We start from the raw sequence: 54,176 nt of genomic DNA, 5'->3' as shown, positions 1-54,176 counted from the left end.
CGCACGGACCGCGTCGAGCACCGCGCCGGTGTCGGCCGGCAGCCAGCGCTCGAGCGCGCGCAGCAGCTCGTCGAGCACGTCCTCCAGCTCGTCGGGCGCGCGCTCCAGCGAGCCCGCACGCTCGCGCAGCTCCGTGGGGAGGTCCTGCGGGCGCACCGCGACGTTCAGCCCGATGCCCAGCACCGCCCAGCCCTCCTGCGGCCGCCCCTCGGCCAGGATCCCGGCGACCTTCCTGGTGGCCGGCGTGCCCACCAGCACGTCGTTGGGCCATTTGACCAGCGCGCCCGGGCCGGCGATCTCGGCCACGGCGGCCGCGGCGGCCAGGGGCAGCAGCGGCGGAGGATCGCGCAGCACCAGCGAGGCGATCAGCGCCCGACCCGGCGGCGCCGCCCACGAGCGGCCCTGGCGCCCGCGGCCGGCCAGCTGCTCATGCGCGGTGACCAGCGTCCCGTGGGGGGCGCCCGCGGCGGCCAGGGTGCGGGCCCGCGCGTTCGTCGAGTCGACGCTGCGCAGGTGCAGCCGCGGCCGGCCCAGCGCGCTCATCGGGGCGTCCGGCGCACGCGCAGCTCGGCGTCGCGGCCCACGTCGAGATCGTCGGCCGCCGAGCCGCGGTTGATGGCCAGCGCCAGCTGGTGCTGGGCGTCCTCGTAGACCAGCAGCGCGCCCGGCGCCACGTCGGCGAACGTGCCGGCGAAGCGGGCGCGCAGCGTGCGTCCGGCGCTGACGATCTCCAGCTCGTCGCCGATGCGCGCGCCGACGGCGGTCACGTCGGCGTGGTCGGCGTCGAGGATCACGTTGCCGAAGCGGTCGGCGACCAGCGCGTGCGTGACCAGCTCGTCACCCTCGCGTCGCGCGCTGGGCAGGTGCAGCTCGGCCAGCTCCTCGACGGCCAGCGGCTCGCCGCACCCGGCCAGCTCCTCGCCGCGGGCCAGCGCGGCGGCCACCGGGGCGAACACGTCGCGGCCGTGGAACGTGGCCGACACGGGCTCCAGGCGCCAGCGCGACTGGCCGATGTCGACCGCTTCGACCAGGCCGCCGAAGCGCTCGGCGGCCAGCCGCAGCAGGCCGTTGTCGGGACCGACCAACAGGTGCTCCTCGTCGGCGCAGCGCACGGCGATCGCCCGGCGGTGCCCGCCGACCTCGGGATCGACGACGGCCAGGTGCACGCCCGCGGGCATGAACGGCAGCGCGTTGCGCAGCACGATCGCCCCGAAGCGGACGTCGTGGCGCGGGATCCCGTGGGTGACGTCGAGCACGCGGGCCTCGGGGGCCAGCTGGGCCAGCACCCCGTGGCAGACCCCGACGAACTCGTCCTGGTGGCCGTAGTCGCTGGCGAAGGTGACGAACACGCGCGCGAAGGGTAGTTCGCGGGCCATGTCTGCTGACGAATCCGACGCGCTGTCCGGCCTGCCCGACCCCGACGCCCCCGAGCCCGACCCGCTCGGCGTGCCCGACGCCGATCCCGACGGCGAGGGCCAGGTCCACGGCGAGGAGGCGATGCCCGGCATCCCGCGCGAGGGCGAGGAGCCACCGACCGACGGCTGAGCCCATAGGCTGCGCGGAATGCAGCGCAGCGACACGGTCGAGCTGGTGGTCGTCGCGGTGGCGTTGGGTCTGCTGGCGGGCATCGTCGCGGGCGTGTTCCTCAACGCCTCGCTGCCCGTGACGATCCTCGTCGTCGTGGCGGTGCTCGTCGTCGCCGGCCTGATCAATCAGGTGCTCTGAGCGCGTCCACGGCCAGGGCGAGCGCGATCGCCACGGTCAGCGCCTCGCCGGTCTCGCTGGCGATGCGGTCGCCCGTGGCCAGCGCCCCGTCGGCGGTCAGGTGGAAGACGAAGTGGGGCAGCGACCAGGCCACGAAGCTCAACGCGGCGACGAGCCGCAGCACGCGCTCGGGCCGGATCGCCGCGGCCAGCAGCACGACGGTCAGCGCCAGCGAGAGCGCGCCGACGTCGCGGACCAGGTGCTCGTCGTAGGGACCCAGCGGCGAGACCCACGAGCGCCCGCCGCCGGGAAAGTCGTCATAGAACGCGCGGGGCGCGAGCAACGCCCACAGCGCCAGGGATCCCTGGCTGAGGACCAGCACCGCCAAGCCGGCACGCCGAAGCAGCATGCCGGCGACGATACGGACTTGCGCTCACGGCCCGACGAGCGCGATCGAGTCGACCTTGCCCTTGGTGAAGTTGAACCCGGTCGAGATCCCGGCGTCGACGTAGAGGAAGCACGTGCGCGCGTCGCAGTCGGCGGTCGGATACGCCGCGGCCACCGCGGCGGCGGTCGAGCCGACGTGGATGCCCTCGGCCGTCTTCTGCTTGGGCGACTGGGTGGAGACCGTGCGCGCGGTCTGCGCGGTCAGGTTGAACATCGCGTAGAGCTTGGACTTCGCCCAGTCGGCGGTGACCAGCTTCCCACCGGAGCGGGCGACGTCGGAGGGCTTGCCCCACGCCTTCTTCAGCTGGCCGAGCGTCATGCCCGGCCTGGCGCCGTTGATGTTGTCGCCGACCACGATGGCGGCATCGGCCGCGGGAACGACGGCGGCGAGGGTGGCTGCGGCCGCGGCGGCAGACAGGAGAGCCCGAATCGACATGGCGTCCCGGTACCCCGCGAACGGGGCGCGGCTAACCCGATGCGCCGGCGACGTCGGCCAGAAGCGCCTCGACGAGGCCGTCAGGCGTGTGCTCCTCGGCCTCCACGTGCGGCGGATGGCCGTGCTCGCGCAGCATCGCGCTGGTGGCCGGGCCGATCGAGACGAGCCGCGGGCCGACCAACGTCGCGCCGGCCTCCAGCACGTTGCGCACGGCCGAGGCCGACGTGAAGGTCACGTAGTCGGCGCTGTCGACCGCGGTGCGGGCGCGCTCGTCCAAGGGGGCGCTGATCGTGCGGTACAGCGCGAGGATGTCGACCTGGGCGCCGCGCGCCTCCAGGGCCGTGGGCAGCACGTCGCGCGCCTCCTCGGCCCGGGCGATCAGCGCGCGCCTGACCGGCACCTCGGCCAGCGTCTCCACCAGCGACTCGGCCACGCTGCGCGGCGGCACGATGTCGGCTTCGATGCCCCCGTCGCGCAGGGCGCGCGCGGTGCCGGGGCCGATCGCGGCGATCACCGGCCCGGCCAGCTCGCGCGCGTCGCGCACCTCCTCCAGCAGCCGGGTGGCGCCGTTGGGGCTGGTCACGCAGAGCAGGTCGTAGCCGGTCAGGTCGGGCACGGTCACGGGCAGCGGCTCGATGGCGATGGCGGGCGCCTCGACGACGGTCGCGCCCAGCGCGCGCAGCCGCCCGGCCAGGGCGCTGGCCTGCGCCCGGGCCCGGGTCACGGCCACGGTCAGGTTGCCCAGCGGGCGCGCGTCGCCCAGCCAGGCCAGCTCGCGGCCCAGCGCGGCGACCGCGCCGATGACCGTGATCGACGGCGGGCGGATGCCGGCCGTCAGCGCGTCGTCGGCGATCTTCTCCAGCGTGGAGACGACGACGCGCTGGTCGCCCAGCGTGCCGCGCTGGATGACGGCGGCGGGCTCGTCGGCCGGGCGGCCCTGTTCGATCAGCTTGTGGGCGATCCGCGGCAGCGCCTTGACGCCCATGTAGAACACCAGCGTGCCGGGGAAGCCGGCCAGCGCGGGCCAGTCGATCTGCGTCTCCGGCTTGGCCGGATCCTCGTGCCCGGTCACGAACGCGACCGCGGGGGCGATCCCGCGCTGGGTCACCGGGATGCCGGCGTAGGCGGCCGCCGCGACGCCGGCGGTCACGCCGGGCACCACCTCGAACGCGATGCCCGCGGCGCGCAGCACCTGGGCCTCCTCGCCGCCGCGGCCGAACACGAACGGGTCGCCGCCCTTGACCCGCGCGACGAGCTTCCCGGCCCGCGCGTGCTCGAGCAGCAGCCGGTTGGTCTCCGCCTGGGGCACCTGGTCGCCGCCGCCGATCTTGCCGACGTCGATCACCTCGGCGCTGAGCCCGTCGTAGATGCCGGGCGGCACGAGCTTGTCGGTCAGGATCACGTCGGCCTGATCCAGCAGCTCGCGGGCGCGGACGGTCAGCAGGCCGGGGTCGCCGGGTCCGGCGCCGATCAGGTAGACGCGGCCGCTCACGGCGCCAGCAGCTCCTGCGCGCCGGCCGCGAGCAGCCGCTGCGCCACCTCGACGCCGAGCGCCTCGGGATCGGCGCCGCTGAGCTCGTCGCGCAGCCACTCGCTGCCGTCCACGCGCCCGACGAACACCCGCAGCGTGAGCGTCTCGCCGTCGGTCGTCGCGTGCGCGCCCATCGGCGTGTGGCAGTCGGCGCCCAGCGCGCGCACCACCGCCCGCTCGCAGGTCAGCGCCCGCAGGGTCGCGTGATCGGTGATCGCCGCGGCGGCCTCGCGCATCGAGCCGTCGGCCAGGCGCGTCTCGAGCAGCAGCGTGCCCTGGCCGGGGGCGGGCACGACGTCGGTCAGCACGCAGCCGACCGCGTCCTCGCGGCCCAGGCGCTGCAGGCCGGCCAGCGCCAGCACGATCGCGTCGGCCTCGCCGTCGGCCAGCTTGCGCAGGCGCGTGTCGACGTTCCCGCGCAGCGGCACCACCTCGAGGTCCGGTCGCGCCGCCTTCAGCGCCGCGGTGCGGCGCAGGCTCGACGTGCCCACGCGCGCGCCCTCGGGCAGCGCGGCCAGCGACGGGGCGCCGCACAGCGCGTCCCACGGATCGGCCCGCCGGGGCGCGCCGGCCAGCGCGAACCCCTCGGGCAGCTCGGCCGGGACGTCCTTGGCCGAGTGCACGGCCAGGTCGGCCTGGCCGCGCTCCAGCGCCTCCTCGATCTCCAGGACCCACTCGCGCTTGTCGTCGACGTCGCGGTGGCGGTCGCCGGTGGTCACGATCTCGACCAGCTCCGCGCCGGGGTGGGTGGGGGCGAACAGCTCGGCCACATGACGCGCCTGGGCCAGCGCGAGCGCGCTGGCGCGCGTGGCGATCCGCAACTCAGCCCCGCAGTTGGCGGACGTTGTCGGCCGCGGCGGACGTCGCGTCCTCGTCGGCCGGCGCGGGGGCGTCGAGCCCGAACAGCTCGCGGACCATCTCCACGCGCCCGTGACCGCTCTCGCGCAACCGGATCGTCGGCTCGTGCAGGAGGCGCTGCATGACCGCGCGGGCGACCGCGTCGATGCGCGCCATGTCGCGCTCGGTCACGCCCTCCCAGCGGCCGCGGTTCTCGGCCAGGACCTGCTCGACGATGTCGCGCCCTTGCTCGCGCAGCGCCGCGATCGTGGGCAGCACGTCCTGCTGGCCCATCCAGCGGGCGAAGCGCTGGATCTCCTCTTCGACGATCGCCGTGGCCACGACGACCTCGCTGTCGCGGCTGGACAGCGTGGTGGCCACGACCGCCTGCAGGTCGTCGATGTCGTACAGGTTGACGCTGTCCAGCGCACCGCAGGCCGGGTCGATGTCGCGCGGAACGGCGATGTCGATCAGCAGCAGCGGGCGGTCGTCGCGCTGGGCCATGACCTCTTCAAGCTCGGCCACGCCGACGATCGCGTGCGGCGACGACGTCGACGAGACGACGATGTCGGCGGCCACCAGCTGGGCCGGGAGCTCTTCCAGGCCGACGACGTGCCCGCCGAAGCGCTGGGCGATCGAACGCGCGCGGTCGGCCCGCCGGTTGGCCAGGAACACGGTGGCCACGCCTTCGCCGGCCAGCGCCTGCGCGGTCAGCTCGCTCGTCTCGCCGGCGCCGACGATCACCACGTGCCGGTCGGGCAGCTCGCCCAGCGTCTCCTGGGCCAGCCGCACCGCGACGGAGGAGACCGACGCGCGGCCCTCCGACAGCAGCGACTCGGTGCGGATCCGCTTGCCGGTGGTCAGCGCGGCCTGGAACAGGCGGTGCAGCATCGGCCCGACGGTGCCGGCGTCGCGGGCCAGCTCGTGGGCGCGGCGCACCTGGCCCTGGACCTCGACCTCGCCGACGATCATCGAGTCCAGGCCGCCGGCGACGCGGTACAGGTGCCGGGCGGCGTCGCAGTTGCGGGGCGCGTACAGCACCTCGGTCAGCTCGGTCGGGCGGATCTGGGCGCTGGAGGCCAGCAGCCCGAGCATCGCCGACTCGGCCGCGACCGGGTTGCCCGACACGACGTACAGCTCGGTGCGGTTGCAGGTCGAGATGATCGCCGCTTCGCTGATCGACTCGTGCGCCGTCGCCTCGCCCAGGAACGCGCGGGCGCGGGTGTCGCTCATCGCCAGGCGCTCGCGCAGCGCCACGGGGGCGGTCTTGAACGAGACGCCGAGGCAGATGACCTCGGGCATCAGACGGTCTCGCGTTCGGACTCGGCCAGGTCGGCGGCCTTCTGCTCGCGCACGAGGTCGTCGAGCTCGGCCAGGTCGCGCTCCATCCCGGAGACGCGCGCGCCCATGATGGCCAGGTAGATCAGCAGCAGGGCCAGGAAGACCAGGTAGGCGGCGACGACCCAGGGAGCCGAGGTGTCGCCCGGAAGCGTGTCGGCGAACATCACAGGGTGGGCGCGGCCGAGCGCCGCAGGACGGGGGAGTCGTCGTTGAGCAGCTGGCGGCGCAGGGAGTTCATGCGGGCGCGCGCGTGCTTGGTGGTCAGCTCGAAGCGGTACAGCGTGTAGAAGAGCATCGTCATCGCGACCAGCGACACGAGGAACGTCAGCCACATCGGGCCGGGCAGGTCGCCGGAGCCGAAGGTGTGGGGATGGATCTGCGTCTGCTGGGCGCGGACGGAGCCGAAGCAGATCGGCACGAACGCGCCCGCGGTGATCGCGAAGACCGAGGCGTAGCGCGCCTGGCGCTCGCGGTCCTCGATGGCGAAGCGCATCGGCGTGTAGGTCGCGTACAGGAGGAAGACGATCAGGAAGCTGACCAGCGTCGGCTCGTCCCACACCCACCACACGCCCCACGAGGTCTTGGCCCAGATCGCGCCGGTGATCAGCACGCCCACGGCCAGGATCAGCGACATGTGGATCGCCACGTAGCTGCGCAGGTCCCACTTGGGATCGCGCGTGCGCAGGTGCTGGATGGCCAGCAGGCCGCCGGCGATGAACCCGCCCAGCGCGACGATCGCCATCGGCACGTGCAGGTAGAAGATCTTCTGTCGGAAGCCTTGGTCGGCATCCATCGGCGCGTAGAACGCGATGAGCGCGAATGCGCCGACAACAGCAATGAGGGTGGCGACGGAGAGGCCCCGCAGCCCCTTGCCATACATCTTGAGGTCAGTCCTCCAGCAGGGGGTCGAAGACTGCAACGGCAAGCAGTCCGAAGACCAGATCGTACAGCCCAAGCATCGCCAGATACTTGAACTCGACGCCGCCGCCGTCACCGGTGGACAGCAGCGGCTCCAGCGCGCGCGAGGTCGAGATGACCACCGGGACCAGCAGCGGAAGCGCGATCAGCGGGCCGATCAGGTCGCGCGCCCGGGTGCGCACGGCGATCGCGCCGACCAGCGCGGCGATGATCGCGAAGCCCGCGTTGGCCATGGCCAGGATCCCGATCAGCGCGGGCAGGTCGGCGCCTTGGAGGCCGCCCTCGAGCAGCAGGAGCGCGAAGGCCGGGACCATCACGATCTCCAGCACGACCAGGTAGGTGAACAGCGAGAGCGCCTTGGCCACGAACAGCCAGGTGCGGTCGACCGGGGCGAGCAGGAACGCGTCGAAGCCGCCCTGCTCCTCGTCGGCCACGTACAGGCGGTTGAGGCCGAGCATGCCCGCGAACAGCAGCGTGACCACGAGGATGCCGGCGGCCAGGTCCCCCTCGACGGTCGGTCGGTTCAGCCCGAAGTGGAAGACGACGAAGGTGGTGACGCTGAACAGCGCCATGCCCGGCACCGACTCCAGCGTGCGCAGCTCCAGCCGCAGCTCCTTGCGCAGGATGGCCGCGAGGGTGCTCACCCGTACAGCGCCCCGATCTGCGTGGTCGTGACCTCGGCCGCGGGGGCCAGCAGCACGGCGCGGCCGTTGCGCAGGCCGAGCGCGACGTCGGCCTCGGCCAGCCCGCCGGACGGGTCGTGGGAGGTGATCACGCGCGTCGTCCCGCTGAGCAGCGGCTCCAGGGCCTCGGCCGCCGCCGGGTCGAGGTTGGCCCGGGGCTCGTCGAGCAGCAGCAGCTCGGGCTCGTGCAGCACCGCGCGGGCCAGCGCGGCGCGCTGGACCATGCCCCGCGAGTAGGTCGAGATCGGGTCGTTCCCGCGGCGTGTCAGGCCGACCGCGTCGAGCAGCTCCTCCACGCGCTCGGGCGCGACCCGGTGCAGCCGGGCGTGATAGCGGAGGTTCTCGCGGGCGCTGAGCTCGCGGTAGAGCAGCGGCTCGTGGCCCAGCAGCCCGACGCGCCCGCGCACCTTCCAGGCCTCGCGGGGCAGCTCGCTGCCGAACACGAGCGCGGTGCCCGTGGTCGGGCGCAGCAGCGTGGCCAGCACGCGCAGCAGCGTCGACTTGCCCGCCCCGTTGGGGCCGAAGATGACGAGCGTCTGGCCGGTCTGGACGGTCAGCGTGACGCCGGCGAGAGCGGCGCGCTCTCCGTAGGCGACGCCGACGCCGTCCAGCTCAATGGCGGTGGTCACCGTGGAGCGTGGCGACGGCGTGCTGGAGCACGGGCCCGACCACGCCGAAGACCTCGTCGATCGCCTTGGGGCTGCCGGGGAAGTTGACGATCAGCGTCGTGCGCGCCGTGCCGGCCAGCCCGCGCGACAGCGCGCCCATCGGCGTGCGGCGGACCGACTCGGCCCGCATCGCCTCGGCCAGCCCGGGGATCTCGCGGTCGATCACCACGCGCGTCGCCTCGGGCGTGACGTCGTCGGGCGTCAGGCCCGTGCCGCCGGTGGTCAGCACGACGTCGTAGCCCTCGTCGACGTAGTGCAGAAGGCGGTCCTCGATCAGCCCGAAGTCGTCGGGCACGACCTCCATGGCCGACACGTCGGCGCCCGCCTCCTCGGCTCGCTGGGCCAGCAGCTGCCCGCTGGCGTCCTCGCGACGCTCGCGGGAGACGCTGGTGGAGATGGTCAGGACGGCGCAACGCATGTGAGCGCTGAGGTTAGAGCGCAAGTGGGTACGTTGGCTTCATGCCGAACCTCGCCCAGCTCAGCGCCATCCGCGGATTGTGGGCGACGACCATCGGCGTCGCCCTCGTCGTCATCGCCTGCATCGTCGCCGGCGCGTGGTTCGTGCCGCTGCTGGTCGTCGGCGGCGTGCTGATCGGCGCCGGTGTCTTCGGCCCGCGCTTCCGTGGCCGCTTCTCGCTGGAGTTCGGCGAGGGCGGGGTGACGTTCGACGTGCAGGTCCACCTGGCGCCGCCGGGGCAGGTCGGGCGCCTGCCGCGTCGCGGCGCCGCCGCTCCCGCCGCGGCGGCGGCCGTCGCGCCCGCGGCCGAGGCGGCGGTCGAGCCGCCCGCCGTGGCCGTCGTCGACGCGGCCGACATGGTCCGCGCCGCCGTGGCCGCCAACGGGAACGGCAACGGCAACGGCGCGGCGGTCCTCACGCCTCACTAGTGCTCGCGGCCGCACGCTGCCAGGCCACCGCGCCGAGCAGGAGCAGCAGGCCCACCGCGACGAACGAGGCGACGCGGTAGATCGAGGTCAGCGTGGCCAGGTCCACCAGGAAGACCTTCGCCGTGGTGACCAGCAGCAGGCCCAGCCCGGCGACACGCAGCGCGCGCCGGTGGACGGCCAGCCCGAGCACCAGCGCGCCCAGGCCGGTCGCCGCCCACAACGCGCTGACCGCCAGCTGGCCGGCCTGATCGGTCGGCGCGGCCCAGGCCACCACGCCCGAGCCGAGATCGAGCAGGGCGACCGCGGCGCCGGCGATCAGCGCGTGTCGGACGAGGGGCACGGTGGCGCGGTGGGCGACGCGCAGGCCGGCCAGCGCGATCGCGGCCAGCGCGGCGGCGGCGGGCAGCGGATCGGCGAAGCCGACCATCACGGCGTCGGGTGGCGCGACGGTGAGCAGCGCGGCGAGGCCGGCCGCGCCGAGGAACACCGGCGCCGCGTGCCGCACGACCGGTGAGGCGCCGCGCTCGTGGCGGGCCAGCGCGTCGAGCGCGACGGCCTGCGCGGCGAGGGCCACGACCAGGGCCAGATCGCCGGCCAGCGCCGTGGTCAGGTAGGCCAGCAGCGCCAGCGCGGCCGCCTCCAGCGCCCACGCGCCCTCGGTGATCGCCGGCGCGGCGATCCGCGCGGCCAGGGCCAGCGCGACGACCGCCACCGCCAGCTCGGCCGTGCCGGACACGCCGGTGCCGTCGAGGATCTCGGTGGGCGGGACGGAGACCAGCGCGTGGGTGACGGCCAGCAGGACCTGTCCGATCAGGCCGGTGGTGGCGATCAGGCGCTCGTGGTCGCTGCCCGCCCGGCGGGCCAGCACGGCGGCGCCGGCCGCGGAGGCCGACCACAGCAGGCCGAGCACGACGCCGTCGGCCATCGAGGCCGCCGCCACGTCGGCCAGCACGACGGCGACGGCGACCAGCAGCAGGCCGAGGTCCGGCCGGGGCCGGCGCAGCGCCAACCCGGTCGCCGCGTAGGCCACCGCGACGGCGGCCAGCCACAGGTGTCCGATCGTCTCCTGTTCGGCGGAGGCGCAGGCGAACCAGCCCGCGGCGGCGATGGCGGCCGCACCACCGAGCAGCAGGATGGCCGAGGCCGGGCGGGGCAGCGCGGCGCGCACGCGCAGCTCGAAGCCGATCGCGGCGATGGCCAGGACCAGGCCCAGCGCGGCGAGCGCGAGCAGCCCGCCGGCCAGCGGCGTGCCGTCGGTCAGCGTGTAGGCGGCCACCTGGGGGAGCGCCAGCACGGCCAGACCGGTGCGCAGCCAGTTCCAGCGCCGCCACACGACGACGGCGGCCGCGCCGGCGGCGGCGACCAGCACGAGCGCGGTGGCGGTCGCCGATCCGGTCGTGCCGGTCAGCAGCGGAGCCGCCAGCCCGCCCAGCAGGCCCAGAGCGGCGATCCCGCGGGAGGGCAGGCGCAGCGCCAGCGCGGTGGCGGCGGCGCCGATGGCCAGGCCGGCCAGCGCGGCGACGACGCCCGGCACCAGGTCGTAGACCGGTCCGGCCAGGCAGGCGGTGACGAAGCCGCCCGCCACGCCGGTGGCGATCAGCGCGCGTCGCGGGATCGGGTGGCGCACGACGAACAGGCCCAGGCCGGCCAGCGCGACCGAGGCAAACGCGGCCAGCCCCGTGCGCGTGGCCGGGTCGATCCAGCCGTGCGACGCGGCGATCGACGCCAGCAGCGCGAGCCCGAGCACGACGGCGATGCCGCCCAGCCAGGCGATCACGCGACCGCCCACGAGCTCTTCCAGCCGGGCCAGGTCGAACGCGGCGCGCTGCGGGCGCGGCGGCGTCCACGGCCGCGCGGCGCGCAGGGGCTCGGGCGCTGGCGTGGGCACCGCCCGGTGCGCGCGCTCGACCGCCTCGGGCCCGAGCTGGAACCGCTGATCGGGGGCGCGCTCCAGGCGCTCCAGCCGCCGCGTCAGGTCCCGTGTGCGCCGCTCCAGCTCCGCGACGCGATCCTCGTCCACCACCATCGCCAGCCTCCTGTCGACCGTTGGTCAACAAGGACCGTAGCAGGCTTGTCGACCGGCGGTCAACAAATCGGTAGAGTGAGGCGCATGCCGACTGCACGCCGCCGCGCGTATCGCCGTATGGAGGTCGACGAGCGCCGGGCCCAGCTGCTGGCCCGGGCCACCGAGCTGTTCGGCGAGCACGGCTACGACGAGCTGTCGATGGCCCGCATCGCCCGCGAGGCGGGGATCTCCAAGGCGCTGCTCTACCACTACTTCCCGAGCAAGCGGGCGCTGTTCGGGGCCGCCCTGGCCGACGCCGCCGGCGAGCTGCGCGCGCTCACCGACCCGGACCCCGCGCTGTCGCCGGCCGAGCAGCTGTCGGGCGCGCTGGGCGCGTTCCTGGCCTGGGTGGACGCGCACCGCGACGCCTACGCCAAGCTGCTGCGCAGCCTCGCGGTGGCCGAGGTGCGCGAGATCGTCGACGCGGTGCGCTCGGCCACGTCCGCGCGCATCGTCGGCGGACTGGGCCCAGACGCCGACACGCCCGCCGCCCGCACCGCGGTCGACGGCTGGCTGTGGTCGATCGACGGCTCGGTGCTGTCGTGGATCGAGCAGCGCCGGTCGCTGTCGGCCGACGAGCTGCGCGGGGTGCTGCTCGGTGGCCTGGCCGGCGCGCTGGCCGGCGCCGGCGTGCCGCTGGCCGCCGGTCAGCACGCCGAGCGCGTGTAGCCCACCGGGTGCCGCTGGGCGCCACCGCTCAGCCTCCGGGCCGGCGTGGTCGATACTGCCGCCATGTCCCGGCTCCGCCTGTCGTTGGCCCTCGCTCTGTTGGCTGTCCTGCCGCTCAGCGCGGCCCCCGCCCACGCCGATCTGCGTGCCGACAGCCACAACGCCCTGCGGGTCGACAGCGGGACGGGCGTACGCCTGGCCATGCCGCTGCCCGAGGTCACCGGCCCGGTGCGGATCGTGGGGCGTGACGACGGGACCGTGCGCCTGCGCATGAAGGTCCGCTACCGGGCCTCCAACTGGCGCGGCGGCGACGGGGTGGCGCGCGACCGCGTGCTGGTCACCTTCCGCGTCGCCCGGGCGCTGCTGCCCGGCGGACCCGACCCGACGTCACCGCGCTGGCGACGCACGATCAGCCACGACCTGCGCCAGCGCACCGCCGACCGCGCCTACGCCGTCACGCTGCCCGCGGCGCAGGCCGCCTTCCTGCGCCGCCGGGGCGTGTTCTCCACCGACGCCCAGCGGCGCGCGGCGGCGCGGCGGCTGGTGTGGGCCGACACCCAGCAGGACCGCGACTTCCTGCACGTCGACGGACGCTGGGACTGGCGCGAGGGCAACGCGTCCAACGCGGCCGATCCGGGGCGGCGCGCGTCGACGCGCGGCACGGTGGCCCACGCCGCGTCCAACGACGGCTGTGGCGCCAACAGCCCCTGCGGCACGGTGACCGTGCAGAACCAGACCGGCAACGGCGTCTACAGCCCGACCAGCACCTACGGCGGCACCGGCGGAGCCGCGACCGGATCGATGGCCGGCACGCCCGGGCAGACCGGCGTCTCCCTGGCCGTCGGCGGAACCGCGATGCAGTGCTTCTACCAGGGCGGCGTGGGCGGCTCCAACCCGGAGGGCTTCGCCAACTACGACGCGTCCGGCACCCCGCAGATGTACCAGCCCGGCGGGGTCACGCCCGGCCCCGGCGGCAACCCGATCAGCGCGGGCACGGCCGTGACGCAGCCGATCGCCTCCGACGACTCGATCGCCTCGGCGTCCAACAACCAGATCGCCGCCTCCGCCGGCCTGTTGCAGGGCGTGCTCAACGAGGCGATCGCGGTGGGCCCGTGGCTGGCCGGCCTGACCGGCCTGACCGACGGGTACTCGCCCAACCTGGGCGGGCTGGCCATGATCGCGATGGGCGAGGACAGCCTGCCGCTGCCGTCGCCGGGCGCGATCGTCAGCGCCAGCCTGGACATCGCCGAGGCGGTGATCGCCAACTCCTGCGACGGCAACCTGAACCTGATGGGCCTGGCCGCGGCCGAGCCGGGCGGCGGCCTGGCCGCCGGCACGATCAGCGCCTCCAAGGAGGGCTTCGCGCCCGCGTCGGCGCCGGTGGCCGGCGCGACGTCCGGCACCGCCGGCTCGCTCATCGCCGGCACGCAGCTGAACCCGTCGCAGTCGATGTACAACGGCTCGCCGCTGTACCTGCAGCCCGACCTGGGCGGTGGCGGCGTGCAGGGCAACGACGTCGACTCGTCCGACAACGTCAACTTCGTCGACTACGTGTGGACGAACTTCAACCCGTGCCAGATCGCCGGCAACGTCACGCAGGTGCTGCCCCAGACCAGCGACTGCGACTTCACGCCCGCCTCCAGCCCGGTGGTCACGAGCACCACGGGGAACGTCAACTGCGGGGCCGGCAACACCAGCTGCCCGTTCCCCGCCGCGGGGTTCCCGGCCGGCGCGTCGACGGTCTTCGACCAGCTGCCCTTCGGCGTCACGCAGCCGTCGGCCGCCCCGCCGACCTCGCTGGGCTACGACGAGTGCGCAACGGTCATGAACGGCGGCTACGCACTGCCCAGCGGCCAGTCGCTGACGTCGCCCAACGGGCTGTTCTCCCTGACGATGCAGGCCGGCGGGACGCTGGCGCTCGTGCAGAACAACGCGTCCGGCACGCCGACGACACGGTGGAGCGCGTCGGGCAGCGCGGTGGCGGGCGCCTACGCGGCGATGCAGATGAGCGGCAGCCTGGCCGTGCTGGCGCCGACCACGGCGGTGAGCTTCAGCTCGGGCTCGACGACCGTCGGCGCTCCCCAGCTGGCCGTGCGCAACGACGGCAACGTCATCGTCTACGACAGCGCGAGCGGCAACGCGGTGTGGTCGACGAACACGGCGGTCACCAGCTGCTCGAGCACCGGCCCGACGTCGGCCCCGACCAGCACCACGCCCCTGACCACGACCGGGGCCACCGGCTGCGCCACGCTGCTGGCGGCCAGCGACACCCAGTACCTGCCGGGGACGACGATCACGTCGCCCAACGGGGCCTACACGCTGACCTTCAACGGCGCGATCTACCTGTATCCGACGGCGGCCGGCATCGAGCAGTACGTGTGGTCGTCGAGCATGATCTACCAGAACCCTCCGGCCGCGGTCGGGGGCGGCGTGCCCACGACCTCGCCCAGCAACTACATGACGATGCAGACCAACGGCGAGTTCGACCTGTGGTACCCCGGCCCGGGCCTGTACTCGGCCCCGGGCAGCGACGGCCCGACGATCGTGTTCGCCTCCAACACGACCGGGGCGGGCAACACGCTGGCCGTGCAGAACGACGGCAACCTGGTCGTCTACAGCGCGGCGAACACGGCGCTGTGGGCCACCAACACGGTCACCGGAACGCCCTGCCCGGCGCCCTAGCCCGCGCGCGTGTAGTCCGACTTGCCGCCGGTCTTGCTGACCAGCGCGACGTCGGCGATCTCGACGCCCTGCTCGATGCCCTTGACCATGTCGTAGACGGTCAGGGCGGCGACCGACGCGGCGGTCAGCGCCTCCATCTCGACGCCCGTCTTGGCCGTGACCCGCGCGGTCGCCCGGATCGTCACCAGCCCGGCCGGGGCGTCGACCTCGAGGTCCACGGCGACCTTGTCCAGCGGCAGCGGATGGCACAGCGGGATCAGCTCGCTGGTGCGCTTGGCCGCCTGGATCCCGGCGATGCGGGCCGTGCCGAGCACGTCGCCCTTGGGCGCGTCGCCGGCCACGATCGCCTGCGCGGTGCTCGGGGACATCCGCACCAGCGCCTGCGCGGTGGCGGTGCGGGTGGTGACCGCCTTGTCGCCCACGTCGACCATCCGGGCGTTGCCGGCCTCGTCGAGGTGGGTCAGCTGCGCCATGGTCAGACGGCGGCGAGCTGCGCCGCGGCGATCAGGTCGCGGACGGCCTGCTCGTCGCCGGCCTGCAGGAGCTCGATCGGGTCGGGATCGCCGTTGACGATCCCCTCGAAGAACTCCTTGCGGTCCTGGTAGGTGGGCAGCGTGCCCTTGGCCCAGCCGCGCGCGTCGTTGAGCAGGATCGCCAGCTGCGCGTAGGCGGTGCCGTACTGGTCGGCGATCTGGCGCTTCATGCGCTTGGCCAGCGCCGGCGAGGCGCCCGCCGTGGAGATCGCGATGGCCAGCGGGCCGGTGCGCACGATCGCGGGCAGGATGAAGTTGCACAGCGGCGGCACGTCGACGATGTTGACCAGCATCGCGCGGCGCTCGGCGTCCTCGTAGATGCGGATGTTGACGTCGGTGTCGTCGGTCGCCGCGATGACCATGAAGATGCCCTCCAGGTCCTCGGGGCCGGCGTACTCCCGGCGCTCCCAGCGGACCGAGCCCTCGAGCGCGAGCTGCGCGACCTCGGGATGCACCTCGGGCGCGATCACGGTCACGTCGCCGTCGCAGGCCAGCAGGCCCTCGACCTTCTCCAGCCCGATCTCACCGCCTCCGATGACCAGCGAACGACGATTGCGGAGCTTCAGACAGGCGATGTAGAAGGGCGTGTCCATCATGTCCTGCACGCAGGTCTGGTCGCAGATCCCACGGCGGAACTGGCACACGCACTCCTTCCCGCGATACGCAGCGGCAGGCATGAACCTGAGGGTACTCCCGCCCGTACCTTGGGGTGATGGCCGGCCTCTTCCCCGACGACTCGATGCTCCGCCGCGTCCACCGCGAGTACGCGGTCGCCCTGTCGGGTCCGCGCGCGCTGCTGCTCCAGGCCACCCATCCGCTGGCCTTCGTCGGGCTGATGGCGCACAGCACCGGCTTCGACGATCCCTACGAGCGGCTCAGCCGGACCGCGCAGACGATGGACACGATCGCCTTCGGTCAGGCGGCCGACGCCGAGCGGGCCACCCGGATCGTCCGGGCCATGCACAGGCGCGTGCGCGGCGAGCTGTCCGAGCCCGCGGGCCGCTTCCCGGCCGGGACGCCCTACGCGGCCGACGATCCGGCGCTGCTGCTGTGGGTGCTGGCCACGCTGGTCGACTCGGCGCTGACCGTCTACGGGCGCTACGTCGGGCGCCTGTCGCGCGACGAGCGCGCGGCGTACTGGGCCGACTACCGCGTGATCGGCGGCCTGTTCGGCCTGGCCGACGCCGACCTGCCCGAGACGATCGAGGACTTCGACGCCTACTGGCACGACATGCTGCGCGGCGGCGACCTGTGCGTCACCGACGAGGCGCGCGAGCTGGCCGTCCAGATCGTCCTGCGCCCGCCGGTCCCGCTGGCCGCGCGCCCGCTGCTGGAGCTGGTCAACCAGATCACGATCGGCCTGCTGCCCGGGTCGGTGCGGCGCATGTACGGCTTCCGCTGGGACCCGCTGCGCGGCCTGGCCGTCCGCGGCGGCGCGGAGTACCTGAAGCGGATCGTCGTGCCGGTGCTGCCCGAGCGCCTGCGCGTCGTGCCGAGCGCCCGCGCCGCCTGAGCGCCGTTGTCCGCTCGAGCCCGGTATGCGGGTCGAATCGGACAACGGCGCACGTGAACCGACGCGCCCGCGCTCCCCGCACGTGCCGTTGTCAGGTTCGCGTCGCTACGCGACGCGGAGACGACAACGGCCCCTCCGGCCGAGCGGCAACGCGCCACACGAAGCCGCTGGAACCGCGGCGAATTCGGCAGTCGCTCAGTCGGAGAACACGATGTCCAGCAGCGCGTCGACGTCGGCGACCGTGTTGTAGAGGTGCCAGCTCGTGCGCAGCCTGCCGCCCCGGGTCGCGGCCATGATGCCCGCGGCGGCCAGCTTCTCCTCGGCGCCCGGCAGCTCGGCGGAGACGATCGCCGAGTTCGAGGGCGGCAGGTCGAGCGCGGCGCGCATGCGGTTGGCCAGGCCGACGTCGTGGGTGTGGATCGCGTCGATGCCGACGTCGAGCAGCAGCTCCAGCGCGGGCGCGGTGGCCACCCAGGTGAACCAGGCGGGCGAGACGTCCAGGCGCCGGGCCGACGCGGCCAGGCGCAGCGGCGGGCCGAAGTAGGAGTCGTGCACGTCGGCGCCGGCGAACCAGTTGGCGTTGTGCGGCGTGACCCGCTCCAGCAGGCGCTCGGAGACCGCACCGAAGGCGCTGCCGCGAGGCGAGACGAGCCACTTGTAGGCGGTGGCCAGCACGGCATCGAAGCGCGAGGCATCGAGCGGGAGCCACCCGGCGGCCTGGGTCGCGTCGACGATCGTGATCGCGCCCGACGCCGCGGCCGCCGCGGCGATCGCATCCAGGTCGGCCACCTCGCCCGAGCTCATCTGCACCGCGCTGAACGCGGCCGCGCCGGCCCCGTCGGCGATCGCGTCCGCGATCCGGTCGGGCGGCACGGTGACGACGTCGAGGCGCTCCTGCACGAGCAGCGGGAACAGCGTCGAGGTGAACTCGATGTCGGGCACGACCACGCGGGTGCCCGGCTCCAGCGCGGTGGCCAGCGTCCCGACGAGCTCGGCGATCGTGGCGCCGATGGCCACCCGCTCGACATCGACGCCGACCATCCGGGCGAAGTGCCCGCGGGCCACGTCGGTCGCCGCGCCCCAGGCCTCCCAGCTCGTGCGCCCCACGCGCCAGTCGTCCAGCGCCGCCTGCATCGCGTCCCAGGCCGGCGTCGGCGGCAGGCCGAAGCTGGCGGTGTTGCAGTACACGCCCTCGGGCTGCCAGAGCTGTTGCGCGTCGGTGAGCCGCATCAGTGCCGCCGCAGCGCCCGCGCCGCCAGCCGGGCCAGCGGCAGCGGCCCCTGGCGCAGCGCGCGCTCGCGATCGCGGTCGCGGACCGAGCGCAGCTCGGCCACGGCGCGGGCCGCACGCTCCAGCGTCGTGTCGTAGGGGCCCCACCACAGCGCCCGGCCGATCGGCGGCTCCCAGGTGATGGCCCGCGGCGAGGCGAACGCGCGCAGCGCGTCCTCGCCGCCGGCGCCGCCGCCCCACGGCGCGGCGGGCAGCGCGGGCCCGAGCCGATGGTCGTTGAGCCACACCGCGCCGGCGCCCAGCGCCCGGGCGATCCGCTCGCCCTCGTAGCGGTTGGCCGTCCACACCGAGATCCCGGGGCCGGGCGGGAGGCGCGCGGCCGCGTCGATCGCCGCCTGGGTGGAGGCGATCGGGGTGATGGCCAGCACCGGCCCGTCGGTCGGCTCGATGCCCGCTCGCATCGTGTCGGTGACGCCGTCCAGCACCGCCGGGGCGAAGCGGCCGTCGGCCTGCGGGCCACCGGCGATCAGCCTGGCGCCCTGGTCGCGCGCCTGCGCGACCAGCTCCGGCGCGTCGCCCGCGTCCTCGATCGGCTCCAGCGTGCGGGCCAGCTCGGTCACGGCGGCCAGGTAGGCGGCGTGGACCGACTCGGCCACGAACGCGCGCCGCAGCGCGCCGCGCGTCCGCCCGCCGGCCGCGAAGGCGGCGTTGACGGTGCCGTGCGCCGCGCGCGGGACGCCCGCGTCGGCCAGCACCAGCGCGGCGCCGACGCCGTCGGTCTCCAGGGCGATCGGCACGTCCGCCTGTGCGCAGGCCAGCGCGATCTCGCGCCCGGCCGACCGGGTGCCGGTGAAGACGACCTTGGCCAGCCCCGGCGCGGCGACCAGCGCGCGGCCCACGTCGTCGCCGCCGCCCACGGTGGCCAGCAGGCCCTCGGGCAGCGAGGCGCGGGCGAACAGCCGGGCGATGCGCGCGCCGGCCACCGGCGCGCGCGGGGAGGGCTTGAGCACGACGCCGTTGCCGGCCAGCAGCGCCGCGCCGATCTGCCACAGCGGCTGGGCGAAGGGCGCATCTCCGGCGCCGACGATCGCGACGACGCCCAGCGGCTCGTAGGTCCGCCGGGCCAGCGTGACCGGGCTCGTCGCGCGCGGGACGGCCAGGCGCCGCTCGCGCAGCGCGCGCACGCCGCCGTCGGCCAGCCAGCGCAGCCCGTCGACCGCGGGCAGCAGCTCCAGGGCGATCACCTCGGCCGGGGCCCGGGCCCCCTCGGCGCCCATCAGCGTGGCCAGCTCGTCGAGCTCGTCGATCACCGCCTGCGCCGCGCGGCGCAGGTAGCGCGCGCGATCCTCCAGGCGCAGCGCGGCCCACAGCGGCTGGACGAGCGCGCTGGAGGCGACGAGCTCGTCGACGTCCACGTCGGTCACGGCCGACAGCCTGTCAGACCGGCTCGTCGGCCTCCCACTTCGCGTGGTGCTGCTCGGCCCACTCGGCGTCGACGTCGCCGCGGACCATCCCGCGCAGCGCCGGTCGGGTGGTGGGCCACACGAGCGCCAGGAACAGATGGCCGATGACCAGCGCGATGGCCACGAACATCGCGCCGTCGTGCAGCACGATCGTGCCCGACAGGCGGAAGTCCGTGTTGCGCTCGCCCAGCCACAGCAGGACGCCCGACACGGTGAACAGCACGGCCAGCGCCGCCTGCAGGACCGCGTGGACCTTCTGTCCGGCGTTGAAGCGGCCCTGGGGCGCCGGGTGCCCGCGCAGCCAGGCCAGGTCGTCGGCGTCGAAGCGCTCGATCTCGCGGCGGTCGCGGGCCAGCGCCCGGCGGTTGCCCAGCAGCGCGATGGCCAGCAGCGCGACGAACCAGGCCACGGCGGTGATCAGGTGGATCGTCTTGGCCAGCGGGCGGTTGCCGAACACGTCGGCCAGCGCGGGCAGGTAGAGCACCAGGCCCGAGCCGAGCAGCACGAAGAACGCGAGCGCGTGCACCCAGTGCAGCAGGCGCTCCGTCGCGTCGAAGCGCGGACGGTGGCGCCGCTCAGTAGCCGTTGGAGCGGCCAACCCAGGCGTCGGTGTCGTAGCCACGCTGCTCCCAGTAGCCGGGTTCGACGCGGTTGGTCACGCGCAGCCGCGCGACCCACTTGACGCCCTTGTAGCCGTACATCTGCGGCATCACGAAGCGCACCGGCGCGCCGTGCTCGCGGGTGATCGGCTGGCCGTCCATCTCGTAGGCCAGCAGCGCGTCGCGGGCCCGCGCCTGATCGAGGGTCAGGGTGTCCACGTACGGCACCTCGGCCGAGATGAAGTCCACCGCGCGGGCGCCCGGCTTCGCGCCCCCGGCCGCGGCCAGCAGGTCGTCCATGCGCACGCCGGCCCAGCCGACGTCCTCCACCGACCAGCCGGTGACGCAGTGGAAATCCGACACCTGACGCGCCCGGGGCAGCGCCCGCAGCTGGGCGTAGGTGAGATCGACCGGCTGCTCGACGAGCCCGTCGATGCGCAGCTTCCAGGTGGCCGGCGTGAAGGTCGGGAAGGGCGGGTTGACGGCGTAGATGCGCCACCCGCCGCCCAGCGCCGGGATCGCCGACTGCACGCCCTCGGGCAGCGCGCTGGACAGGCCGTTGAGCGCGCGCATGGCCGGCTCGCCCCAGACCAGCGACGACAGGCCCAGGCCGACGACGCCCAGGAACGCGCGGCGGCCCAGCGGTCGACCCTGCGGCTGCTCCATGCCGTCCATGATGCCTACTGCGGGTCGTCGCCCGCGGCGGATCAGCCGTCGCGCCTCTCGCGCCAGCGTCGCCAGGCCTCCAGGCGCTCGCGGAACTCGGGCTCGCGCTCGTCGGGCTCGTAGAAGCGCGTGCCCTCGACCGCGTCGGGCAGGAGCTGCTGGCGGGTCAGGTGCCCGGGGTTGTCGTGCGGGTAGTCGTAGGCGGCGGTGGGCGGGGAGGTCCGCACCGGGTTGGAGCGCAGGTAGGCCGGCGGCGGCTGGGTCCCGTGCTCGCGCACGTGGGCGCGCGCCGCGTTGAGCGCCTTGTAGGCCGCGTTGGACTTGGGCGCCATGGCCAGGTACACGGCGCACTGGGCCAGCGCGTGGGCCGCCTCGGGCATGCCCACGTGCTCGACCGCGTGGGCGGCCGACACCGCCACGACGAGCGCCTGCGGGTCGGCGTTGCCGATGTCCTCGGAGGCCAGGATGACCATCCGGCGCACGATGAAGCGGGCGTCCTCGCCGCCCTCGATCATCACCGCGAGATAGTAGAGCGAGGCGTCCGGGTCGCTGCCGCGCGTGGCCTTGATCCAGGCCGACGCCAGGTCGTAGTGCTTGTCGCCCTGCTTGTCGTAGCGGATCGCGCGCCGTTGCAGCGCGTCCTCGGCCGCGGCCAGCGTGACCCGGCCGGCGGTCTCGACGGCCAGCTCGAGCGCGCCCAGCGCGCTGCGCGCGTCCCCGCCGGCCCGCTCGGCCAGGAAGGCCAGCGCGTCGTCGTCGATCTCGGCGCCGGTGCGCTGCAGCAACGCCGCGATGTCGTCGGTGCTCAGCGGCTGGAGCTCGTAGACGGCCATCCGCGAGAGCAGCGCCGAGTTGACCTCGAAGTAGGGGTTCTCGGTCGTCGCCCCGATGAGCGTGACCAGCCCCTCCTCGACCGCGGGCAGCAGCGCGTCCTGCTGGGCCTTGTTGAAGCGATGGATCTCGTCGAGGAAGAAGACCGTGCGCTGGCCGCTGGTCTTGCGCCGGTGGTCGGCGCGCTCGAGCACGCCGCGCACCTCGGGCCGGCCGACCGCGACCGCGCTGAGCTCCTCGAACGCCGCGTCGGCGCTGGCCGCGACGATCCGGGCCAGCGTCGTCTTGCCCGAGCCGGGCGGGCCGTACAGCAGCATCGAGTGCGGGCGCCCCTCCTCGACGGCCCGCCGCAGCGAGTGGCGCTCGCCCAGCAGGTGCGCCTGGCCGACCACCTCGTCCAGCGTGGTCGGGCGCATGCGCGCGGGCAGCGGCGCGTCGTCGGCGGCCCCCACCGGGCGGCCGGGCTCGTCGGGTTCACCGGTCTCAAACAGCTGGTCCGTCACATCCGGGAGTATCCCGGCGCTCATGGACGTCCCGCTCCGAACGGTGCTGCGCGAGTGGGGCCGCATCGGCCTGATCGGCTTCGGGGGCCCGCCCGCGCACGTGGCCCTGCTGCGCGACCTGTGCGTCGGGCGCCGCCAATGGATCGCCGATGCCGAGTTCGAGGACGCCAACGCCGCCTGCGGCCTGCTGCCCGGTCCGGCGTCGACGCAGCTGGCGATCTACTGCGCCCACCGCGTCGCCGGGCTGCCCGGCGCGTTGGTCGGTGGGCTCGCGTTCATCCTGCCCGGCCTGGCGCTGATCATCCTGCTGGCCGCGACGGTCCTGACCAGCGGCGCGCCCGGGTGGCTGCTGGGCGCCGGTGCGGGGGCGGGCGCGGCGGTCGTGCCGGTCGTCGCCGCCGCGGGCATCGGGCTGACCCGCACCGCGCTGCGCGACCACCGCGGCTGGCGCCTGGCCCGGGCGACGGCGTATCTGCTGGCGGCCGCCGCGACGGTGCTGGTGATCGGCGCCTGGGTCGTGCTCGTGCTGCTGGCCTGCGGCCTGCTCGAGCTGACCGTGCGACGTGTGGGGCCGCGGCTGAAGGGCGATCTGGCCGCGCACGCCTGGCCGGTGCTGTTCGCCGCCGCCTCGCAGCTGGGGCCGTTGAGCTGGACCGCCTTCAAGGTCGGCGCGCTGAGCTACGGCGGCGGCTTCGTGATCATCCCGCTGATGCAGGCCGACGCCGTCGACACGTACGGCTGGATGACCCAGGAGCAGTTCCTCAACGCGGTCGCCTTCGGCCAGCTGACACCCGGCCCGGTGGTGCAGACGGTGGCGGTGATCGGCTACGCGGCGGCCGGGCTGGGCGGCGCGCTGCTGGCCTCGTTCATCGCCTTCGCCCCGTCGTTCGTGCTGGTCATCGTGCTGGCGCCACGCTTCCACGGGCTGCGCGACAACGCCACCGCCCGGGCCTTCCTCGACGGCGCCGGCCCGGCCGCGATCGGGGCGATCCTGGGTGCGTCGCTGCTGCTGCTCGACGGCGTGCAGCACGCCTGGCAGTGGATCCTGCTGGCCGTCGCCGCGGCCGCGCTGCTGCTCGGCCGCAGCGCGATCGTCGTGCTGGTCGGCGGGCTGCTCGTCGGCCTGGCCGCCTGGGCGCTCGGCGCGCCCGTCTGATCACAGGTCGCGCCGCGCGAAGGCGACCGCGGCCAGCGCGGTCGCGGCCGCCGTCCAGGCCAGCGCCCAGGGCCAGATCGCCGCGCTGACGTCGGCGGCGCCGCCGAACGGCCCGAGCTGCACCACCACCGCGGCCACGCCGGTCAGGTCGGACGTCAGCGCGTCCAGACCCGACTGGTACAGCGCCTCGAACGGCAGCGCCCACGACACGATCGAGCTGGCCGTGGTCAGGCCGCTGACGTCCAGCGCATCGCCGATCTGCCCGAGCAGCCCGGCGGCCAGGCCGGTGCCGAAGATCATGAACACGGCGATGCCGTTGGCCGTCGTGCTCAGCAGCGTGGAGCCGAGCAGCGACACGGCGATCACCGACACGACGGCCAGCGCCAGGGCCAGGGCGGGCAGCACCACCGAGCCCGGGGTGAAGTCGCCGGTCACCCGGGTGATCAGCGCGGCCACCAGGAACACCACGATCACGTAGGGCGCGCAGACCATCGACGCGGCCAGCAGGCGCCCGAGCAGCAGCGTCGTGCGGCCCACCGGGCGCACCACCAGCGGCTGCAGCAGCCCGCGCTCGGCGTCGCCGCGGACCGCGCCGTGGGTCAGGAAGACCGCCAGCACCACGCCGAGGAACAGGGCGACGAACATGGCCAGCCCCAGCAGCGTGCCGCCGGCCAGGGCGCGCTCGTCCAGCGGGATCCCGCGCTCGTCGGAGTACGTGTTGGAGAGCGAGTCGAAGACCTCCGCCGCGGCCAGCGCGTACAGGGCCAGGAACACCAGGGTCAGCAGACCGACGACGAGCAGCACGCGCCGGCGGACCGCCTCGCGCAGCGCGTGGCCGGCGATGGTCAGCGCGTCGCTCACCCGTCGCGCCCCACGACCGCGGCCAGGTAGGCGTCCTCGAGCGTGCCGCTGACCACCCGCACGCCGTAGATCTCCTCGCCCTCGGCCACGAGCTGGCGCACGAGCGCGGGCACGTCGGCCCGCGTCGCGTCGGGCAGGCGCCGCACCCCGGAGGCGGTCTCGATCTCCACGCCGCCCGGGGCGGTCAGCTCCTCGGGCCGGCCCTGGGTCACCACCCGGCCGCGGTCGACGATCACCACGCGGTCGCAGACCAGCTCGACCTCGCTGAGCAGATGGGAGTTGAGCAGGACCCCGACACCCTGGCCGCGCAGCTCGAGCAGGAGGTTGCGCACCGTGCGCCGGCCGGCGGGATCGAGCGCGCTGGTCGGCTCGTCGAGCAGCACCAGGCGGGGCGCGCCGATCAGCGCCTGGGCGATGCCCAGCCGCTGCTGCATGCCCTTGCTCATCGTCTCGACCCGGCGCCCGGCCTCGCCGCTCAGCCCGACGCGGTCCAGCAGCCGCTCGCGCTCCGCCGCACCGCCGTCCGAGCGCGCCAGCTTCTGGTGCAGGGCGAGCACCTCCTCGGCCCGCGCCCAGTCGGGAAAGCGAAACAGCTCGGCCAGGTAGCCGGTGGCCCCGCGCGCCGCGCGGCTGCCCGCCGGCGCGCCGGCCACCTGCGCGTCGCCGGCGCTCGCGCGCACCAGCCCGCAGGCGATCTTCACCAGCGTCGACTTGCCCGCCCCGTTGGGCCCCAGCAGGCCCACCAGCTCGCCGGCGCCGACCTCCAGGTCGACCCCTTCCAGGGCGGTCGTCGCGCCGTAGCGCTTCGTCAGGCCGCGGGCGGTCAGCGCAGCGGGCACGGAGAGATGCTTAGCATGCCCGCCCATGGACGACCTCGCCGGCTCGGCCACCCAGCTGCTGCAGCAGCTGCTGCGCTTCGACACGGTCAACCCACCGGGCAACGAGCGCGCCGCCCAGGAGCACCTTGCGGCGTTGCTGCGCGACGCCGGCTTCGAGGTCGAGCTGCTCGGCCGCACCGACGAGCGCCCCAACCTCGTCGCGCGCCTGCGCGGCCAGGCCGACGGGCCGACGCTGTGCCTGCTCTCGCACGTCGACACGGTCTACGCGACGGCCAGCGACTGGGAGCACGACCCGTGGTCGGGCGACATCGCCGACGGCTACGTCTGGGGCCGCGGCGCGCTGGACATGAAGAGCCAGACCGCCGCGGAGGTCGCGGCGGCGATCGACCTGGCCCGCTCGGGCTGGCGGCCCGCGGCCGGCGACCTGCTGGTGATCGTGCTGGTCGACGAGGAGACCGGCGGCGCCGAGGGCGCCCAGTGGATCTGCGAGACGCACCCCGACAAGGTTCGCTGCGACTACCTGCTCAACGAGGGTGCCGGCCCGGTGCTGCCCTTCGACGGCGGCCGCTACCTGGGCGTGTGCGTCGCCGAGAAGGGCGTCTTCCGCTTCCGCCTGCACGTCGACGGCGTGGCCGGTCACGCCTCGCTGCCCAAGATCGGCGACAACGCGCTGCTCAAGCTCGCGCCGCTGCTGGACCGCATGGGCGCCAGCCAGCCCGGCTTCGACCTGACCGACGGACCGCGGGCGATGCTGGAGGGGCTGGGCTTCGACGCCTCCGACCCGGCGGCCGCGCTGGAGGCGCTGCGGGCCAAGGACCCGGTCCTGGCCGTGCTGGTCGAGCCGATGCTCGGCGTGACCGTGGCGCCGACGCGCGTGTGGGCCTCGGAGAAGATCAACGTGATCCCGGCGCTGGCCACGATCGGCGTCGACTGCCGGGTGCCGCCCGGGCTGGGCCGCGACGTGGCCGAGGCGCGCGTCAAGGAGGTCCTCGGCGAGGACGGCTACCGCTTGGAGTGGACCGAGCAGGTGGCGGGCAACGGCTCGCCCGTCGACTCGGTGCTGATGGACGCGATCCAGGCCTGGGGCGCCGAGCACGACCCCGAGGCGACGATCATCCCCACGATCCTGCCCGGCTTCACCGACTCGCGCTCGTTCCGGGCCACGTTCCCCGACGTGGTCGCCTACGGCTTCTTCCCGCACAAGCACATGACGCTGCTGGAGTCCGCGCCGCTGGTGCACTCGGCCAACGAGCGCATCGACGTGCGCGACGTGGCGCACGCGGCGACGTTCTTCCGCGACGTCACGCTGCGCCTGCTGGGCTGATGGCCCCCGAGCGGCTGTCCTCCGCTGTCTTCCGGCTGCCCATCGCGCGCATCCGCGAGGGCTACTACTCCGACCAGTACTTCAACCTGACCAAGCAGCTGCTGGAGGCCGAGGACCACCACCCGCAGGTGCTGATGCAGGTCTTCCAGAAGGAGCAGTCGATCCTGGGCGGGATCGACGAGGCGATCGCGGTGCTGCGCGAATGCGCCGGCGAGCGCGCGTCCGGCGGCGAGTGGGTCGACGGCTGGAGCCGGCTGGAGGTGCGCGCGCTGCACGAGGGCGACCGCATCGAGCCGCGCGAGCCGGTCCTGACGATTCGCGGCGACTACGCCCTGTTCGCCCACCTGGAGACGGTCTACCTGGGCTGCCTGGCCCGGCGCACGCTGGTCATGCGCAACGTGCGCGAGGTCGTCCAGGCGGCGCGGGGCAAGGAGATCCTGTACTTCCCCGCGCGCCACGACCACTGGCTGGTGCAGACCGGCGACGGCTGGGCCGCGCACGTCGCCGGGGCGATCGGCGTCTCGACCGACGCGCAGGCGTCGTGGTGGGGCGGGCGCGGCGTGGGCACGGTCCCGCACGGCCTGATCGCCGCTTACCAGGGGGACACCGTGGCCGCGGCCGCCGCCTTCGCGCGTCGCTACGCCGGCGAGATGCACGTGACCGTGCTGGTCGACTTCGAGAACGACTCGGTGCGCACCGCGCTGGCGGTCGCGCGGGCGCTGGGCGACGACCTGTGGGGCGTGCGCCTGGACACCAGCGAGGCGCTGGTCGACGAGGCGCTGAAGGGCACCGACCTGCGCGGCGTGCAGCCGGAGCTGGTGCGCAAGGTCCGCGCGGCGTTGGACGCCGAGGGCTTCCAGCGCGTGAAGATCGTCGTCTCCGGCGGGTTCGACGCCGCGCGCATCCGCCGCTTCGAGGCCGAGGGCATCCCGGTCGACGTGTACGGAGTGGGCTCCTCGCTGATCCGCGGCTCCAACGACTTCACCGCCGACGTCGTCGAGGTCGACGGCGAGCCGCACGCGAAGGTCGGCCGCGGCATCGTGCCCAGCGAGCGGCTCGAGATCGTCACCTAGACTCGATCGCGTGTTTGCCCGGATCGACCACATCGGCGTGGCCGTCGAGGATCTCGACGCCGCCATCGCCCTCTACGACAGCACCTACGAGATGACGCTCGTGCACCGCGAGACGGTGACCGAGCAGGGCGTCGAGGCCGTGTTGCTCGACGTCGGCGAGAACCACGTCGAGCTGCTGGCGCCGTTGCACGCCGACACCCCCGTCGGCAAGTTCCTGGCCAAGCGCGGCCCGGGCATGCACCACGTCGCCTACCAGACCGCCGACATCGTGGCCACGCTCGACGCGTTGCGCGCCCAGGGCGTGCGGCTCATCGACGAGACCCCGCGCGTCGGAATCCGCAACTCATCGGTAGCGTTTCTGCACCCCTCGTCATCCGGCGGGGTGCTCACCGAGATCGTCCAGCCTTCCAAGGAGCATTGACATGGTCCAGGTGTCCATCGGCTTCCAAGCCAGCCCGCCCCTCGGCCTGCGCGTCGAGCAGTCCGACCTCGACAGCCTGCTCGGCGCCGTTGGCGGCGAGGGCTGGCACGACCTCACGACGCTCGACGGCGCCGTGCGCCTGAGCCTGGCCCACGTCCTGTGGGTGCGCACCGAGAACCAGGAGCGCGGGGTCGGCTTCGGTCGGTAGTCGTTAGGCTCGCGCCCGCATGGAGGCGAGCGCGGTAGGCACAGCAGAACCCAAGAAGCCCCTCGGTCGCGACGTCAAGCTGGCGATGTTCGCGATGGCGCTGGCGGTGTTCGTCGTGTCCAACGACATCACCGCCCTGACCGTCGCGGTCCCGGAGATGGAGCGCGACTTCCACACGGACGTCGGCACCGTCCAGTGGGTCATCAACGCGTACTCGCTGACGTTCGGGGTCCTGATCGTCACGGGCGGCCGCCTGGCCGACATCTTCGGTCGCCGCCGGGCGTTCTTCACCGGCATCGCCATCTTCGTCACGTTCTCGCTGATCGGCGCGCTGGCCACCGAGGCGTGGTGGCTGATCTCCTGCCGCGCGGTGATGGCGGTCGGCGGCGCGCTCATGTGGCCGGCGATCGTGGGCCTGATCTTCTCGATCGTGCCCGCCGACCGGGCCGGCCTGGCCGGCGGCCTGATCCTCGGCGTCAGCGGCATCGGCAACGCGTTCGGGCCGATGATCGGCGGCCTGCTGACCGACGCGATCGGCTGGCAGGCGATCCTCGTGCTGAACCTGCCCGTGGCCGCGATCGCCGTCTTCGTGACCTGGCGCACGGTCAAGTCCGACACGCCCACCGGCCCGCGCGAGAAGCTCGACATCCCGGGCGTGATCACGATCTCGGTGGCCATCGTCGCGCTGCTCGTGGCGCTGGACCAGGCCACCGACTGGGGCTGGGGCGACTGGCGCATCCTCGCCCTGTTCGCGATCGCCATCGCCGCGGGGATCGCCTTCGTCTTCACCCAGCGGCGCACCGACGTGCCGGTGCTGATCCCGCGCGCGGTGATCGGGAACCCCTCGTTCCGGGCCGCCTGCCTGGCCACGATGCTCTGCTCGGGGATCTTCTTCGTCTCGCTGCTCTACGTCCCGCAGTTCACGCAGAAGCTGCTGGGCTACGACGCGCTGGAGTCGGGCGTCGCGCTGCTGCCGATGATGGCGCTGTTCGCGATCACCTCGTTCGCCGCCGGCCCGCTCTACAACAAGCTCGGCCCGCGCCCGCTGCTGCTGGCCGGCGCGGCCCTGATGCCGGTCGGCATCTTCCTGCTCAGCTTCATCGAGGCCGACTCGGGCTACGGCGTGATCGTCCCTGGCCTGTGCGTCCTGGGCGTCAGCTTCGGCCTGTTCTACTCGACGCTGACCAACGCGGCGATCACCACGCTCGATCCCGCCCAGACCGGCGTGGGCGGCGGGATCCTCTACATGTCCCAGCTGGTCGGCGGCACCATCGGCGTCGGCCTGACCACGTCGGTGATCCTCAGCGCCTCGAGCTTCGCCGACGGCCTGGACGACGGCTTCCGCGTCGACGCCCTGCTGGGCATCCTCGGGCTGATCGCGGCGTTCTTCGTGGTCAGAGCTCGCGCCGCGCGAGCTTGAGCGTCGTCTCGGCCGCGCGCTGACGCAGCGGCCGGCGCCGCCAGTGGGCCAGGTCGAACGGCTCGGAGACCTGCAGGTCGTCCTCGAAGACCTCGGTCAGCCGGCGGGCGACGCTGGGCGACTGCACGCACAGCGTGGCCTCGTCGTTCTGCTGGAAGGAGCGGTTGTCGAAGTTGACCGACCCCACCGAGGTCCAGGCGCCGTCGATGGTCAGCGTCTTGGCGTGCAGCATCGTCGGGCAGTACTCGTAGACCTCGATGCCGCACTCCAGCAGGCGGTCGTAGGCGTGACGGCCGGCGGTGCGGATGATCGGCTTGTCGATGTTGGAGCCCGGCACCAGGACGCGCACGCGCACGTCGCGCTCGCCGGCGGCCTCGCACAGCGCGTCGACGAACGCCGGACGGGGCGCGAAGTAGGCGGCGGTCAGGTCGATCGTCTGCTGGGCCGAGGCGATGGCCAGGAAGTACAGCGCCTCGACCTCGGTGTCGCCCACCCCGGCGCTGGAGCGCACGAGCTGCATGGCCACGCCGCCGTCGACCTCGTCGATCCCGGGCAGGTAGGTGCCGCCGACCAGCACGTCGCCGGTGGCCTCCAGCCAGTTCTCGGCGAACGCGCCCTGCAGGCCGCGCACGACCGGGCCCCGGACGCGCACGTGGGTGTCGCGCCAGTGGTCGGGGTCGTGCGCGTTGCCGGTCCACTCCTCGGCGATCCCGACGCCGCCGATCATGCCCACGTCGCCGTCGACGATCAGCAGCTTGCGGTGGGTGCGCTTGTTGATCTGGCGGATCGCGTACGTCTTGGGCGGGCGGAAGAAGGCCACGTTGACGCCGGCCCGGCGCAGCTCGCGCACGAGCTTGCGATCCATCTTGGCCGCGCCCATCGCGTCGAGGACCACGTTGACCTCGACGTTCTGGCGGGCCTTGCGGCACAGCGCGTCGGCCACCTCGTCGGCGATGTCGCCCTGCCAGTAGACGTAGGTCTCCAGGTTGACCGTGCGCTCGGCGGCCTCGATCGTCTCCAGGAACGCCGGGAAGATCTCGTCGCCGTTGATCAGCACCTCGAGGTCGTTGCCGTAGGAGATCGGCGCGCCGGTCATCGCCTCGCAGGCGTAGAGGAACTCCTCGGCGCCGACGTCGACCGGGCCGCCGCGCAACGCGTAGCCGTGGCGCTGCTCGCGCCGGTGGCGCAGCGAGTCGCTGGCGTACCAGACGCCCGCGGCCAGGGCGAGGCCGCCGGCCCAGGCCGCGTGCGGGCGCCAGCTCACGGCACGACGATCGCCACCGCGTCCCGTCGTGCGCTGAAGCTCGTCCGTTGCAGCCTGCACAGCTCGCCGTCCACGTTCCACGCGGTGCCCTCCGGGGTGTCGATGTCGATCAGCTTGCCACGTCGGTGGGTCACACCCGCCTGGCGGGCGATGCGCCCGGTCCGCAACCCGTAGGCCCGGCGGACCAGCGCGGCGCGCGAGCCCGCGGCCACGACCACGAGGTCGAGCAGCCCATCGGCGGGGTCGGCCTCCGCGATGCCGCTGCCGCCGCCGAACGCACCGGTCGCGCCGACGATGACCTGCCAGGCGGGACCGTCGTGCACGGTCGCGCCGTCCACCCGCGCGCGCACCGTCACCGGCGTGCCGGTCAGGCCGGCGCGCAGCGCGCCCACGGCGTAGGCCAGCGGGCCCAGGCGCGGCTTCAGCGGCGCGGCCCGGCGCGCGGCGACCACCGGCAGGCCGGTGGAGGCGGCGTTGACGAAGCAGCGGTCGTCGACCTCGGCCAGCTCGATCGGCGTCGTCCGGGCGCCGCGATCGGTGGCCAGCGCGCAGGCGGCGTCCAGCTCGCGCGGGAGCTCCAGCGCGCGGGCGAAGTCGTTGGCGGTGCCGGTGGCGATCACGGCCACCGGCACTCCCGCCGCGCCGGCCACGCGGGCCACCGGGGCGATCGAGCCGTCGCCGCCGGCGACCACGATCCGCTCGGGCCCACCGTCGGCCGCGCGGGCCGCGTCGGAGATGTCCAGCAGGGTCACGTCGGCGCCGCGGGCGCGCAGGGCGGCGGCGACGGTGTCCGCGTCGGTCTCGCCGCCGGACGCGGTGTTGGCGACGAGGGTCAGGTGCACCACAGCGGTTGTCGCCTATCGTGGCGCGTCGCAAACGTGGCCAGCGTTCCGCCCCCCACCGATCCCGGCTCGCGCCGGACGCTGCGCCGCCGCCTGGCCGGCGGGCCGGTCGCCCGTCGCCTGGCCACCGCCGACCTCGCGGTCTACCGCTACGTGCGCGGCGACCTGCACTCCGAGCGGCTGACGCCGGCCATCCGCGCGTTCAGCGCGACCGGCGAGCAGGCGGGCCTGTGGCTGGCGCTGGGCGCCGTCGGGATGGCCGCCGACCCGCAGCGTCGCGGCCGCTGGGCGCGCGCGACCGCGGTCGTCGCCGGCACCCAGGCGCTGAACGTCGTGGTCAAGGTGATCGTGCAGCGCCACCGCCCCGCGCTGGAGGACCTGCCCGCGCTGATCTCGACCCCGACCCAGCTGAGCTTTCCCAGCGCCCATTCGTCGTCGTCGTTCGCCGCGGTGGGGATGTTCGGCGACCTGGTTCCGCGCGCCCCGCTGCTCGCCGTGGCCAGCGCGATGGCGGTCTCGCGGGTCTACCTCGGGGTCCACTATCCGACCGACATCGCCGCCGGTGCCCTGCTCGGCACCGGGGTGGCGGCTATCTTCCGCCGCCGATGAAGGTCGGAATCGTCGGCATGCCCAACGCGGGCAAGTCCTCCCTGTTCAACGCGCTCACCAAGGCGGGCGCGGAAGCAGCCAACTACCCGTTCACCACGATCGACCCCAACGTGGCGGTCGTTCCCGTGCGCGACAAGCGCCTCGACGCGCTCGCGCAGCTGCTGCACGCCTCCAGCGAGGTGTACGACTCGATCGACTTCCACGACATCGCGGGGCTGGTCGCCGGCGCGCACAAGGGCGAGGGCCTGGGCAACAAGTTCCTGGCCAACATCCGCGAGACCGACGCGATCGTCCACGTCGTGCGCGCGCACCACGACGACAACGTGATCCACTCCGAGGGCCGCGTCGATCCGATCGCCGACATCGAGATCATCGAGACCGAGCTGATCATGGCCGACCTCGAGCAGGCCGAGCGGCGCCTGGAGCGCGTCGTGCGCACCGCGCGCGGCGGCGACAAGGCCGCGATCGCCGAGGAGGGGTGGCTGCGCGAGCTGATCGGCGCGCTGCAGGAGGGCCGGCCCGCGCGGTCGGTGCCGTCCCCCGAGGACGCGCCGCACGCGCAGCGCGACCTGGGCTCGCTGACCGCCAAGCCGGTGCTGTTCGTGGCCAACGTCGACGAAGGCGACACCGAGGTGCCGCCGGAGATCGCCGCCTACGCGCAGGCGCAGGGCGCGGTGGCCGTCGCCGTGTCCTCGCGCCTGGAGGCCGAGCTGAGCGAGCTCGACGACGACGAGGCCGAGACGATGCGCGAGGAGCTGGGCCTGGAGCAGTCGGGCCTGGACCGCGTCGTCGAGGGCGCCTTCGCGCTGCTGCACCTGCTGACCTTCTTCACCGCCGGGGAGGCCACGATCGCCCAGTCCTGGCACCTGCGCGAGGGCCTCTCGGCCTGGCACGCGGCGGGCGAGATCCACGGCGACATCCAGCGCGGCTTCGTGCGCGCCGAGGTGATCAACTGGCAGGACCTGGTCGACGCCGGCGGCACCGCCGGGGCGCGCGAGCGGGGCACGCTGCGCCTCGAGGGCCGCGACTACGTGATGCGCGACGGCGACGTGATCAACATCAAGCACACCGGATGAGCGGCGACGGCTACCGCCAGCGCCGCTTTGCGCTGCCGGCCGACGCGACGCAGATCGTGCTCGTCCGCCACGGCGCCTCCGAGCCCGTGTTCCCCGGCCAGCGCCACGAGCTGACGCCCGACGGCTGGGGCGACCCGGCGCTGGCGCCCGAGGGCGTCGAGCAGGCCGCGGCGGTCACCCGCCGGCTGGAACGCGAGCCGATCGACGCGATCTTCGTCACGCCGCTGCGCCGCACCCAGGAGACCGCGGCGCCCACGGTGCAGCGCACCGGCCTGGCGCCGACGATCCTGCCCGAGCTGGCCGAGGTGCACCTGGGCGAGTGGGAGGGCGGCGAGTACCGCGTCCGCGTCCACGAGGGCGACCCGATCGCGATGGAGGTGCTCCTCAAGGAGCGCTACGACGTGATCCCCGGCGCCGAGAAGGCCGACGACTTCGCCGCCCGCGTCCGCGCCGGCATCCTGCGGATCGTCGACACGGTGGGCGGCGGTCGCACCGCGGCCGCGTTCGTCCACGGTGGGGTGATCGGCGAGGTCTGCCGTCTGGCCACCGACTGCCGCCCGTTCGCCTTCTCCTTCGCCGAGAACTGCTCGCTCACGCGGTTGGTCGTGTTCGCCGATGGGCGATGGCTGCTGCGCGGGTACAACGAGACCACCCACCTGGACTGATGCCTGAGCACTTCACCCCCGCATACCGCGCCGTCATCGACGGCTCGTCGCTGATCACGAAGCTGTGGGGGCGTCTGGAGGTCTCCGGCGAGGAGCACCTGCCGCTGGAGGGCCCGGTGCTCCTGTGCGCCAACCACGACTCCTACTGGGACACCGTCTCGATCGGCGCGGCGGCCCGCAAGCGCCGCCAGGTGCACGCGCTGGCCAAGGCGCAGCTGTGGGACAACAAGCTCGTCGGCTGGGTGCTGACCGGCATGGGCCAGATCCCCATCGAGCGCGGCAAGGGCGACGCCAACGCGATGCAGAAGGCGATCGACGGGCTGCGCGCCGGCATCTGCATCGGCATCTTCCCCGAGGGCACTCGCTCGCTGGGCCGCGAGCTGCGCGCCCGCAGCGGCATCGGCCGTCTGGCCGAGGCGGTCCCCGAGGCCACGGTCGTGTGCTGCACCTGCGTCGGCTCGGCCGAGGTCACGTCGTTCCCGCACCGGCCCAAGCTGAAGGTCCGCTTCTTCCTCCCGGCCGGCGGCGGCCTGCAGCCCGGCGAGTCCCACAGCGACTTCGCCGCCCGCCTGGTCGGCGAGATCCGCGCCGAGGCGCCGTACGTGGCCACGGGCCGCAAGCGCCGCGGCGTCGCCGACTGACGCGCGCTCCGCTGGCGGCGATGCGCCGCTTCGAGGTCGCCGCGCCGGGTTGTCTTCGCCGCCGCCAACTGGGAGGGTGGCGCGCTATGCGCCTCTCCTTGTTGGTCGCCGCGTTGCTCGCGAGCGTCTCGATCGCGGTTCCGGCGGCCTCGGCCCAGGCGCCGACGGTCACGCTGACCATCGGCCCGGGCCAGACCGCGCAGCAGCTGATCTTCAGCGGCTTTCAGTACCAGGTGTCCTCCACGGCGGGCATCGAGTTCGACCCGGTCCTGACCACGAAGGTCAAGGGTCGCACCGTCGTGCTCACGCGGGCCCTGCGCCGCGAGACCAACTACGCCTCGACGGCCGACCCGGTGAGCTACTCGCTCCCGTCGGTGTCCGACCGCACCGCGGCGTTCCTGCGCAAGCTCAAGAAGCCCCTGCGGGTGACGCTGTCGGTCGCCTTCCGCGGCATCGACACCGGTGCGACCGGCACGGCGACCAAGAGCGCGACGCTGAAGCTGCGCTGACCGTGGGTGCGCGCGGCGCGGCAGCGGCCGCGGTCCTCGCCGCGCTGGCCCTGGTCGGGTGCGGACGCGACGTGCCGCTCGATCCCGCCGTCCAGGCGGGCGTGGATCCGCGGACGACGCTGGACCCGCGCGTGATCTTCCGCGTGTCGGGCGGTTGCGGCCTGTGCCACGAGCTCGCCGCCGCCGGCACCCGCGGGCAGACCGGCCCGAACCTCGACCAGGCGCTGCCCGGGCGCTCGGCCGCCGACATCCGCCGGTCGATCCTGCAGCCCGGCGACCGCGTCGAGCCGGGCTACCCCGCCGCGATGCCCAGCGCGAACGGCAACAGCCTCAGCCCGGCCCAGCTGGACGCGCTCGTGGCCTGGCTGCAGGCCGAGACGCGTCGCTAGCTGAGCTGCTCACGGACCTGCTGAACAGGGCAGGGCCGCGTATTTGATGGATGTGTCCGGCCCCGACCGGAGGCTGAGAGGTGCGACCCACCACAGCCCAAGAAGGGACCGGACACATGACAGACCGTAGATGTCGCTATGCGATGGCGGCGAGGATCGAGATGGTCCGCCGCCGCCAGGCGGGCGAGTCGTTGCGGCAGATCGCCGCGGCGGTCGGGTGTTCGCCAACCACGGTCAAGACGATGTGTGACCGGTTCGGCCAAGCCAGCGAGGCCGAGAGGGCAGATTTCTCGTGCTTGGCGCCGAGGCGGCCGGTTCCGCTGTCGTGTCCTTGGGCGCTGACGGCGGCCCAGGAGCGCGAGATCCTCGACGCGCGCCAACGCACGAACTGGGGGCCGATGCGCCTGGCGTTCTTGACCGGCCGTCACCGCTCGACGAACTGGAAGGTGCTCAGGCGCCACGGCGTCAGCCGCCGACGCCGCAGCGAGCGGGCGACCGTTGGCAAGCGCTATGAGTGGACCCAAGCCGGCGCCTTGTTGCACATCGACGCGTTCTCGGCAGCGAAGTTCGATGAGCCCGGGCATTGGGCGACCGGTGATCGCTCCCAGGCCCAGCGCTCGCGCGGGGCGGGCAAGACGGTGGTCATCGGAGTGATCGACGACCACACCCGCCTGGCCTACTGCGAGCTGCACGCAGCCGAGAACAAACACACCGTCTCAGCCACGCTCAAGCGCGCCGCGGCCTGGATGGCAGAACAAGGCTGCGGCCCCGTCCAGGCGGTGATGAGTGACAACGCCAAGTGCTACTCCGAGAGCCACCAGTTCGCCCAAACACTGCACCAGCTCGGTGCCCGCCACATCCTCACGCCGCCCTACACCCCCCGCTGGAACGGCAAGATCGAGCGCTTCTGGCAAACCCTGGACACCGAATGGGCCCACAGCCGCGTTTGGCCCAACAGCACCCAACGCGACCGCGCCCTGTCATCGTTCATCCGCTTCTACAACCGCCAACGCCCACACTCAGCCGCCGGCGGCCGACCACCCATCACCCGCGTTCAGCAAGTCCGCGAGCAGGACAGCTAGCGCGCTACCCCACCACCGGCGGTTGCGCCGGGGTGTTCTCGGGCGTCGTGTACACGTGCTCGCAGTGGGTGAACGTGTCGTGCGGGTCGCCGACGGCGACGTCCTCACCGTCGCCGCAGTCGACCGTGTCGTGGTTGCCGTCCTTGGTCGAGAAGCGGTCGTTGCCGGGGCCGCCATGGAGATGGTCCTGGCCGTGGTCGTCGAACAGCTCGTCGGAGCCGTCGCCGCCCCACAGGTCGTCGGCGCCGGCGCCCCCGAGCAGCTCGTCGTCGCCCGCGCCGCCTTCGAGTCGGTCGTCGCCCTTCCCGCCGCGCTCGACGTCGTCCCCGCTCGTCCCGTGATCGACGTCGTTCCCGTTGCCGTGGTCGGCGACGTGGTCGGGAACGTCCGGCTCGGGGTCGGCCACGGTCAGTCGGGCCACCGCGAACTTGGGCACCCACTTGGCTCCGCCGGCGCACCGCTCGATCGTCCGCGTGGGCCAGTTCCAGGAGCTCCAGTTGTGGTAGAACGGCGCCACGAAGGAGGCCGGACGCGCGTAGCCCTCGGGCGCGTGGCCGAAGTACGCCTCGCGGTAGAAGCCGTTCCAGGTCACCCATTCACCGCGGTAGACCCAGTAGTCCCAGACGCCCTCGTTGGGCATCATCGAGTCTCCGGGACAGCTTCCCTCCTTGAAGGTCACCGGATCCGCCCAGGTGCGGTGCGGCGGGATCTCGAACGTCGCGGTGCAGACCAGGGCGTAGGAGCCCTCGCCGGGGGCGAGGTGGAGCCCGGGGCCCTTGCAGCGGTCGTGGGCGACCCGGTAGCCCGCGTCGGCGGTGCCTGCGGTCGCGACGAGGGCCAGGAGGGTGGCGGCGAGCGTGGCCGCCGGAATCTTGGGGAGGCGCATCAAGAACGAGTATCGGCCCGCGCACCGCGAACCGGACCCTCGATTTTCCGCCCGACTACCCCTGAATTTTGGCCTCGAGCCGCTCGGCCAGGCGCTGCATGCCCTTCTCCCGGGCCGCCGCGGCCGCCGCGGCCCAGTCCGTGGGGCGATCCGCCGGACGCTCGAGCGGCACCGGCACGAGCGTGGCCACGACCTTGAAGTCGCGCAGCTCGGCGGCCTGGTCACGCAGCGCCGCCTGCACGCGCGGGCGCTCCCGGACCGCGTTGGCGATCGCGTTCTCCAGCGACCCGTACTCCAGCAGCAGGTCGCGCGCGGTCTTCTCGCCGATGCCCTTGCCGCCGGGGATCGAGTCCGACGGGTCGCCGCGCAGGGCGATGAAGTCGGGGACGAGCTCGGGCCCGATCCCGTAGCGCTTGCGCACGCCCGCCTCGTCGATCAGCTCGGGCGCGCCCTTGCCGCCGCCCGGCCACAGGACGGCGACGTGGTCGTCCACGCACTGGAACATGTCGCGGTCGCCGGTGAAGATCAGCGTGCGTCCGCCGGCGGCGGTCTCGATCGTGGCCAGCGAGCCGAGCACGTCGTCGGCCTCCAGCGTGTCGTGGGCGATCGAGTGCCAGCCGAACGCGCCCCAGAACGCGCCCGACCACTCCAGCTGCGTGGCCAGCGCGTCGGGCACCGGCGGGCGGTCGGCGTGGTAGATCGGCAAGAGCTCGACGCGGTAGGTGGCCGCCTCCGCGCCCCAGCACAGGATCACCGCGCGCGGCTCGTACTGCTCGACCGCCTGGAGGATCAGGTTCGTCGCGCCCAGCAGCCCGTTGACCGGCCGGCCCTCGTCGTCGGTGATCGAGTCGGGCAGCGCGAAGAAGGCCCGGTAGATGAGCGACGGACCGTCGACGACGAGCAGCGGTGCGGGGTCGGCCATGGGCCGAGAGGCTACGTGGCCCGTACCTTGGACACATGCCCGACGACAAGCTGCCCTCCGGCCGTATCGGCCGCACCGCCCGCCTGGGCGGCCTCGTCGCCGGCCAATCGCTGCGCTGGGCCGGCACCCGCGTGGCCAATCGCGGTCGCAGCGAGGAGGACGCCGAGGCGGCCAGCGCGGCCCGGGCGATGGCCACCGCCGACGAGATCGTCAGCGCGCTGGGTCAGATGAAGGGCGCGGCCATGAAGTTCGGCCAGGTGCTGTCGACGATCGACTTCGAGGCGGTGCCCGAGAGCGAGCGCGAGGCGTTCAAGGCCAAGCTCGCGGCGCTGCGCGACCAGGCGCCGAGCGTCTCCTTCGACAAGATCCGCAAGGTGGTGGAGTCCGACCTGGGCGGCAAGCTCGGCGAGTTCTTCGTCGACTTCGGCGAGGTGCCGGTGGCGGCGGCGTCGATCGGGCAGGTGCACCGGGCGACGACGCTGGACGGCGACGACGTGGCGGTGAAGGTCCAGTACCCGGGGGTGGCCGAGGCGGTCGAGACCGACCTGCGCAACGCCGGCCTGCTGATCCCGCTGGTCAAGCGCATGGCCCCGGGCCTGGACGCCAAGGCGGTGATGGGCGAGCTGCGCGAGCGCATCGGCGAGGAGCTCGACTACGAGGTCGAGGCCCAGAACCAGCGGCGCGTGGCCCGCGCCTTCCGCGACCACCCGTTCGCGCTGGTCCCCGGCGTGCACACGGCGCTGTCGGCCCGGCGCGTGCTCGTCACCGACTTCGTGGAGGGCGAGGGCTTCGAGGCCATGAAGCAGCGCCCCCAGGAGGAGCGCGACCGCATCGGCGAGATCCTCTTCCGCTTCTACTTCGGCCTGCTCAACCGCGAGCGCCTGGTGGCCGGCGATCCGCACCCCGGCAACATCCTGCTGGCCGGCGACGGCCGCGTGTGCTTCCTGGACTTCGGCCTGATGCGCCAGGTCCCCGCCGTCTACCTGGCCGGCGAGCGCGACCTGGCCCGCGCGCTGAAGGACGCCGACGCCGCCGGGGTGCACGCGGCGATGAGCAAGCTCGGCTACCTGCCCAAGCCCGACGAGTTCGACCCCGACCGGCTGCTCGCGCAGCTGCAGGAGGCGACCGAGTGGTGGAGCGAGCCGGGCGAGCGCGACCTGAACCCGGCCTACGTCAGCGACCTGGCCGAGCGCACGTCGAGCCCGCGCTCGTCCTCGTATGACCTGATGCGCCGCCAGACCATCCCGCCGGAGGCGATCCTGCTGCGCCGCATGGAGGCGCTGCTGTTCGCCGTGCTGGGCGAGCTGCGGGCCAGCGGCGACTGGCAGGCGCTGGCCCGCGAGCTGCAGAGCGGCCCGCCGGCCGGGACCGAGCTGGGCGACGAGGAGGCCGCCTGGCTGGGCGACGCCCTCACACCCCCGGTCCCCTGACCTGCTCGTAGATCAGCGAGGTCTCGGCGTGGGCCACCGCCGGGTCCGAGGCCAGGTGCTCGACGACGAACTCGCGCAGGTCGTGGGGATCCGTCGCGGCCACCCACAGCAGGTAGTCGGTCGCGCCGGTCATGTGGAAGATCGAGATCACGCCCGGCAGCGCGCGCACGTGGGCGGTGAACGACTCGATCTGCTCGCGCGTGTGGGCCGACAGGCGCACGGCGATCATCGCCTGCAGCGGGCGGCCCAGCGCGGCCAGGTCCACGTCGGCGTGGAAGCCGCGGATCACGCCCCGCTCGCGCAGGGCGCGCACCCGGGTCAGCGCGGTGCTCGGCGCGATCCCGGCGCGCTCGGCCAGGCGGTTGTTGGGCATGCGGGCGTCCTCGGCGAGCAGCGTGATGAGCAGGCGGTCGAGCTGGTCAAGCGGCGGATCGATCATGGCTTCGCCGAAGGATATTCGGCAATCCGGATGCCGTCGCGAATCTTTGGCACAATGGAGTCATGGCCACCGCACTGCGCGGCGACATTCGCGACTCGATCCTCGACGCGATCGGCGGCACGCCCCTCGTCCGGCTGAGCCGGATCGGCGCCGGCCTGACCCCGCAGCTCGTGGCCAAGGTCGAGTCGCTCAACCCCGGCGGCTCGATCAAGGACCGCGTGGCGGTGTCGCTGATCGAGGCGGCCGAGCGCGACGGCCTGCTGCAGCCCGGCGGCACGATCGTCGAGCCGACCTCCGGCAACACGGGCACCGGCCTGGCCATCGCCGCGCGCCTGAAGGGCTACCGCGTGATCGCCGTGATGCCCGACAAGATGAGCCGCGAGAAGATCGATCTGCTGCGCGCCTACGGCGCCGAGGTCGTGATCGCGCCCACCGAGGTCCCGCCGGAGTCGCCCGAGTCCTACTACTCGGTGGCCGAGCGCCTGGCCGCCGAGATCCCCGGCGCCTTCCGCCCCAACCAGTACGCCAACCCGGCCAACCCGGCCGCGCACTACGCGTCGACCGGGCCCGAGCTGTGGGCCCAGAGCGGCGGCGCGATCACCCACCTCGTGGTCGGGGTGGGCACCGGCGGCACGATCACCGGCACGGCGAAGTACCTGCGCGAGCGCAACCCCGACCTGGTGGTCGTCGGCGCCGATCCGGCCGGCTCGATCTACAGCGCCGCGCGTCCCGAGGACGTGCGCGGGTACCTGACCGAGGGCGTCGGCGAGGACTTCTGGCCGCCGGCCTTCGACCCGTCGGTGGTCGATCGCTACGTCACCGTCTCCGACCGCGACGCCTTCCTGACCACCCGCCGCCTGGCCATGACCGAGGGCATCCTGGCCGGCGGCTCGGGCGGCATGGCCGTCCACGCCGCGCTGCAGGTCGCCGCCGAGATCGACGATCCCGCCGCGCTGGTCGCGGTGATCCTGCCCGACGGCGGGCGCTCCTACCTGAGCAAGATCTACGACGACGACTGGATGACCGCGCACGGCTTCCTGGAGCGGGCCGGCGAGCGCACGGTCGGCGACGTGCTGCGCCGCCGCACGGCCGGGGGCGACGTCCCGCCGCTGGTCACGGTCAACGCCCACCAGCGCGTGCGCGACGCGATCGCCCTGCTGCACGAGCACGGCGTCTCGCAGCTGCCGGTCGTCTCGGCCCACGAGACCGGCGCGGTCGTCGGCTCCGTCGGCGAGCGCGGGCTGCTCAAGCACGCGGTGGGCGACGCGCGCCTGCTCGACGCGCAGGTCGTCGACGTGATGGAGCCGCCGCTGCCCGCGGTGGGCACCACCGATCCGCTCAGCGACGCGGTCGAGCTGCTGGTCGGCGAGCGCCAGGCGCTCCTGGTGCTGGACGACGGTCGCCCCGCGGGCGTCGTCTCGCGCACCGACCTGCTCGAGTCGCTGGCCCGTTGATGGACTTCGCCACGAAGGCCGTCCACGCGGGCCTGACGCCGGACCCGAGCTTCGGCTCGGTCATCCCGGCCATCCACCAGACGTCGACCTACGCCCAGAAGGCGGTGGGCGAGTTCGTCGAGGACTACGACTACGCGCGGTCGGCCAACCCCACGCGGCACGCGCTCGAGGTCGCGCTGGGCGAGCTGGACGGCGGGCGCGCCGTGGCCTTCTCCTCCGGCCTGGCCGCGGCCCACGCGGTCTTCACGCACGTGTGCTCCAGCGGCGACCACGTGGTGCTGCCCGCCGACCTGTACGGCGGCACGTATCGGCTGGTCGACAAGGTGCTGGCCCGCTTCGGCCTGGACTACGACCTCGTGGACCAGACGGATCCCGAGGCGGTGGCCCGCGCGATCCGCCCGGACACCAGGCTCGTGTGGGTCGAGACGCCGACCAACCCCCTGCTCAACGTCGTGGACCTCGACGCGGTGATCGCCGCCGCCCACGCGCGCGGCGTGCTGATCGCCGTCGACTCGACGTTCGCCACCCCGGTCAACCAGCGCCCGCTGGAGATCGGCGCCGACCTGGTCGTGCACTCCACGACGAAGTACCTGGGCGGCCACTCCGACGTCGTGGGCGGCGCCGCGATCGCCCGCGACGAGGCGCTGGCCGACGGCCTGCGCTTCGTCCAGAACGCCGTCGGCGCGGTGCCGGCGCCGTTGGACTGCTTCCTCGTGCACCGCGGCCTGCGCACGCTGCACCTGCGCATGGAGGCCCACGCCCGCTCGGCCGCCGCCGTCGTCGAGGCGCTGCAGGACGTGCCCGGCGTCACCGACGTCCGCTGGCCCGGCTTCTCCGGGATGGTGTCCTTCCGCCATCCCGACGCGATCGCCATCGCGCAGCGCACCAAGCTGTTCACGCTGGCCGAGTCGCTGGGCGGCGTGGAGTCGCTGATCGAGGTTCCGCAGGCGATGACCCACCAGTCCGTCGAGGGCAGCGCCGCCGCGGTGCCCGCGGACCTCGTGCGCCTGTCCTGTGGGATCGAGTCCCCCCGCGACCTGGCGGCGGACGTGTTGGGAGCGCTGGCCACCGGCGCCTGACAGGATCCGGTCCATGCTCACCCTCAACGGCATCGACGACATCAAGGGCCGGGTCGGCCAGGAGCTCGGCGTCAGCGGTTGGCTGGAGGTCACGCAGGACGCGATCGACCAGTTCGCGGACGCGACCGGCGACCACCAGTTCATCCACGTGGACGTGGAGAAGGCCAAGCAGACGCCGTTCGGCGGCACGATCGCCCACGGCTACTTCACGCTGTCGCTGGCGCCGCGCTTCTCCTATGAGATGTACACGATCGAGAACGTCGCCTTCGCGCTGAACTACGGGGCCAACAAGGTGCGCTTTCCGGCACCGCTGAAGGTGGGCTCGAAGGTGCGCATGCGCGCGGTCCTGTCCAACGTCGAGGACGTCCCCGGTGGCGTGCAGTTGACCACGACCTGTACGTTCGAGGTCGAAGGTGGTGAGAAGCCGGTGTGCGTCGCGGAGACGCTGAGCCGGGTATTCTCAGGCTGACATTGCGTCATTAGGAGGAGCTCGGAGTGCTGAATCGCCGGGAGTTGCTGCAAAGGGCGGCCGCCGCTGCACCGGCGGTGCTGCTGGGCAAGGCCGCGCTGGCCTCCGCCGCGACTGGTCCCGCGGCGTTCGCCGGGCGCAACCTGGTCATCTTCATGACCGACCAGGAGCGGGCGATCCAGCACTTCCCCCGAGGGTGGGCCGAGCGCAACCTGCCCGGCCTCCAACGCCTGCTCAAGAACGGCGTGTCGTTCGAGAACGCGACCTGCAACGCCTGCATGTGCTCGCCCTCGCGGGCCACCTTCTTCACCGGCCAGCTGCCGGCGCACCACGGCGTGAAGTACACGCTCGAAGAGGACATGCCCAACGACCAGTACCCGCAGGTCGAGCTCGAGCCCACGCTGCCCAACCTGGCCACCGCGATGCACGCGATCGGCTACGACGTCGTCTACAAGGGCAAGTTCCACCTGACCAAGCCGGCCAACGGGTCGAGCTTCCAGACCTCCGACCTGCTGCCCTTCGGCTTCACCCGCTGGAACCCGCCGGACGCCGGCGCCAACCAGGACGTCTCCCAGGCCGGGGGCGGGAGCACCGACAACGACGGGCGCTACATGAGCTCCGAGGGCGACCCGGAGTCCGGCCAGGAGGGCGTGCTCCAGTTCCTCAGGACGCGCAAGCCCGGCGACAAGCCGTTCTGCCTGATGATCTCGCTGGTCAACCCGCACGACGTGCTGCTCTACCCGCGCACGTACCAGTCGGGTGGCTACGACGAGTCGTGGCTCGAAGGCGACATCGAGCTGCCGGCCACCGTGGAAGAGGACCTGTCGACCAAGCCCAGCGTGCAGCAGCGCTTCGTGAACCTGTTCGGGCTGTCGGGCGTGCTGGGCACGCCGGAGCGCAAGCGCAACTACCTGCGCTTCTACGGCAACCTCATGCGGTCGTCGGACAACTACCTGGTCGAGGTCATGGACGCCCTGGACAAGCAGGGGCTGACCAACGACACGGTCGTCGTGCGCACCGCCGATCACGGCGAGATGGGCATGACGCACAACTCGATGCGCCAGAAGAACTTCCAGGCCTACGAGGAGACGCTGCGCGTGCCGCTGGTCTACTCCAACCCGCAGCTGTTCCCGCGGGCGCGGCAGTCCAACGCGTTGGTCTCCCACGTGGACTTCATGCCCACGATCGCCGGGCTGTTCGGCGCGCCCAAGGTGAAGCGCTGGCAGGGACAGGACTACTCGCGCCTGGTCGCGGGCACCTCGAGCCGGCCGGTCCAGGACCACACCGTGTTCACCTTCGAGGACGTGCAGGCCGGCCAGGCCAGCCCGCCGTACCTGAAGGCGCCCAACTGCATCGTGGCCATCCGCGAGCAGCGCTGGAAGCTCGTCGAGACGTACGACGCCAAGGGCCAGCTGCCCAGCGAGTGGGAGTTCTACGACATCCGCAACGACCGGCTGGAGAAGCGCAACCTGGCCTGGGAGGGCGTGAAGCGCACGCCCGAGCAGGAGCGCGCCTACCAGCGCCTCCAGGCCAAGCTGAAGGTGGTCAAGCAGCGCGACCTGCAGCCGCTGCCGACCACGCCGCAGCCGCTGGTCCTGCCGCCGGTCTAGTGTCCTGAGTCGGTAATTCGTGTGCAGCTGGTGGATGGCGGGGCGGGCCTGCCCGTGACCGCCATCCACCGTCGTACTGGTGGTACGGCTGTGGATGGTGGGTGCGGGCAGGCACGATGCCGCCGCCGCCAGATGCGGGCGAATTTCTGACTCAGGGCACTAGCGCAGGCGGACGATCGGGCCCGGGGCGTTGCCGACGGTGACGCGGTAGCGCCCGGCGCCGGGCAGCGTGATCTTGTAGCGCTGGGTGCTGCCCAGGTGGGTCGAGCGCACCGTGCGCCAGCGGCCGTTGCGCTGGCGCTGCAGCTTGACCGTGGTGCCGGGTCGGGCACCCCAGGCCGCGCCCGTGACGCGCGGCGCGGTGATCGGCACGCTGGCCATGCGGGCGCCCGGGGACGCGCCGCCGCTGGACGAGCCGGTCTTCGGTGTGGTCGGCGTGGTGCTCGGCGTGGCGGGCGTGGCCGGCGTCGACGGCGGCAGCTCGACCTCGGCCGTCGCCCCGTTGAAGGTCATCCACGAGTCGCGCAGCGCGAACGCCCCGCGCAGCTGGTCGCCGGTCACCACCGTGTTGCCGCCCGTGCCCACCACGGTCGCCTTGACGATCCGCGGCGACGTCCCGCGCTGGTTGACGACGATCCGCTTCAGCGTGCCCTTGACCAGCGAGCCGAGCTTGGCCGTGGCGGTCGCGTTGGACATGCGGATCGGGCCCCAGCGGTGGTAGGGCGAGACGTCGTCGTAGGGATCGTCGACGCCGACCAGGTACGGCTTGGGCGTCGCGCCCTTCCAGACGTTCTCGACGCTCTCGGTGTGGCCGCCGGAGGTGGAGAAGAAGTAGGTGGTGATCGGGTCGCCGTCGTAGGTGACGACCTCGCCCGCGGTGGCGTTCGTCGCCTTGTTCGTCGTCGGGGTCTCGCCGGCCACGCCGCGGTAGACCTGCGAGCGCGTGTCGGAGTAGAGGTCGTAGCCGGCGCTGCCGCCCGACTTCGTGGTGATCGCGTAGCCGCGCGTGGCCACCGCCTGGGCCTCCAGCGCCTCGGCCGGCCACGACGGGATCGCCTCGTTGCCGATCACGCCGGCGGTGTACTGCTCGATGCCCACCGCGTTGATGGCCATCAGGCCGCCGGAGCCCGGCCGGAACTCCAGCCACCCGCGGTAGGAGCCGTTGAGCACGCCGTTGCCCGCGGTGCCCATCAGCTTGACCGGGGCGTCGGCCGAGTTGGTCACCTGCAGCGGCGCGTCGAACGTCGCCACCTTCGTGCCCGCGCTGTTGAGCAGGTCCACGCGCGCGCCGTTGGCTCGCGCCGAGTAGGTCTTGGCCGGGTCCAGCTTCTTCGTGCCCGCGTTGGTCACGCCCGTGAACTGCGGCGCGGAGCTGGACAGCAGCAGCACGCGCACGACCGTGTCCTCGTCGGTCTGCCCGATCTCCGTGCCCTGGTAGTAGTGCGCGAGGATCTGGGCGTGCGTCCAGCCGTGCTCCGCGTAGCCCGCGGCGCCGTACTGGCTCATGCCGATGCCGTGGCCGAAGCCGGCGCCGTTGATGGTCAGCGTGGAGGCGGCCCACGCGGGGGTCGCGGCGACGATCGCCAGGATCGTGGCCAGAAGGGCGGTACGGCGCATCATCGGGTCAAACTCAGGGACAGGTTTGGAGTTTCGGTCGACGGAGTAGGGTCACGTTCGTGAGCAAACGACGCGCTTCCGACGTCTTCGTGGAGTGCCTCGAAGCGGAAGGTGTGCGTCACGTCTTCGGCATTCCCGGTGAGGAGACGCTGGATCTGAACGAGTCGCTGGCCGACTCGACCGTCTCCTTCATCCCCGTTCGACACGAACAGGGCGGGGCCTACATGGCGGACATGGTAGGTCGATTGACCGGGCGCGCCGGCGTTTGCCTGGGCACGCTGGGTCCGGGCGCGACGAACCTGATCACCGCCGTGGCCGACGCGTTCCTCGATCGCGCACCGCTCGTGGCGCTGACCGGCCAGGGCGATCTGGAGCGGATGCACAAGGAGTCCCACCAGTACATCGACCTGGTCGAGATCATGCGCCCGATCACCAAGTGGAACGCGCGCGTGAACTCGCCGGAGATCATCCCCGAGGTCGTGCGCAAGGCGTTCAAGGTGGCCGAGTCCGAGAAGCCCGGCGCCACGCACCTGGAGCTGCCCGAGGACGTGATGGCCGGCGAGGTCGACGCCTCGCCGCTGGCCCGCCGCCGGCCGGTGCTGCCCGAGCCGGGCGCGCGTGAGCTGCTCAAGGCGGCCGACGTGATCCGCTCCGCGCTGAACCCGGTCGTGCTGGCCGGCAACGGCGTCGTGCGCGGCGGTGCGTCACCCGCGCTGCGCGAGTTCGCCCGCGCGACCGGCATCCCGGTGGCCGAGACGTTCATGGGCAAGGGGCTGGTCGACTACACCGACCCGCACGCGCTGGGTACCGTCGGCCTGCAGTCGCGCGACTACGCGATGGCTGGGTTCGAGGACGCCGACGTGGTCATCGCCGTCGGCTACGACCTCGTCGAGCACGCGCCCAAGCACTGGAACCCCAAGCGCGACAAGCGCATCGTGGTGATCGACTCCCAGCAGGCCGAGATCGACGAGTACTTCGTGCCCGAGGTCGAGCTGGTCGGCGACATCTACCACGTGCTCACGCGCCTGGCCGAAGAGGGCCGGCACGTCCCCCACAGCGGCGGCTCGCGGCGCTTGCGCGACATCGTGCTCGGGCGCTTCGAGGCGGCCAAGGACGACGACCACTTCCCGATGCAGCCCCCGCGCGTGCTCTGGGAGATCCGCCAGGCGCTGGGCCGCAACGACATCCTCGTCTCCGACGTCGGGCTGCACAAGCTGTGGATCGGGCGCATGTTCCCGGCCCACGAGCCCAACACGGTGATCATCGCCAACGGCCTGGCCGGGATGGGCTTCGCGCTGCCCTGCGGGATCGCCGCCAAGCTGGTGCATCCCGAGCGCAAGGTCGTCACCGTCAACGGCGACGGCGGCGTGATGATGAACATCCAGGAGCTCGAGACCGCGGTGCGCCTGCGCACCCCCGTGGTCAACGTGATCTGGGAGAACGCCCAGTTCGGATCGATCGTCTGGAAGCAGGACAAGAAGTTCGGCCGCCACTTCGGCGTCGACTTCACGAACCCGGACTTCGTCAAGCTCGCGGACGCCTTCGGCATCCCCGGCTGGCGCTGCGAGTCGGTGGACGACTTCGGGCGATATCTTCGGCGTGCTCTGACGCTTGACACCCCCTCGGTGATCGTCGTCCCCATCGACTACTCGATCGATGTGGCGATCTCCGAGGAGCTCGGTACCGAAACGGTGGTGACCTGAATCCATGGCCGCAACAGATACGTCCGCTGAACAGGCTGTCCTGGGCGCCGTGCCCAAGCAGCTGCTGATCGGCGGCAAGTGGGTCGACTCCTCCAGCGGCGAGACGCTCGCCGTCGAGGATCCGGCGACGGGCGAGACGCTCGTGGAGATCGCCGACGCGACCGTCGAGGACGCCAAGGCGGCGCTCGGTGCCGCTGACGAGGCGTTCAAGACGTTCCGCGACGTCGCTCCGCGCGAGCGGGCCGACATCCTGCGCCGCGCGTACGACGCGATGATCGAGCAGGCCGAGGACCTGGCGCTGCTGATGACGCTGGAGATGGGCAAGCCGCTGGTCGAGGCCAAGGCCGAGGTCACCTACGCGGCCGCGTTCCTGCGCTGGTACTCCGAGGAGGCGGTGCGCATCAACGGCCGCTTCACGGTGGCCGAGGCGGGCGGGTCGCGCCTGCTGACGATGAAGCAGCCGATCGGGCCGTGCCTGTTCATCACCCCGTGGAACTTCCCGCTGGCCATGGGCACCCGCAAGATCGGCCCGGCCATCGCCGCGGGCTGCACGTCGGTGGTCAAGCCGGCCAAGCAGACGCCGCTGTCGATGATCATGCTGGCCAAGATCTTCGAGGACGCCGGCCTGCCCGACGGCGTGCTCAACGTGCTGACGGCGTCGTCGTCGGGCTCGATCATGGAGCCGCTGATCCGCGACGACCGCCTGCGCAAGCTGTCGTTCACGGGCTCCACCGCCGTGGGCAAGACGCTGATCGAGCAGAGCGCCGAGCAGGTGCTGAAGGTGTCGATGGAGCTGGGCGGCAACGCCCCGTTCCTCGTCTTCGAGGACGCCGACCTGGACGCCGCGATCGAGGGCGCGCTGATCGCCAAGATGCGCAACGGCGGCGAGGCGTGCACCAGCGCGAACCGCTTCCACGTGCACGAGAGCGTCGCCGCCGAGTTCGCCGAGAAGCTGGCCGCCCGCATCGGGGCCTTCAAGATCGGGCGCGGCACCGACGACGAGGTCAAGATGGGCCCGCTGATCGACGAGGCGCAGCGCACCAAGGTCGCCGACCTGGTCTCCGACGCGGTCGACAAGGGCGCCACGGTCCTGTGCGGCGGCGCGCGCGTCGACGGACCTGGGTACTTCTACGAGCCGACCGTGCTCACCGATGTGAGCTCCAACGCCGACCTGCTGTCGGAGGAGATCTTCGGCCCGGTGGCCCCGGTGATCGGCTTCGCCACCGACGACGAGGCGATCGCCGCGGCCAACAACACCGAGTACGGCCTGGTCGCCTACGTCTTCACCCAGGACATCAAGCGCGCGTTCAAGGTCATCGAGCGCCTCGACACCGGCATGGTCGGCCTCAACCAGGGCCTGGTCTCCAACGCGGGCGCCCCGTTCGGCGGCGTCAAGCAGTCCGGGTTCGGTCGCGAAGGCGGGCCGGAGGGCATCGAGGAGTACCTGGAGACGAAGTACGTGGCGATCAACGCCGGCGCCTGACCGCGGCGCGCCTGGGTCGGATGTGTTCTCGATGACCCGGGCGCGTGTCGCATCGGCGCGCGCGTGAGACGATCAGCGCATGACCCGTCAGTGGCAGGGCTCGGGGACCCCCGAGGATCCGTGGCAGCTGAGAACGCCGCCCGGCAGCTCTGAGTACGAGATGTACCGCGACGGCGACGAGATCGTCTGCGTGGTCGGGCAGACGAGGCTCGGCTATCAGGCCCGCGCGATCGAGGACCTCCACGACATGCTCGTCGCCCGCGGCGACTGGATCTCGCTGGGCAGCACCGACGAGTCCAAGGAGCCCGCGCCCGGGACCGTCGAGGCCTGGGGCCGCTCGCCCGACAACCCGGTCGGCGGCTTCTACGGCACGAAGAAGGGCCTGCGCGGCCGCTTCGGCATGTACATGCCCCCACTGCTGGAAGCCCTCGGCCTGGCCGAGCTGGAGCACTTCGCGCGCAACAACAAGATGCGCGCGATCTAAGCGTCTTTCAGAGGTCGATCGGCTTCGCGCGGCCCGCGAGCAGCAGCGCGTCGAACAGCCCGAAGGCGCGCTCGCGCACCGAGCCGGCCAGCAGCGCGGCGGTGTCCTCGCGGATGCCGGGCGGCACGAGCGCGTCCTCGCGCGACGCGTCGGCCCACAGGCCCACGATGCGCGCGTCGACCTCGGGATGGAACTGCAGCCCGACGTGGGGGCCGAGACGGAAGGCCTGCACGCCGCTCTCGTTGGCGGCCAGGATCTCGGCGCCCGCCGGCGGGAGGATCTCGTCGCGGTGCCACTCCAGCCAGGGGCCGTCGTCGAAGGCGCCGGTGCGCGAGCCGACCGAGACCCAGCCGATCTCCGGCCGGGCCGCGCGGCGGACGCTGCCGCCCAGCGCGCGGGCCAGCGACTGGCCGCCGAAGCAGATTCCCAGCACCGGGATGTCGGCCTCGGCGGCCGCCCGCAGCGTGGCCTGCTCGACCGCCTGCCAGGCCACCGTGTCGTCGTCGGCCGCGTGCTCGGAGCCCAGCGAGACGACGCGGTCGAAGGCGGCGATCCCCTCGGGGACCAGCGCGCCCTCGTCCAGCCGCACCACCTCCAGCTCGACGCCCCGCGCCGCGGCCCACTCGGCGAGCAGGCCGGCCGGCGCGTCAGCGTCGTGCTGGAGAACCAGGATCACTACTGGTCGGCGTCAGGATGCGCAGCCGAGCCGCGCGCCATCTTCCGCAGGTCCATCGCCGTCTCGTAGGTCTCCTCGTCGACGCCGTGCTCCAGGGCGACCTCGCGGAGCATGCGGCCCGAGGAGGCGGCCTCCTTGACGATGGCGCCCGCCCGGTCGTAGCCGATGTGCGGGTTGAGCGCGGTCGCGGCGGCCAGGGTCGACTCGGCCGAGCGCTTGGCGCCCTCGATGTTGGCCTCGATCCCGTCGACGCACTTCTCGGCGAACAGCGTCGTCGCGGTGGTCAGCAGGTGGATCGAGCCGAGCAGGTTGCGCGCGATCAGCGGGATCCGCACGTTGAGCTCGAAGTTGCCCTGCATGCCGCCGATGGTGATCGCGGTGTCGTTGCCGATCACCTGGGCCGACACCTGCAGCACGACCTCGGGCAGCACCGGGTTGACCTTGCCGGGCATGATCGACGAGCCCTTCTGCAGCTCGGGCAGGAAGATCTCCCCGATCCCGGCGCGCGGGCCGGAGCCCATCAGGGCGATGTCGTTGGCGATCTTGGTCAGCGACACGGCGATGACCTTCAGCGCGCCCGACAGCTCGACCAGCGCGTCGCGGTTGCCCTGCGCCTCGAACGGATCCTCCGGGGCCAGGATCTCCAGGCCCGAGGACGCCGACAGCTGCGCGCGCACGAGCTCGGCGAACTTCGGGTGCGTGTTCAGGCCGGTGCCGGTGGCGGTGCCGCCCAGCGGGATCTGCGCGACCTGCGGGAGGGCGTTGCGCACGCGGCGCGCGCCCAGGCGGATCTGCGCGGCGTAGCCGGAGAACTCCTGACCGAGCGTCACGGGCACGGCGTCCATCAGGTGCGTGCGGCCGGACTTGACGATGTCGTGGAACTCGTCGGCCTTGACGTCGAACGCGCTCTCCAGCCGCGCGAGCGCGGGCAGCAGACGGTGCGTCGCCTCGTCCAGCGCGGCCAGGTGGACCGCGGACGGGAACACGTCGTTGGACGACTGGCCCATGTTCACGTGGTCGTTGGCGTGGGCGCCGTCGCCGGCGATGTTCGCGATGACCTCGTTGGCGTTCATGTTCGACGAGGTGCCCGACCCGGTCTGGAACACGTCGATCGGGAACTGGGCGTCGTACTGGCCATCACCGATCGCGTCGCCCGCCTGGGCGATCCGCTCCGCGACCTCGGGATCCAGCCCGCCGAGCTCCGCGTTGACGCGGGCGGCCGACGCCTTGATGCGGCCGAGCCAGTGGATCACCGCCGCCGGGACGCGCTCGCCGGACACGGGGAAGTTCTCGATGGCCTTGGCGGTCTCGCCGCCCCACAGGTTCTCTTGCTCGGTCGTGCTCATGTGCTCTCCACGTTAGGACCCATCTATCCGAGGAATGCTGCCAGTTCGCGCGCCAGACCGACCGGGTCGTCGTAGGCCATCAGGAAGCCGGTCCGATCGAGGACCCGCAGCTGGCCGTTGGGCAGCAGGTCGAGCGCCTCCGTCGCGGTCTCCAGCGGGTGGGCGTGATCGGCGTCGGCCCACAGCAGCAGCGTGGGGCACTGGATCACCGCCAGCTCCTCCAGCGCCTCGCGCCGGGCCCCCCGCGGCGGCCACACGCGCGCGAACTTCGCCCACGAGCGGGCCAGGTTCGCGTTGCCGCCCGCGTCGGCCACCGCGTGGCGCATCAGGTCGCGCGCGGCCGGGTTGCGCTGGGCCGACATGCGCAGCCCGTTCTCGGGGCGCATGGCCAGCTTCACGCCGTGGGCCACGGCGCGATCGAGCAGCGGCACCCCGCCGGTGCGCGCGGCCATCCGCCACACCCGGCGCGACGGCGCGGTGCGGTGCAGCGCGAACGGCATCAGCACCATCCGCGACGGCGTCAGCATCCCGCGCGCGGTGGCCCGCAGGAGCAGCTCGGCCCCCAGCTCGTGGCCGGCGACCAGCGGGCGCGGACCGCAGGTGTCGCGCACGAAGCCGGCCATCACCTCGGTCAGCCACTCCAGCGTGTAGGGGTGGCGCGGGCGGTCCTCGGAGTCGCCGTGCAGGGGCAGGTCCGGCAGGACGACGCGGTAGCGCAGCGCCAGATCGTCGACCACCGGGGCCCATTCCCGATGCGACAGCGTCGCCGAGTGGAGGATGGCCAGCCCGGGCCCGGTCCCCAGCTCGCGATAGGCCACACGGGCGCCGTCGGGGTGGTGGTAGAGGCGGAGCTTCATCGGTTCCTAGAGTCCGGCGCGTGCAACTGCGCAGCCCTTACGACCGCGAGATCCGGCGGCTGGCGCTGCCGGCGCTGGGCGCGCTGGCCGCGGGGCCGATGTACATCCTTGCCGACACCGCGATCGTCGGCCACCTGGGCACCCCGCAGCTGGCCGCATTGGCGCTGGCCGGGGCGCTCGTGGCCACGCTCACCGACCTGTCGGACTTCCTCTCCTACGGCACCACGGCGCAGGTCGCGCGGCTGCACGGCGCGGGCCAGGAGGAGCGCGCCGGCGGGCTGGCCGCCCAGGCGCTGTGGCTGGCCATCGCCACCGGCCTGCTCGTGGCGCTGCTCGTGGTCGCCGTCGCGGTGCCGGCCACCCGGCTGCTGGGCGGCCAGGGCGAGGTGGCCGAGCTGACCGTCGAGTACGTGCGGGTCGTGGCCATCGGCATTCCCTTCATGCTGGTGGCGCTGGCCGGCGAGGGCTACCTGCGCGGCGTGGGCGATCTGCGCTCGCCGCTGGTCATCCTGCTCGCCGCCAACGCGCTCAACGTCGTGCTCGAGGTGCTGTTCGTGTACGGGTTCGGCTGGGGCCTGTCGGGCTCGGCGGCGGGCACGGTGATCGCGCAGGCGCTGATGGGCCTGGCCTTCGCGCGGCTGATGCTGGCCGCGCCGGCGGACAGCCGCCGCCCGGTCTGGGAGCGCATGACCCCGCTGCTGAAGATGGGCGGCGACCTGACCGTGCGCTCGCTGGCCCTGCTCAGCGCCTTCACGCTGGGCAGCGCGCTGGCCGCGCGGCTGGGCACCGCGCAGATCGCCGCCCACAACATCGCCTTCCAGCTGTTCCTGTTCATCGCGCTGGTGCTCGACGCGATCGCCATCGCCGGGCAGATCCTGGTCGGCCGCGCGCTGGGCGCGCACCAGGCCGACGACGCGATCGCGGCGTCCCGGCGCATGATCGGCTGGTCGCTGATCGTCGGCGGCCTGATCATGGGCGGGCTGCTGGCCGGCACCGACGTGATCCCGCGCGCGTTCACCAGCGACCCCGCGGTGCTGGACGCCGCCCATTCGATGTGGCCGCTGTTCGCCGTCATGCAGCCGGCGGCCGGCGTGGTGTTCGCCCTGGACGGCATCCTGATCGGCGCCGGCGACACGCG

General features: G+C 73.2%; 58 protein-coding genes and 1 pseudogene (2 of these 59 running past the window's edge). 28 read left to right on the top strand and 31 right to left on the bottom strand.

Going from position 1 to position 54,176, the window contains the following annotated elements; genetic code table 11:
- Positions 1 to 543 carry the 5' portion of a biotin--[acetyl-CoA-carboxylase] ligase gene (locus ACZ5UI_RS20285; protein ID WP_464190371.1) on the bottom strand. The gene continues 150 nt to the left of window position 1, outside the view, so 543 of the gene's 693 nt are visible here — the first part of the coding sequence; the start codon lies at positions 541 to 543; its stop codon lies off the left edge, out of view.
- Complete coding sequence (locus ACZ5UI_RS20280) at positions 540 to 1,349, bottom strand: SAM hydrolase/SAM-dependent halogenase family protein (RefSeq protein WP_464190369.1); 810 nt, start codon at positions 1,347 to 1,349, stop codon at positions 540 to 542. The genes ACZ5UI_RS20285 and ACZ5UI_RS20280 overlap by 4 nt, the downstream gene beginning before the upstream one ends.
- A 25-nt stretch (positions 1,350 to 1,374) precedes the next feature.
- Between ACZ5UI_RS20280 and ACZ5UI_RS20275 the strand changes: the two genes are divergently transcribed.
- The gene (locus tag ACZ5UI_RS20275) at positions 1,375 to 1,545 is read left to right on the top strand and encodes a hypothetical protein (RefSeq protein WP_464190367.1); all 171 of its coding nucleotides are present in this window, start codon (positions 1,375 to 1,377) and stop codon (positions 1,543 to 1,545) included.
- 18 nt (positions 1,546 to 1,563) lie between these two features.
- Entirely contained in the window at positions 1,564 to 1,725 is a 162-nt protein-coding gene (locus ACZ5UI_RS20270) for a hypothetical protein (protein WP_464190365.1), read from the top strand.
- On the opposite strand, the gene ACZ5UI_RS20265 is transcribed toward ACZ5UI_RS20270, so the two are convergent.
- From ACZ5UI_RS20265 to ACZ5UI_RS20220, 10 genes are all read right to left on the bottom strand, one after another.
- Positions 1,709 to 2,113 carry a hypothetical protein gene (locus tag ACZ5UI_RS20265; RefSeq protein ID WP_464190363.1) on the bottom strand — a complete coding sequence of 135 codons (405 nt, stop codon included), beginning with the start codon at positions 2,111 to 2,113 and terminating at the stop codon, positions 1,709 to 1,711. The two genes, ACZ5UI_RS20270 and ACZ5UI_RS20265, sit on opposite strands and share 17 nt — an antisense overlap.
- 24 nt (positions 2,114 to 2,137) lie before the next feature.
- Positions 2,138 to 2,587: a hypothetical protein gene (locus ACZ5UI_RS20260; protein WP_464190360.1), complete on the bottom strand. Its 450-nt coding sequence runs from the start codon at positions 2,585 to 2,587 to the stop codon at positions 2,138 to 2,140.
- Positions 2,588 to 2,618: 31 nt separating this feature from the next.
- Complete coding sequence (gene cobA, locus ACZ5UI_RS20255; protein WP_464190358.1) at positions 2,619 to 4,079, bottom strand: uroporphyrinogen-III C-methyltransferase; 1,461 nt, start codon at positions 4,077 to 4,079, stop codon at positions 2,619 to 2,621.
- Positions 4,076 to 4,939, bottom strand: a complete 864-nt coding sequence (gene hemC / locus ACZ5UI_RS20250; protein WP_464190356.1) for a hydroxymethylbilane synthase — start codon at positions 4,937 to 4,939, stop codon at positions 4,076 to 4,078. Before hemC ends, cobA begins: the two co-directional genes overlap by 4 nt.
- 1 nt (position 4,940) lies before the next feature.
- Complete coding sequence (gene hemA / locus ACZ5UI_RS20245) at positions 4,941 to 6,257, bottom strand: glutamyl-tRNA reductase (RefSeq protein ID WP_464190353.1); 1,317 nt, start codon at positions 6,255 to 6,257, stop codon at positions 4,941 to 4,943.
- The gene (locus ACZ5UI_RS20240) at positions 6,257 to 6,460 is read right to left on the bottom strand and encodes a hypothetical protein (RefSeq protein ID WP_464190351.1); all 204 of its coding nucleotides are present in this window, start codon (positions 6,458 to 6,460) and stop codon (positions 6,257 to 6,259) included. Before ACZ5UI_RS20240 ends, hemA begins: the two co-directional genes overlap by 1 nt.
- Complete coding sequence (locus ACZ5UI_RS20235) at positions 6,460 to 7,089, bottom strand: cytochrome c biogenesis protein (RefSeq protein WP_464190349.1); 630 nt, start codon at positions 7,087 to 7,089, stop codon at positions 6,460 to 6,462. The genes ACZ5UI_RS20240 and ACZ5UI_RS20235 overlap by 1 nt, the downstream gene beginning before the upstream one ends.
- 94 nt (positions 7,090 to 7,183) lie before the next feature.
- Entirely contained in the window at positions 7,184 to 7,858 is a 675-nt protein-coding gene (locus tag ACZ5UI_RS20230) for a heme exporter protein CcmB (RefSeq protein ID WP_464190347.1), read from the bottom strand.
- On the bottom strand, positions 7,855 to 8,526 hold the full coding sequence (locus ACZ5UI_RS20225; RefSeq protein ID WP_464190345.1) for an ABC transporter ATP-binding protein: 672 nt from the start codon (positions 8,524 to 8,526) through the stop codon (positions 7,855 to 7,857). Before ACZ5UI_RS20225 ends, ACZ5UI_RS20230 begins: the two co-directional genes overlap by 4 nt.
- Positions 8,510 to 8,983, bottom strand: a complete 474-nt coding sequence (locus ACZ5UI_RS20220) for a MogA/MoaB family molybdenum cofactor biosynthesis protein (RefSeq protein WP_464190343.1) — start codon at positions 8,981 to 8,983, stop codon at positions 8,510 to 8,512. Before ACZ5UI_RS20220 ends, ACZ5UI_RS20225 begins: the two co-directional genes overlap by 17 nt.
- Before the next feature lie 41 nt (positions 8,984 to 9,024).
- Here ACZ5UI_RS20220 and ACZ5UI_RS20215 point away from each other — a divergent pair, with 41 nt between their 5' ends.
- Positions 9,025 to 9,450: a hypothetical protein gene (locus ACZ5UI_RS20215; RefSeq protein ID WP_464190341.1), complete on the top strand. Its 426-nt coding sequence runs from the start codon at positions 9,025 to 9,027 to the stop codon at positions 9,448 to 9,450.
- Here the strand turns inward: ACZ5UI_RS20215 and ACZ5UI_RS20210 are convergent.
- Positions 9,437 to 11,470 (bottom strand): DUF2339 domain-containing protein, encoded by a 2,034-nt coding sequence (locus ACZ5UI_RS20210; RefSeq protein WP_464190339.1) that lies wholly within the window; start codon positions 11,468 to 11,470, stop codon positions 9,437 to 9,439. The genes ACZ5UI_RS20215 and ACZ5UI_RS20210 overlap by 14 nt on opposite strands.
- A 90-nt stretch (positions 11,471 to 11,560) precedes the next feature.
- On the opposite strand from ACZ5UI_RS20210, the gene ACZ5UI_RS20205 reads away from it, so the two are divergent.
- Both ACZ5UI_RS20205 and ACZ5UI_RS20200 read left to right on the top strand, forming a co-directional pair.
- Positions 11,561 to 12,184, top strand: a complete 624-nt coding sequence (locus tag ACZ5UI_RS20205; RefSeq protein WP_464190337.1) for a TetR/AcrR family transcriptional regulator — start codon at positions 11,561 to 11,563, stop codon at positions 12,182 to 12,184.
- A gap of 63 nt (positions 12,185 to 12,247) precedes the next feature.
- Positions 12,248 to 14,866, top strand: coding sequence for a hypothetical protein (locus ACZ5UI_RS20200; protein WP_464190336.1), 2,619 nt, complete (start codon positions 12,248 to 12,250; stop codon positions 14,864 to 14,866).
- Here the strand turns inward: ACZ5UI_RS20200 and moaC are convergent.
- Both moaC and ACZ5UI_RS20190 read right to left on the bottom strand, forming a co-directional pair.
- Positions 14,863 to 15,339, bottom strand: coding sequence for a cyclic pyranopterin monophosphate synthase MoaC (gene moaC, locus ACZ5UI_RS20195; protein WP_464190333.1), 477 nt, complete (start codon positions 15,337 to 15,339; stop codon positions 14,863 to 14,865). The genes ACZ5UI_RS20200 and moaC overlap by 4 nt on opposite strands.
- Before the next feature lie 2 nt (positions 15,340 to 15,341).
- Positions 15,342 to 16,076 carry a precorrin-2 dehydrogenase/sirohydrochlorin ferrochelatase family protein gene (locus tag ACZ5UI_RS20190; RefSeq protein ID WP_464190331.1) on the bottom strand — a complete coding sequence of 245 codons (735 nt, stop codon included), beginning with the start codon at positions 16,074 to 16,076 and terminating at the stop codon, positions 15,342 to 15,344.
- A 35-nt stretch (positions 16,077 to 16,111) separates the two neighbouring features.
- Between ACZ5UI_RS20190 and ACZ5UI_RS20185 the strand changes: the two genes are divergently transcribed.
- A complete protein-coding gene (locus ACZ5UI_RS20185; RefSeq protein WP_464190329.1) occupies positions 16,112 to 16,912 on the top strand; it encodes an oxygenase MpaB family protein in 801 nt (266 codons plus the stop codon).
- A gap of 195 nt (positions 16,913 to 17,107) precedes the next feature.
- On the opposite strand, the gene ACZ5UI_RS20180 is transcribed toward ACZ5UI_RS20185, so the two are convergent.
- Genes ACZ5UI_RS20180 through ACZ5UI_RS20160 form a run of 5 tightly spaced genes read right to left on the bottom strand, consistent with a single transcriptional unit; the run spans position 17,108 to position 22,117 of the window.
- Complete coding sequence (locus ACZ5UI_RS20180) at positions 17,108 to 18,142, bottom strand: aminotransferase class V-fold PLP-dependent enzyme (protein WP_464190327.1); 1,035 nt, start codon at positions 18,140 to 18,142, stop codon at positions 17,108 to 17,110.
- Entirely contained in the window at positions 18,142 to 19,566 is a 1,425-nt protein-coding gene (locus tag ACZ5UI_RS20175) for an aldehyde dehydrogenase family protein (protein WP_464190324.1), read from the bottom strand. Before ACZ5UI_RS20175 ends, ACZ5UI_RS20180 begins: the two co-directional genes overlap by 1 nt.
- A gap of 13 nt (positions 19,567 to 19,579) precedes the next feature.
- Positions 19,580 to 20,203, bottom strand: coding sequence for a formate dehydrogenase subunit gamma (locus ACZ5UI_RS20170; protein WP_464190322.1), 624 nt, complete (start codon positions 20,201 to 20,203; stop codon positions 19,580 to 19,582).
- A complete protein-coding gene (locus tag ACZ5UI_RS20165; protein WP_464190319.1) occupies positions 20,181 to 20,870 on the bottom strand; it encodes a molybdopterin-dependent oxidoreductase in 690 nt (229 codons plus the stop codon). The genes ACZ5UI_RS20170 and ACZ5UI_RS20165 overlap by 23 nt, the downstream gene beginning before the upstream one ends.
- 41 nt (positions 20,871 to 20,911) lie before the next feature.
- Complete coding sequence (locus ACZ5UI_RS20160; protein ID WP_464197848.1) at positions 20,912 to 22,117, bottom strand: replication-associated recombination protein A; 1,206 nt, start codon at positions 22,115 to 22,117, stop codon at positions 20,912 to 20,914.
- A gap of 109 nt (positions 22,118 to 22,226) precedes the next feature.
- On the opposite strand from ACZ5UI_RS20160, the gene chrA reads away from it, so the two are divergent.
- On the top strand, positions 22,227 to 23,360 hold the full coding sequence (gene chrA, locus ACZ5UI_RS20155) for a chromate efflux transporter (protein WP_464190317.1): 1,134 nt from the start codon (positions 22,227 to 22,229) through the stop codon (positions 23,358 to 23,360).
- Here the strand turns inward: chrA and ACZ5UI_RS20150 are convergent, their stop codons facing one another.
- Together ACZ5UI_RS20150 and ACZ5UI_RS20145 are read right to left on the bottom strand one after the other, a co-directional pair.
- On the bottom strand, positions 23,361 to 24,221 hold the full coding sequence (locus tag ACZ5UI_RS20150) for an ABC transporter permease subunit (protein ID WP_464190315.1): 861 nt from the start codon (positions 24,219 to 24,221) through the stop codon (positions 23,361 to 23,363).
- Positions 24,218 to 25,060: an ABC transporter ATP-binding protein gene (locus ACZ5UI_RS20145; RefSeq protein WP_464190312.1), complete on the bottom strand. Its 843-nt coding sequence runs from the start codon at positions 25,058 to 25,060 to the stop codon at positions 24,218 to 24,220. Before ACZ5UI_RS20145 ends, ACZ5UI_RS20150 begins: the two co-directional genes overlap by 4 nt.
- Before the next feature lie 25 nt (positions 25,061 to 25,085).
- Between ACZ5UI_RS20145 and ACZ5UI_RS20140 the strand changes: the two genes are divergently transcribed.
- The 5 genes from ACZ5UI_RS20140 to ACZ5UI_RS20120 are packed head-to-tail and all read left to right on the top strand — an operon-like array spanning position 25,086 to position 29,506.
- The gene (locus ACZ5UI_RS20140; RefSeq protein WP_464190310.1) at positions 25,086 to 26,384 is read left to right on the top strand and encodes a M20/M25/M40 family metallo-hydrolase; all 1,299 of its coding nucleotides are present in this window, start codon (positions 25,086 to 25,088) and stop codon (positions 26,382 to 26,384) included.
- The gene (locus ACZ5UI_RS20135) at positions 26,384 to 27,457 is read left to right on the top strand and encodes a nicotinate phosphoribosyltransferase (RefSeq protein WP_464190307.1); all 1,074 of its coding nucleotides are present in this window, start codon (positions 26,384 to 26,386) and stop codon (positions 27,455 to 27,457) included. The genes ACZ5UI_RS20140 and ACZ5UI_RS20135 overlap by 1 nt, the downstream gene beginning before the upstream one ends.
- A gap of 10 nt (positions 27,458 to 27,467) precedes the next feature.
- A complete protein-coding gene (mce, locus tag ACZ5UI_RS20130; RefSeq protein ID WP_464190305.1) occupies positions 27,468 to 27,878 on the top strand; it encodes a methylmalonyl-CoA epimerase in 411 nt (136 codons plus the stop codon).
- Position 27,879: 1 nt separating this feature from the next.
- On the top strand, positions 27,880 to 28,086 hold the full coding sequence (locus ACZ5UI_RS20125) for a hypothetical protein (protein ID WP_464190303.1): 207 nt from the start codon (positions 27,880 to 27,882) through the stop codon (positions 28,084 to 28,086).
- 19 nt (positions 28,087 to 28,105) lie between these two features.
- Positions 28,106 to 29,506 (top strand): MFS transporter, encoded by a 1,401-nt coding sequence (locus ACZ5UI_RS20120; RefSeq protein WP_464190301.1) that lies wholly within the window; start codon positions 28,106 to 28,108, stop codon positions 29,504 to 29,506.
- Here the strand turns inward: ACZ5UI_RS20120 and ACZ5UI_RS20115 are convergent.
- Positions 29,481 to 30,770 (bottom strand): phospholipase D-like domain-containing protein, encoded by a 1,290-nt coding sequence (locus ACZ5UI_RS20115; RefSeq protein ID WP_464190299.1) that lies wholly within the window; start codon positions 30,768 to 30,770, stop codon positions 29,481 to 29,483. The genes ACZ5UI_RS20120 and ACZ5UI_RS20115 overlap by 26 nt on opposite strands.
- Entirely contained in the window at positions 30,767 to 31,615 is an 849-nt protein-coding gene (locus ACZ5UI_RS20110; RefSeq protein ID WP_464190297.1) for a diacylglycerol/lipid kinase family protein, read from the bottom strand. Before ACZ5UI_RS20110 ends, ACZ5UI_RS20115 begins: the two co-directional genes overlap by 4 nt.
- A gap of 33 nt (positions 31,616 to 31,648) precedes the next feature.
- On the opposite strand from ACZ5UI_RS20110, the gene ACZ5UI_RS20105 reads away from it, so the two are divergent.
- The 7 genes from ACZ5UI_RS20105 (at position 31,649) to ACZ5UI_RS20075 (ending at position 36,583) form a co-directional block, all read left to right on the top strand.
- Positions 31,649 to 32,221 (top strand): phosphatase PAP2 family protein, encoded by a 573-nt coding sequence (locus tag ACZ5UI_RS20105; RefSeq protein WP_464190295.1) that lies wholly within the window; start codon positions 31,649 to 31,651, stop codon positions 32,219 to 32,221.
- The gene (gene ychF / locus ACZ5UI_RS20100; RefSeq protein ID WP_464190293.1) at positions 32,218 to 33,297 is read left to right on the top strand and encodes a redox-regulated ATPase YchF; all 1,080 of its coding nucleotides are present in this window, start codon (positions 32,218 to 32,220) and stop codon (positions 33,295 to 33,297) included. The genes ACZ5UI_RS20105 and ychF overlap by 4 nt, the downstream gene beginning before the upstream one ends.
- A complete protein-coding gene (locus ACZ5UI_RS20095; protein WP_464190290.1) occupies positions 33,294 to 33,962 on the top strand; it encodes a histidine phosphatase family protein in 669 nt (222 codons plus the stop codon). The genes ychF and ACZ5UI_RS20095 overlap by 4 nt, the downstream gene beginning before the upstream one ends.
- Positions 33,962 to 34,603 carry a lysophospholipid acyltransferase family protein gene (locus tag ACZ5UI_RS20090; RefSeq protein ID WP_464190288.1) on the top strand — a complete coding sequence of 214 codons (642 nt, stop codon included), beginning with the start codon at positions 33,962 to 33,964 and terminating at the stop codon, positions 34,601 to 34,603. Before ACZ5UI_RS20095 ends, ACZ5UI_RS20090 begins: the two co-directional genes overlap by 1 nt.
- An 86-nt stretch (positions 34,604 to 34,689) precedes the next feature.
- A complete protein-coding gene (locus ACZ5UI_RS20085) occupies positions 34,690 to 35,112 on the top strand; it encodes a hypothetical protein (RefSeq protein WP_464190286.1) in 423 nt (140 codons plus the stop codon).
- Between the two features lie 2 nt (positions 35,113 to 35,114).
- The gene (locus tag ACZ5UI_RS20080; RefSeq protein ID WP_464190284.1) at positions 35,115 to 35,501 is read left to right on the top strand and encodes a c-type cytochrome; all 387 of its coding nucleotides are present in this window, start codon (positions 35,115 to 35,117) and stop codon (positions 35,499 to 35,501) included.
- A 143-nt stretch (positions 35,502 to 35,644) separates the two neighbouring features.
- Entirely contained in the window at positions 35,645 to 36,583 is a 939-nt protein-coding gene (locus ACZ5UI_RS20075; protein ID WP_464188931.1) for an IS481 family transposase, read from the top strand.
- Positions 36,584 to 36,587: 4 nt separating this feature from the next.
- On the opposite strand, the gene ACZ5UI_RS20070 is transcribed toward ACZ5UI_RS20075, so the two are convergent.
- Together ACZ5UI_RS20070 and ACZ5UI_RS20065 are read right to left on the bottom strand one after the other, a co-directional pair.
- A complete protein-coding gene (locus tag ACZ5UI_RS20070) occupies positions 36,588 to 37,469 on the bottom strand; it encodes a calcium-binding protein (RefSeq protein ID WP_464190282.1) in 882 nt (293 codons plus the stop codon).
- A gap of 55 nt (positions 37,470 to 37,524) precedes the next feature.
- A complete protein-coding gene (locus ACZ5UI_RS20065) occupies positions 37,525 to 38,391 on the bottom strand; it encodes a 5'-3' exonuclease (protein WP_464190279.1) in 867 nt (288 codons plus the stop codon).
- Positions 38,392 to 38,426: 35 nt separating this feature from the next.
- On the opposite strand from ACZ5UI_RS20065, the pseudogene ACZ5UI_RS20060 reads away from it, so the two are divergent.
- A pseudogene (locus ACZ5UI_RS20060) lies at positions 38,427 to 39,308 on the top strand (ABC1 kinase family protein); the annotation flags it as partial.
- 493 nt (positions 39,309 to 39,801) lie between these two features.
- Here the strand turns inward: ACZ5UI_RS20060 and ACZ5UI_RS20055 are convergent.
- Entirely contained in the window at positions 39,802 to 40,260 is a 459-nt protein-coding gene (locus ACZ5UI_RS20055; protein WP_464190277.1) for an Lrp/AsnC family transcriptional regulator, read from the bottom strand.
- Between the two features lie 62 nt (positions 40,261 to 40,322).
- Between ACZ5UI_RS20055 and ACZ5UI_RS20050 the strand changes: the two genes are divergently transcribed.
- Genes ACZ5UI_RS20050 through ACZ5UI_RS20035 form a run of 4 tightly spaced genes read left to right on the top strand, consistent with a single transcriptional unit; the run spans position 40,323 to position 44,872 of the window.
- Complete coding sequence (locus ACZ5UI_RS20050; RefSeq protein ID WP_464190275.1) at positions 40,323 to 41,714, top strand: cystathionine beta-synthase; 1,392 nt, start codon at positions 40,323 to 40,325, stop codon at positions 41,712 to 41,714.
- On the top strand, positions 41,714 to 42,793 hold the full coding sequence (locus ACZ5UI_RS20045) for a trans-sulfuration enzyme family protein (RefSeq protein ID WP_464190273.1): 1,080 nt from the start codon (positions 41,714 to 41,716) through the stop codon (positions 42,791 to 42,793). The genes ACZ5UI_RS20050 and ACZ5UI_RS20045 overlap by 1 nt, the downstream gene beginning before the upstream one ends.
- A 13-nt stretch (positions 42,794 to 42,806) precedes the next feature.
- Positions 42,807 to 43,262, top strand: coding sequence for a MaoC family dehydratase (locus tag ACZ5UI_RS20040; RefSeq protein ID WP_464190271.1), 456 nt, complete (start codon positions 42,807 to 42,809; stop codon positions 43,260 to 43,262).
- Between the two features lie 26 nt (positions 43,263 to 43,288).
- Positions 43,289 to 44,872, top strand: a complete 1,584-nt coding sequence (locus ACZ5UI_RS20035; protein ID WP_464190269.1) for a sulfatase-like hydrolase/transferase — start codon at positions 43,289 to 43,291, stop codon at positions 44,870 to 44,872.
- A gap of 159 nt (positions 44,873 to 45,031) precedes the next feature.
- Here ACZ5UI_RS20035 and ACZ5UI_RS20030 read toward each other — a convergent pair whose 3' ends face one another.
- On the bottom strand, positions 45,032 to 46,492 hold the full coding sequence (locus ACZ5UI_RS20030; protein ID WP_464190266.1) for a SpoIID/LytB domain-containing protein: 1,461 nt from the start codon (positions 46,490 to 46,492) through the stop codon (positions 45,032 to 45,034).
- Between the two features lie 56 nt (positions 46,493 to 46,548).
- On the opposite strand from ACZ5UI_RS20030, the gene ACZ5UI_RS20025 reads away from it, so the two are divergent.
- The 3 genes from ACZ5UI_RS20025 to ACZ5UI_RS20015 all read left to right on the top strand — a co-directional run bounded on the left by ACZ5UI_RS20025 (position 46,549) and on the right by ACZ5UI_RS20015 (position 50,159).
- Entirely contained in the window at positions 46,549 to 48,192 is a 1,644-nt protein-coding gene (locus tag ACZ5UI_RS20025; protein ID WP_464190264.1) for an acetolactate synthase large subunit, read from the top strand.
- Positions 48,193 to 48,196: 4 nt separating this feature from the next.
- On the top strand, positions 48,197 to 49,675 hold the full coding sequence (locus ACZ5UI_RS20020; protein WP_464190262.1) for an NAD-dependent succinate-semialdehyde dehydrogenase: 1,479 nt from the start codon (positions 48,197 to 48,199) through the stop codon (positions 49,673 to 49,675).
- 79 nt (positions 49,676 to 49,754) lie between these two features.
- On the top strand, positions 49,755 to 50,159 hold the full coding sequence (locus ACZ5UI_RS20015) for a DUF6855 family protein (RefSeq protein ID WP_464190259.1): 405 nt from the start codon (positions 49,755 to 49,757) through the stop codon (positions 50,157 to 50,159).
- Between the two features lie 7 nt (positions 50,160 to 50,166).
- Here ACZ5UI_RS20015 and ACZ5UI_RS20010 read toward each other — a convergent pair whose 3' ends face one another.
- Genes ACZ5UI_RS20010 through ACZ5UI_RS20000 form a run of 3 tightly spaced genes read right to left on the bottom strand, consistent with a single transcriptional unit; the run spans position 50,167 to position 53,038 of the window.
- Positions 50,167 to 50,835, bottom strand: a complete 669-nt coding sequence (locus ACZ5UI_RS20010) for a type 1 glutamine amidotransferase (protein ID WP_464190257.1) — start codon at positions 50,833 to 50,835, stop codon at positions 50,167 to 50,169.
- On the bottom strand, positions 50,835 to 52,181 hold the full coding sequence (locus ACZ5UI_RS20005) for a class II fumarate hydratase (protein WP_464190254.1): 1,347 nt from the start codon (positions 52,179 to 52,181) through the stop codon (positions 50,835 to 50,837). The genes ACZ5UI_RS20010 and ACZ5UI_RS20005 overlap by 1 nt, the downstream gene beginning before the upstream one ends.
- 23 nt (positions 52,182 to 52,204) lie before the next feature.
- Positions 52,205 to 53,038, bottom strand: a complete 834-nt coding sequence (locus ACZ5UI_RS20000; RefSeq protein WP_464190252.1) for an alpha/beta fold hydrolase — start codon at positions 53,036 to 53,038, stop codon at positions 52,205 to 52,207.
- A gap of 20 nt (positions 53,039 to 53,058) precedes the next feature.
- On the opposite strand from ACZ5UI_RS20000, the gene ACZ5UI_RS19995 reads away from it, so the two are divergent.
- Positions 53,059 to 54,176, top strand: the 5' portion of a protein-coding gene (locus tag ACZ5UI_RS19995) for an MATE family efflux transporter (protein WP_464190250.1). It continues 184 nt past the right edge of the window; 1,118 of the gene's 1,302 nt are visible here — the first part of the coding sequence; it begins with the start codon at positions 53,059 to 53,061; its stop codon lies beyond the right edge, outside the window.

It is taken from the genome of Conexibacter sp. JCM 18997 (genome assembly GCF_055391915.1).
This window is presented reverse-complemented; position numbering and strand designations above follow the sequence as displayed.

Bases quoted from the DNA above. Each gene is read 5' to 3' on its own strand.
- ACZ5UI_RS20220 (WP_464190343.1), bottom strand. From the start codon at position 8,983: ATGCGTTGCGCCGTCCTGACCATCTCCACCAGCGTCTCCCGCGAGCGT.
- ACZ5UI_RS20180 (WP_464190327.1), bottom strand. From the start codon at position 18,142: ATGCGGCTCACCGACGCGCAACAGCTCTGGCAGCCCGAGGGCGTGTAC.
- ACZ5UI_RS20085 (WP_464190286.1), top strand. From the start codon at position 34,690: ATGCGCCTCTCCTTGTTGGTCGCCGCGTTGCTCGCGAGCGTCTCGATC.
- ACZ5UI_RS20000 (WP_464190252.1), bottom strand. From the start codon at position 53,038: ATGAAGCTCCGCCTCTACCACCACCCCGACGGCGCCCGTGTGGCCTAT.
- ACZ5UI_RS20265 (WP_464190363.1), bottom strand. From the start codon at position 2,113: ATGCTGCTTCGGCGTGCCGGCTTGGCGGTGCTGGTCCTCAGCCAGGGA.
- ACZ5UI_RS20045 (WP_464190273.1), top strand. From the start codon at position 41,714: ATGGACTTCGCCACGAAGGCCGTCCACGCGGGCCTGACGCCGGACCCG.
- ACZ5UI_RS20075 (WP_464188931.1), top strand. From the start codon at position 35,645: ATGGCGGCGAGGATCGAGATGGTCCGCCGCCGCCAGGCGGGCGAGTCG.
- ACZ5UI_RS20190 (WP_464190331.1), bottom strand. From the start codon at position 16,076: ATGCCTGCCGCTGCGTATCGCGGGAAGGAGTGCGTGTGCCAGTTCCGC.
- ACZ5UI_RS20270 (WP_464190365.1), top strand. From the start codon at position 1,564: ATGCAGCGCAGCGACACGGTCGAGCTGGTGGTCGTCGCGGTGGCGTTG.
- ACZ5UI_RS20215 (WP_464190341.1), top strand. From the start codon at position 9,025: ATGCCGAACCTCGCCCAGCTCAGCGCCATCCGCGGATTGTGGGCGACG.
- ACZ5UI_RS20260 (WP_464190360.1), bottom strand. From the start codon at position 2,587: ATGTCGATTCGGGCTCTCCTGTCTGCCGCCGCGGCCGCAGCCACCCTC.
- ACZ5UI_RS20165 (WP_464190319.1), bottom strand. From the start codon at position 20,870: ATGGAGCAGCCGCAGGGTCGACCGCTGGGCCGCCGCGCGTTCCTGGGC.
- ACZ5UI_RS20030 (WP_464190266.1), bottom strand. From the start codon at position 46,492: ATGATGCGCCGTACCGCCCTTCTGGCCACGATCCTGGCGATCGTCGCC.
- ACZ5UI_RS20005 (WP_464190254.1), bottom strand. From the start codon at position 52,181: ATGAGCACGACCGAGCAAGAGAACCTGTGGGGCGGCGAGACCGCCAAG.
- ACZ5UI_RS20205 (WP_464190337.1), top strand. From the start codon at position 11,561: ATGCCGACTGCACGCCGCCGCGCGTATCGCCGTATGGAGGTCGACGAG.
- ACZ5UI_RS20015 (WP_464190259.1), top strand. From the start codon at position 49,755: ATGACCCGTCAGTGGCAGGGCTCGGGGACCCCCGAGGATCCGTGGCAG.
- ACZ5UI_RS20090 (WP_464190288.1), top strand. From the start codon at position 33,962: ATGCCTGAGCACTTCACCCCCGCATACCGCGCCGTCATCGACGGCTCG.
- ACZ5UI_RS20275 (WP_464190367.1), top strand. From the start codon at position 1,375: ATGTCTGCTGACGAATCCGACGCGCTGTCCGGCCTGCCCGACCCCGAC.
- ACZ5UI_RS20200 (WP_464190336.1), top strand. From the start codon at position 12,248: ATGTCCCGGCTCCGCCTGTCGTTGGCCCTCGCTCTGTTGGCTGTCCTG.
- ACZ5UI_RS20140 (WP_464190310.1), top strand. From the start codon at position 25,086: ATGGACGACCTCGCCGGCTCGGCCACCCAGCTGCTGCAGCAGCTGCTG.
- ACZ5UI_RS20055 (WP_464190277.1), bottom strand. From the start codon at position 40,260: ATGATCGATCCGCCGCTTGACCAGCTCGACCGCCTGCTCATCACGCTG.
- ACZ5UI_RS20160 (WP_464197848.1), bottom strand. From the start codon at position 22,117: ATGCGCCCGACCACGCTGGACGAGGTGGTCGGCCAGGCGCACCTGCTG.
- ACZ5UI_RS20120 (WP_464190301.1), top strand. From the start codon at position 28,106: ATGGAGGCGAGCGCGGTAGGCACAGCAGAACCCAAGAAGCCCCTCGGT.
- ACZ5UI_RS20135 (WP_464190307.1), top strand. From the start codon at position 26,384: ATGGCCCCCGAGCGGCTGTCCTCCGCTGTCTTCCGGCTGCCCATCGCG.
- ACZ5UI_RS20020 (WP_464190262.1), top strand. From the start codon at position 48,197: ATGGCCGCAACAGATACGTCCGCTGAACAGGCTGTCCTGGGCGCCGTG.
- ACZ5UI_RS20125 (WP_464190303.1), top strand. From the start codon at position 27,880: ATGGTCCAGGTGTCCATCGGCTTCCAAGCCAGCCCGCCCCTCGGCCTG.
- ACZ5UI_RS20050 (WP_464190275.1), top strand. From the start codon at position 40,323: ATGGCCACCGCACTGCGCGGCGACATTCGCGACTCGATCCTCGACGCG.
- hemA (WP_464190353.1), bottom strand. From the start codon at position 6,257: ATGCCCGAGGTCATCTGCCTCGGCGTCTCGTTCAAGACCGCCCCCGTG.
- ACZ5UI_RS20040 (WP_464190271.1), top strand. From the start codon at position 42,807: ATGCTCACCCTCAACGGCATCGACGACATCAAGGGCCGGGTCGGCCAG.
- ACZ5UI_RS20095 (WP_464190290.1), top strand. From the start codon at position 33,294: ATGAGCGGCGACGGCTACCGCCAGCGCCGCTTTGCGCTGCCGGCCGAC.
- ACZ5UI_RS20065 (WP_464190279.1), bottom strand. From the start codon at position 38,391: ATGGCCGACCCCGCACCGCTGCTCGTCGTCGACGGTCCGTCGCTCATC.
- ACZ5UI_RS20240 (WP_464190351.1), bottom strand. From the start codon at position 6,460: ATGTTCGCCGACACGCTTCCGGGCGACACCTCGGCTCCCTGGGTCGTC.
- ACZ5UI_RS20070 (WP_464190282.1), bottom strand. From the start codon at position 37,469: ATGCGCCTCCCCAAGATTCCGGCGGCCACGCTCGCCGCCACCCTCCTG.
- moaC (WP_464190333.1), bottom strand. From the start codon at position 15,339: ATGGCGCAGCTGACCCACCTCGACGAGGCCGGCAACGCCCGGATGGTC.
- chrA (WP_464190317.1), top strand. From the start codon at position 22,227: ATGGACGTCCCGCTCCGAACGGTGCTGCGCGAGTGGGGCCGCATCGGC.
- ychF (WP_464190293.1), top strand. From the start codon at position 32,218: ATGAAGGTCGGAATCGTCGGCATGCCCAACGCGGGCAAGTCCTCCCTG.
- ACZ5UI_RS20185 (WP_464190329.1), top strand. From the start codon at position 16,112: ATGGCCGGCCTCTTCCCCGACGACTCGATGCTCCGCCGCGTCCACCGC.
- ACZ5UI_RS20235 (WP_464190349.1), bottom strand. From the start codon at position 7,089: ATGGATGCCGACCAAGGCTTCCGACAGAAGATCTTCTACCTGCACGTG.